Origin of the sequence: Streptomyces sp. NPDC048415 (genome assembly GCF_040651675.1) — a bacterium.
GTDB lineage: Bacteria > Actinomycetota > Actinomycetes > Streptomycetales > Streptomycetaceae > Streptomyces.
Genome location: NZ_JBEZKJ010000021.1, coordinates 57540 through 115210, shown reverse-complemented (window position 1 = coordinate 115210; position 57671 = coordinate 57540). Strand labels below are relative to the sequence as shown.

Here is a 57671-nt window from a genome sequence, read left to right as displayed (position 1 = left end):
ACGGCGTAGGCGCGGTCGAGGGTCTTCCCTCCGTCGCTGGAGTAGGAGTCCAGGCGGTTTCCGGGGCTCGTGCCGTTCTGGTCGCGCGCGGTGAAGTACAGGCGTCCGTCGGGAAGTTCGGCCACGCCACTCTCGTTGGCGTTGGCCACGCCGTCGTACGAGTCGTCCACGAAGCCCAGCTTCCAGGTGAGTCCGCCGTCGTCGCTGTAGAGGGCGTGGGCGCCGTAGTACTTGGACTCCTGGCCGGTGTCCGCGGACCCCTCGGGCGGGGCGGCGGAGTGGTTGGCGGGCACGACCAGGCGCCCGGCGTGCGGACCGTGCCGCAGCGCGATGGCGTGGCCCGGCCCCGTGGCGTACCACCGCCAGCCCGGCGGCTTCACCTCGGCCGTGATCTCGCGCGGTGCGGAGAAGTGCCGGCCCTCGTCACGGCTCGTCTGGACGAAGACGCGACGGCCCTGTTCCGCGGTGACCTCACCCCGCATGATCTGCGCCTCGGTCACGGCACCGCTGTTGTACGACGTGAGCAGGACGATCCGGCCGCTACGCGGGTCCACGACCGGCGCCGGATTGCCCCGGGTGTCTCCGTCCCCGGACGCGACGACCCGCAAGGAACCCCACGTGCAGCCGCCGTCGAAGGAGCGTTTGAGGACGACGTCGATGTTCCCGGTGTCGCCGGCGCCGTTGTGTCTGCCCTCGGCGAAGGCCAGCAGCGTGCCCGTCCGGGTCGTGACCGTCGCCGGGATGCGGAACGTGTCGTAGCCGTCCCGGCCCGCCGCGTACGGCACGGAGGAGGTACAGTCCCGGGTGGCCAGGGGCGTGCCCGAGGCGGTGCCGGTGACCGCGAGGACGGTGAGGAGCCCGGCGGCTGCCGCGAACGCGGCCATACGGCTCGTGATGCTCATGGCACTCCCTGGACTCCGGTGAACATAGGACGTGGGATGTCCAGGAGAACCTATTGCGCCCAGGGAGTCACAGCAATGTCCGTACCGCCACGGCGTGTTGATGTGACGTCAGTTCAACGGGCGGTCCCGGGCGCGACGAGTCCCGACTCGTACGCCACGATCACCAGCTGGGCCCGGTCGCGGGCGCCCAGCTTGCCCATGATCCGGCTGACGTGAGTTTTCGCGGTGAGCGGGCTCAGCCCCAACGCCCCCGCGACCTCGGTGTTGTTGAGGCCGCGCGCGACCAGCGTCAGTACCTCGCGTTCCCGCTCGGAGAGGCCCTCGGGGCCGCCCGTGGCCGACGCGGCAGCCGACGGGGTGCTCAGGAAACGGGCGATCAGCCGGGCGGTCGGTCCCGGTGAGAGCAGGGCCTCCCCGGCGGCCACCGTGCGGATGGCGTCGAGGAGTTCGGCGGGCCTGGTGTCCTTCACCAGGAAGCCGGAGGCACCGGCGCGCAGGGCCTCCACGATGTGCTCGTCGGTGTCGTACGTGGTGAGAACGAGGACCCTGACCCCGGCGAGGCTCTCGTCGGCCGCGATGACCCGGGTCGCCTCGATGCCGTCCAGGTCGGGCATGCGGATGTCCATGACGACCAGATCGGCCCGCGTACTGCGCGCGAGCTCCACCGCCTCCCGCCCGGTGGCCGCCTGCCCGACGACCTCCATGTCCCGCGCGGACTCGACGAGCATGGCGAACGCGGCCCGCACGAGGTTCTGGTCGTCGGCGAGAAGCACACGGATCGTCATAGGAGCTCTCCCGGCTCGAGTTCGGACACAGACACGGACACCCGGTCAAGGTCACCAGCAGTCGCAGCGGGAGGCACTCCCAGTGGCAGCACCGCCGACACCCCGAACCCGCCGCCCTCCCTCGCCCCGGCCTCCAGCGTTCCGCCCACACTACGAGCCCGCTCGCGCATCCCCAGGAGACCGAACCCGGGCGTGCCGCCCGCGTCGCCGACGCCGTCGTCCGTGACGGCCACCCGCAGGGCCCAGCCCTCCGTCCGCAGGTCCACGCGGACCGTGACGTCGGGGCCCGCGTGCCGTACGGCGTTGGTGAGCGCCTCCTGGACGATGCGGTAGGCGGCGGCGCCCACGGCGGACGGGACACCGGCGGCCGGTACCGCGACCTCCGCCGTCACTTCGGCGCCCGCCGACCGCGCCGCCGCGACCAGGTCGGGCACGCCGTCCAGGCCGGGCAGCGGCCCCCGCCCGTCACTGCCGTGCTCCGACGCGCGCAGCACCTCCAGCGTGCTGCGCAGTTCGCCGCGTGCGGTGCGGCAGGTCCCGGAGATGTCTTCGAGCGCCTTGGCGACCGCCGTACGGTCGAGGCGGTCGGGGTCGGCGGTCAGGACGTGCGCGGCGACGGAGGTCTGCACGCCGATGAGGGTGATGGTGTGGGCGAGCAGGTCGTGCAGGTCGCGGGCAATGCGCAGGCGTTCCTCGGCGACCCGGCGGCGCGCCTCCTCCTCGCGGGTCCGCTCCGCGCGCTCGGCGCGTTCGAGGACCGAGGTGACGTACTGGCCGTGGACGCGCACGTACACCCCGAGGACGATGACCGCGACGATCCAGCCGGTGACGCGCAGCGCCTGGGCGCCCTCGGCGGCACCCTGTCCGAACTTGACGGTGAGCATGACGCCGATGACGCCGACGCCGACCAGGAGGGAGCGCAGCGGGCGCCCCGTCACGGCGACGGTGAACAGGGCGACCATCGAGACGACCAGCGGCGCCGTGTGGTCGAAGTCGAGCGCGTGGTACGGGCCCACGCAGGCGACGAGCGCGAGGAACGAGGCGAGCGGGGCGCGCCGCCGCCACACCATTGGGACGTGCGCGCCGATCAGGAGGGTCCAGCCGAGCGTGTCCGGCCGGCGGCCGTCGGTGGCGACCACGAGCGCCACGGACACGTCGACGACCAGCAGCGCGGCGGCGAGCAGCGCGTCCTGGCGCAGCATCCGCGCCGGGCCGACGACTCCCCGGCGCGCGGAGCCCTTGAGCAGCATGCGTGTGACGTCCACCGGTTCATCTTCCGTCAGGAGGGCGCCCCTGCGGGAAGGAGGGGCGCCGACGTGCCTCAGCCGACAACGGCACGTTCATCCGACAACTGCACGCTCAGCCGACAACGGCCGGCTCCTTCTGCCGCGGCTCGGGCGGCCTCGACGGCTCCCGGGACAGTCGCCCCGGCCACCACACCCTGCGTCGCAGCGCCACACTCGCGCTGGTCACCAGATACGTCCGGACGAGGAACGTGTCGAGCAGCACCCCCACCGCGATCACGAAGCCCAGCTGGACGAGCTGCACGAGCCCCATGTTCGTCAGCACCGCGAAGGTCGCCGCGAGGACGAGGCCGGCGGAGGCGATCACACCCCCGGTCGTCCGCAGCGCGGTCAGCGCGGCGGCGGCCGGTTCGGCACCGGACAGCGACTCCTCCCGCATCCGGTGCATGAGGAAGATCCCGTAGTCGACGCCGAGGGCGACGAGGAAGACGAAGGACAGCAGCCCGAGGCCCGGATCGGTCCCCTCGAACCCGAACAGCGGCCCGAAGACCAGCCCGCCGATACCGAGCGCCGCGCCCCACACCGCGATCACGGCGACGACGAGCAGCAGCGGGGCGACCAGGCTGCGCAGCAGCACGATCAGGATCAGCAGCACGGACACGAGCACGATGGGTACGACGACGAGCCGGTCCCGGGCATTGGTGTCCTGGAGGTCGATCTGCTGGGCGCTCGGGCCACCGACGTAGGAGCCCTTCAGATCCCCCCGCAAGGACTTGATCGTGGCGGTCTCGGCCGCCGACTGGGGTGCACCCTTCGCGGTGACGGAGATCTCCGTCCAGCCGCCGCCACTGCGCCCCCGCTCGGCACGTGCGACGCCCTGGTGCCCGCGCACGGTGGCGAGCGTGGCGTCCGCCCGTCCCGTGTGGGTGATCACGGTGAGGGGCTGGGTGCCCTGGCCGGGATAGGCGTGCGCGAGGGTCTCCATGGCGGCGACCGAGTCGGGCTTGTGGACGAAGGAGTCCTGTTGCTTGAGCGAGCCGGGCAGGCTCAGCGCGCCCAGGGCGAGCGCTCCGAGGAGTACGGCGCCGCTCGCGAGGACGGCGAGCGGGCGGCGCCCGGCGGAGGACCCCATCGCCGAGAACAGGCTCCGTCGTTGCCTGGGCTCGCTGCCGTACGCGGGCACCAGCGGCCAGAACACCCGCCGCCCGAGCAGCACGAGTACGGCGGGCAGCAGGGTCAGCATGGCGACGAGCGCGCACAGCACCCCGACCGTGCCCGTCGGGCCCATGCCCCGGCTGCTGTTGAGGTCCGCGGCGAGCAGGCACAGCAGTCCGGCGGCGACGGTCCCGGAGGAGGCGAGCACGGCGGGCCCGCAGCCCCGCAGGGCGTTGCGCATGGCGTCGTACGGCCGCTCCACGCGCCGCAGTTCCTCCCGGTAGCGGGAGATGAGCAGCAGGGCGTAGTCGGTCCCGGCGCCGAACACGAGGATCGTCATCACGCCCGAGCTCTGGCCGGAGACGCTGGTGCCGAACGCCTGGTGGAGCCCGTAGGCCACGCCCATCGACAGATAGTCGGCGACGCCCGCGACGGCGAGCGGCACGAGCCACAGCAGCGGACTGCGGTAGATGAGGATCAGCAGGACGGCGACCACGGCGACGGTGGTGTAAAGCAGCGGTCCGCCAAGGGAGTTGTAGACCTCGGCGGCGTCGGTGGCGAGCGCGCCGGGCCCGCCGACATCGACGCTCAGCCCGTCCGCACCGCGCGCGACATCGCGTACCTCGTTCACGAACGTGTCGCGTTTCTTCTCGTCGGCGCCGGGCGCGGAACTGGCGACCGGGTACATCAGGGTGGTGCCGTCCGGGGACGGCACGGCCTTCGGGGGTGCGGTGAGCGGGTTGTCGTCGGCGATCCGGGCGACCTGGCGGGCGGCCGTCGCGCGGTCGACGCCGCTCAGCCCGCCGTCGCGGTGGTAGACGAGCACCAGCTCGGTGCTCTCCCCGCCGGGCAACTGGTCCTCGATCTTGGCCACTTGGGTGGAGTCCGCACTCGCCGGCAGATAGTCCACGGCGCGGTCGTGCTGCACATCGGCGAGCTTCGACGCGAACGGCCCGACGACGGCCAGCACGGCCACCCAGAGCCCGAGCAGCACCCAGGGCACGGTCCGTCGCCGCGTACGTGTGGTGGTCTTTCCGGGCCCCATGGCGGGGTCCTCCCCTCCTGGCCGGGTGTCTGGACAAGCACCAGACTCCCGGCGCGCGGCACGGGATTCGTCGCACCTGAGGGCGAGTTCGGGGGTACTGCGAGGGGTGGCGGAACGGCGGGACTACTCCCCCGGGAGTACGGGCCTACGACGGTGTACGCGCCGCCGCCAGCAGCCGCGTGACGTCGTCCGAGCAGATCGTCAGCGCCGCGCCCACGGTGGCCAGAACGTCCCGCTCGGCGGGGGTGTAGGGCCCGTCGGCCAGCGCGATACGGGCGCCCTGGAGGAGGATCGCCTCCCGGCCGGTCGGGGCGAGGTGCGGAGCCAGCGGGTCCAGCGCCTCGTGGAGCTCTATGGCCAGGCTCGCTCCGCACGGCTCCCCGAAGACGCGCCCGGTGTCCGCGGCGAGCGCCTCGACGAGGGCGCCGAGCTGGTCCTCCGTGCAGTCGTCGAAGCCGGCCGAGCGCACCGCGCCTGCAGCGGTCTCCAGGGCCGTACGGGCGCAGCTGCCGCCGGCGGCGAGCACGGCGAGGGCGACGGTGTGGACGGCGTCGCGGAGCATTGCCGCGAAGCGGGTGGTGGTGGGGTGGTCGAGGACGTCGGCGCCGTAGTGGTGGGCGCAGGCGGCGCATTCGACGACGGGCCCGGTCTCGCCGCGCGGGAGAACGGGAACGCCGAGGAGGGTGAAGCGGCGACGGCCGGTCAGGCGCTGGTAGTTGCGGTCGCCCCCACAGCCTGGGCAGAAGAACTCGCCGTCGCCGACACTGGTCCACGCGGTACGGGTGCCCAGGATGCGGGAAACCTGAACTGCACGACCGTTTCGTCCCCATTCCGGCAGCACCGTCGCACACCTCCGTAACGCCGCGGCAACATCGCCGCGCTGGCGTGATGTTAGCCACATTGTTGATGCGGAGTCAGTACCCCGGACGAGACCTGCTCGTGACCTGCACACGGATTGGCCGGTAAACGACGGAGCCCCGCCCGCCTCGAAAGGCGGACGGGGCCAGAAAGAGCCAGGTGAACGAGGTCAGCGGGCCGCGCGGTTGACCGCGGAGACGACGGCCTTCAGCGAAGCACGTGTCGTATTCGCGTCGATGCCGATTCCCCACAGGACCTTGTCGCCGACCGCGCATTCGATGTACGAGGCGGCCTGCGCGGAGGCGCCCTCGCTCATCGTGTGCTCCTGGTAGTCGAGCAGGCGTACATCGACGCCGATGGACTGCAGGGCGTCGAAGAAGGCGGAGATCGGACCGTTGCCGGTACCGCTCACCACCGTGTCCGCGCCGTCGACCGAGGCCTCGACCGTGAGCGTGTCCACGCCGTCCTTGTCCGTCGTGGACTGGCCCGTCTTGACCTGGATACGGCCCCACGGATTCTCGGGGTTGGGCAGGTACTCGTCCTGGAAGGTCGCCCAGATGTCCTTCGGCGTGATCTCGCCACCCTCGGCATCCGTCTTCGCCTGGATGATCTTCGAGAACTCGATCTGCATCCGGCGCGGCAGGTCCAGCTTGTGGTCGTTCTTCAGGACGTACGCGATACCGCCCTTGCCCGACTGCGAGTTGACCCGGATGACCGCCTCGTAGGAGCGGCCGACGTCCTTCGGGTCGATCGGCAGGTACGGGACGGCCCACTCGATGTCGTCGACGGTGACGCCCTTGGCGGCCGCGTCGGCCTCCATCGCGTCGAAGCCCTTCTTGATGGCGTCCTGGTGGGAGCCGGAGAAGGAGGTGTAGACGAGGTCCCCGACGTACGGGTGGCGGGCGTGGACCTCCATCTGGTTGCAGTACTCGGCGGTTCGGCGGACCTCGTCGATGTTCGAGAAGTCGATCTGCGGGTCGACACCCTGCGAGAACAGGTTCATGCCCAGGGTGACCAGGTCGACGTTGCCGGTGCGCTCGCCCTGGCCGAACAGACAGCCCTCGATGCGGTCGGCGCCGGCCATCAGCGCCAGCTCGGCCGCCGCCACCGCCGTACCTCGGTCGTTGTGCGGGTGGACCGACAGGCAGACGTACTCGCGGCGGGACAGGTTGCGCGACATCCACTCGAAGCGGTCCGCGTGCGTCGACGGGGTCGATCGCTCGACGGTGGCGGGCAGGTTCAGGATGATCTCGCGGCCCGGCCCCGGCTGCCAGACGTCCATGACCGCCTCGCAGACCTCCAGGGCGAAGTCCAGCTCGGTGTCCGTGAAGATCTCGGGGCTGTACTGGTAGCCGAACTCGGTCTCGGGGCCCAGCAGCTTCTCGGCGTACTCGATGACCAGCCGCGTGCCGTCGACGGCGATCTGCTTGATCTGGTCCTTGGAGCCGCGGAAGACGACCCGGCGGAAGACCGGGGCGGTGGCGTTGTACAGGTGCACGTTGGCGCGCTTGGCACCCTTCAGCGACTCGACGGTCCGCTCGATCAGGTCCTCGCGGGCCTGCGTCAGCACGGAGATCGTGACGTCGTCCGGGATCGCGCCCTCTTCCTCGATGATCGAGCGCACGAAGTCGAAGTCGGTCTGACCGGAGGCGGGGAAGCCGACCTCGATCTCCTTGTAGCCCATCTTCACCAGCAGGTCGAACATCTCGCGCTTGCGCGCGGGCGACATGGGGTCGATCAGGGCCTGGTTGCCGTCGCGCAGGTCGGTGGAGAGCCAGCGGGGGGCGACGGTGATCCGGTTGTCGGGCCAGGTGCGGTCGGGGATGTCGACCTGCTCGTACTGGCCGTACTTGTGCACCGGCATGGACGTGGGCTGCTGACGATTCTGGCGGGTCTGGCTGTTCGCCATGATGCGTGGGCTCCTCAGGATGTCCGGAAGGACGGCCGACGGCGCAACGCCAGACTCCGCGGGGAGGGGGTCGGCCTCGACTACAGGCCCTCGCCGCGGCAGCTAAGGAGAAGCAGCCCGAAACGCATGATGCTCCGCAGCCTAGCCGAGCCACGCTCCGTACGGGGGGCTGTATCAGTATGCGGGACCACAACCCCAAAAGGGGACAAAAAGTGCGCCATACCACTTCCGAGCGGGCCCGGACGCTCCTTATTGCCGCATTTCACCAATCATGGTTGCGGCTAGTGACAGGGGCATAACTCAGTGCAAGGGTGCCGGGCATGACGTCCAACGGGGGCTTCGAGCCCGTCTTCTGCACCATCGTTCCGCCCCACGTCCTCGACAAGCTCGCCCAGCACGAGGACCCCGCACTCGCCGGTCCGGCGCGCCAGACCCTGGAGCGCGACGCCTACGAGCGCACCCACCGCCGGCTGACCACCGTCATCGGCGCCCCGGCCGTCGCCGCGGCCGAGGAAACCGCCGGAGCCAAGCCGCACCGCACGATCTACGACGCCCGCCACCACCAGGACCTGCCCGGAAAGAAGGTCCGCGGCGAGGGCGACAAGCCGGGCAAGGACGCCACCGTCAACCGCGCGTACGCCGGTCTTGGCGCGACCTTCGACCTGTACCTGCAGGCGTACCAGCGCGACTCGATCAACGGCGAGGGCCTGCCGCTGAACGCGACCGTGCACTTCGACGAGAAGTACAACAACGCCTTCTGGAACGGCGAACAGATGGTGTTCGGCGACGGTGACGGCGAGATCTTCCTCGACTTCACCATCCCGGTCGACGTCATCGGCCACGAGCTGACCCACGGCGTCACCCAGTACACGGCCAACCTGACCTACTTCGGCCAGCCGGGCGCCCTGAACGAGTCCATGTCGGACGTCTTCGGCTCGCTGATCAAGCAGTACACACTCGGCCAGACCGCCGCCGAGGCCGACTGGCTGATCGGCGCGGGGCTCCTCGCCCCGCGCGTCACCGGCACCGCCCTGCGCTCCATGAAGGAACCGGGCAGCGCGTACGACGACGACGTGCTCGGCAAGGACCCGCAGCCCGCGACCATGGACCACTACGTCCGTACGGGGCGCGACAACGGCGGTGTCCACATCAACTCCGGCATCCCCAACCACGCCTTCTACCTGGCAGCCGGCGCCCTCGGCGGCCACGCCTGGGAGCGCGCCGGCCAGGTCTGGTACGACGTGCTGACCGGCGGCGAACTCAAGTCGGACGCGCTCTTCGCCGACTTCGCCACCCTCACCGTCGCCGCCGCGCGCAGCCGCTACGGGGAGGGCGAGGAACTCCAGGCGGTTCTGAAGGCCTGGGAACAAGTCGGCGTGCGCACCCTGTAGGCCGCGCGGACGATTTCGTACTAGACAGGACCCATGCGTATTCAGGTGAGGCGCACGGGCGGATTCGCGGGCATCGAACGCCGTGCCGAGGTGAACACCTCGGGACGGCCCGACGCCCCTGAGTGGCACGCCCTGGCCGAGCAGGCACTCGCCGCCGGCCGGGGCACGCCACCCATGGGAGTCCCCGACGGCTTCAGCTACGAGATCACGGTGGACGGGAAAACGGTGTACGCCGCGGATCCTCGCCTGACGGACGAGCAGCGGAAGCTGATCTCGAGGGTACTGAAGGAGGGCGCGTAGAAACGCAGGCAGGAACCGTAACTCCTAGTTCACGCCGGCCCGTTGACTTCCGTTACCCCCGGTAAGGATGATCGCGCGCATGGCGACGAACCCCCTCCCGCAGTTCCCGCCCGGCTTCCTCTGGGGCGTGTCCACCTCGGCCCACCAGATCGAGGGAGCCGCGGACGAACGCGACCCGTCGGTCTGGGACGCCTTCACGGCCGAGCCCGGCCGGGTGAAGGACGGCTCCACGGCGACCGTGGCCTGCGACCACTACCACCGCTACCGCGAGGACGTGGCACTTCTCGCCGACCTGGGCGTGGACGCGTACCGCTTCTCGGTCTCCTGGCCCCGGGTGAACTCCCCCGGCGGCCTGGACTTCTACGACCGCCTGGTGGACGAACTGCTCGCGGCGGACGTCATCCCCATGCTCACCCTCTTCCACTGGGACCTCCCAGTGGACCTGGACTGGCTGAATCGCGACACGGCCGAGCGCTTCGCCGAGTACGCCGGTGTCGTAGCCGCCCGCCTGGGCGACCGGGTCAAGAAGTGGATCACCCTCAACGAGCCCGCCGAACACACCCTCCTCGGGCACGCGCTCGGCGCGCACGCCCCCGGCAAGCGGCTCCTGTTCGACGCGCTGCCGGTGGCCCACCACCAGCTCCTCGCCCACGGTCTCGCCGTACGGGCCCTGCGCGCGGCCGGTGCGGCCGACATCGGGATCGCCAACTCGCACGGCCCGACCTGGCCTGCCTCGCGCCGCACCGAGGACGTGGAAGCCGCCGACTTCTACGACATCCTCCTCAACCGTCTCTTCGCGGACCCGCTGCTGCTCGGCCGATACCCGGAAGGCATCGGCGAGTTGATGCCGGGAGACGTCGATTCCGACCTGAAGGTCATCGCCGAGCCGATCGACTGGTACGGCATCAACTACTACCAACCCACCAAGGTGGGCGCCCCCGAAGGCGCGGAGATCGAGTTCAGCGGGCTGACGCTGCCCGCGGAACTCCCCTTCTCCGCAAGGGAACTGGAGGGATATCCGGTCACCGACTTCGGCTGGCCGGTGGTGCCCGAGGCGCTCACCGAGCTGCTGGCCGGCTTCCACGAGCGTTACGGCGACCGGCTCCCGCCCGTCGTCATCACCGAGAACGGCTGCTCGTACGACGGGATCGACGACCAGGAGCGGATCACGTTCCTCGACGGTCATGTACGCGCTCTGCACCGGGCGTTGGAGCAGGGCGTCGACGTGCGCGGCTACTTCGTCTGGTCGCTGATGGACAACTTCGAGTGGGCCGAGGGGTACGCGCGCCGCTTCGGTCTCGTCCACATCGACTACGACACGCTGGAGCGGACTCCGAAGTCGTCGTACGCGTGGCTGCGGGACGCTCTGCGGGCCCAGAGATGACCGCGGCCGACCCGGTCATACCCGTGGGGGCCCTCGCCGAGCCCGTCGAGCGGGTCGGCCGGGGCTGGACCTCGGCGCTCTCGCTCGCCAACGGGGCCATCTGGGTGGGCTGGTACGGCCCTCTGCAGATCCTCCTGGCCTCCCAGGCGGAGGACTTCGCGCCCGGCACCGGCATGTCGAAGGAGACGATGCTGGCCTGGGTCACGGGCGCGGGCGCGGTCGTGTCGCTGGTCGCCAATCCGCTCTTCGGCGCGCTGTCCGACCGGACGACCGCGCGCCGTGGTCGCCGTACGCCGTGGATCGTGGCCGGCGCGGCGGGCGGCGCGCTGTCCCTGCTGTTCCTGGCGGGCGCGGGCGGCGTGTGGACGATGACCCTCGGCTGGTGCCTGGTCCAGCTCACTCTGAACGCCGCCTTCGCCGCGGTCACGGCGGCCGTCCCCGACCGGGTGCCACGGCTCCAACGAGGCTCTGTGGGCGGCTGGTTGGGTGCGGCGCAGATCCTCGGGGTGGTCGGCGGCACGGGCCTGGCGACGGTGGCGGGAGGAACCGGGGGCGGGTACGCGGCGTGCGCGGTGTTCACCCTGGTGGGCGTCCTGCCGTACGTCCTTCACCACTCCGACCTGCGGCTGCCGCTGTCGGCCCGGCCGCCCTGGTCCTTGCGCTCCTTCCTGACCTCCTTCTGGCTGAGCCCGCGCCGCCACCCGGACCTCGCCTGGGCCTGGCTGACCCGCTTCCTGATCAACCTCAGCAACGCGCTCGTACTCCTGTACCTGCTCTATTACTTGAGGGACCGGCTGCTCCCCCACTCTCGGCTTCGCTCGAGCGGGGGGACCCCCATCGTCGACCCCGAACAGGGCGTCCTGATCCTCACGGCGGTCAACGGCGTCACGCTGCTCGCGACGGTCGTGGTCGGCGGGGTGTGGTCCGACAGGGTCGGCCGCCGCAAACCGTTCGTGATCTGGTCGGGCGTCCTGATGGCGGTGGCCACGGCGGCCCTTTCCGGCTGGCAGACCTGGCCGGGCGCGATCGTCGCCGCGGCGGTTCTGGGCGTCGGCTTCGGCGTCTTCACCTCCGTCGACTTCGCCCTGATGACCGACGTCCTGCCCAAGGCCCTGGACCGCGGCAAGGACCTCGGCGTCATCAACATCGCCAACGCCCTCCCCCAGGTCGCCGCCCCCGCGCTGGCCGCGCCGATCGTGACGTATCTCGGCGGTTACCGGGTGCTGTACCTGGTGGCGGCGGTGATCGGCCTTGCGGGGGCGGTGCTGGTGGGGCGGATCAGGGGCGTGGACTGAGCGGCCCCGTCGTCAACCCGTCGTCACAGCACGCCCGCATCCTGGGCCGTCCACACCGACGGATACAGCGGCCGGTAGCCCAGTTCCCGGCGGATCCGGGCGGTGGAGACGATGCCGTACCAGGGATCGGGGTCCGTGCGCTCGTACAGGGCCGGCGGGATCTCGACGCCATTGAGCTGGTGGAGATCGACGGTGGTGACGGGGGCGTCGTCGGCGATGTTGTAGATCCCGCCGCCCGCGCCCGGGGCGTACAGGAGACGGCTCAGGCCCTGGGCGACATCGGCGTGGTGGACCAGCTGGAGGCGCTGGGTGGCGGCCCAGTGAGCGGCCCACCTCATCGATGCGGCCAGATGCGGGTCTCCCTCGCCGTAGACGAAGGAGAGCCGCCCGATCCGTACGTCCATGCCGCCCTCCAAGGCGAGGAGGCCCCGCTCCGCCTCCCTCTTGGCCTTCGGGTACGCGCCCCACATCTCGCCGCCGGGCACGGTCGGGTCCTGCTCGGTGAGCGGGCGTCCGCGGCCGGTCCCGTACACGAGATTGGTGCTGACCTGCACGAATCGGCGAACGCCAGAGGCGACGCAGGCGCGTCCCAGCTCCAGCGCGGCGTCGCGGTTGACGGCCCACGCCTCCTCGTCCGGTACGCCGCGGAAGGCGGCCGCGATGTTCACCACCGCGTCGACGCCCGCGACGGTCTTGCCGAGCGCCTCGGTGTCCCGCAGGTCACCGACCGCGACCTGGGCGCCGAGGTCGGCCAGGGCGGCCGCCCTCGACTCGTCGCGGACCAGGACCCGTACGTGATCACCGGGGGGTGCCTGGCTCAGCAGCCGGGGTACGAAACGGCGGCCGACCTCACCGGTGGTTCCTGTCACCAATGTCAGCATGATGCGCTGCTCCTCTCGTCGGCTCCCAGCGTCTCTCCGTGCCGGGCACGGCGGGAGAGACCTTCCGATCCAGGGATCAGCAGTGCCTGGATAAGCCGGGCGGCTTCGGTCACGCTGGAGAGGTGAACCGAGCCGAACTCGCCGACTTCCTGCGCCGCGGCCGCGCCCGGCTGGAGCCCTCCGACGTGGGACTCACCGGCGGTGCCCGGCGTCGCACGCCGGGTCTGCGCCGCGAGGAGGTGGCGGCACTCGCGGGCATGTCCGTGGACTACTACACGCGGCTCGAACAGTCGCGCGGCCCGCGTCCGTCACGCCAGATGCTGGGCGCGCTGGCGAGGGCGCTGCGCCTCACCGGCGACGAACGGGACCATCTCTTCCACCTCACCGGCGAGGAACCGCCGCGCGCCGAGAGCGCCTCCGCCCATGTCCGGCCCGGACTGCTGCTGATCCTCGACCGGCTGCACGACGCGCCCGCGCAGGTCATGACCGACTACGGGGACGTGCTCGCGCAGAACGCGATGGCGGTGGCGCTGGTAGGGGAGGCGGGTACCGAACGCAACGTCGTCCGGCGCTTCTTCACCGATCCGCGGGGCCGCGCCCTCTTTCCGCCCGAGGACCGGGCCGAGTTGGGCCGCAGCCATGTCGCCAACCTGCGCGCGGTGACCGCGGCCCGCCCCGACGACCCGGGTCCTGCTCGCCTGGTGGCCGAACTCCGCGCCTCCAGCGAGGAGTTCGCCCGCCTCTGGGAGTCGCACGAGGTCGCGGTGCGGCGGGCCTCGACGAAGCGCTTCCTGCACCCCACCGTCGGGCACCTCGATCTCGACTGCGAGATCCTTCTCAGCTCGGGCGACAACCAGCTCCTCGTCGTCCACACGGCCCGCCCCGGCACGGAGTCCCACCACCGCCTCCAACTCCTCCGGGTCCTCGGCATCCAGGACATGTCTCCCACGCCCAGCCACCCGTGAGGGTCCGGGAACTTCTCCCAGGGCCCAACTTCGGCCACTTTTGATGACCGTTGAAGGAAAGCGCGGGCATCCCTTGCAAACGTGAGACCCCCGCGCATCAATGGAACCGCACGTTCCGACGGACCGTCAGATACACCCGGCGCCCCGCTCCCCAAGCGAGCACTGACCATCCCCACATGGCAATTCCCCCACAAGGGAAGGGAACCCGATGAGAGGCAAGCGACTCGCAAGCATCGCGGCGTTAGCCGCCGGCACCCTCGCCGCGACCGGCCTGGCCTTCGCGCCGACCGCCGCGGCCGTCACCCCCCAGACGGCCACCATCAACGCGACCTGCAGCATCGGCGGCAGCGGCGAGGCCACCCTCACCGCCACCCAGACCGGCACGGCCGCGACCATCACCCTCAGCTCCACCTCCATCACGGCCCCGGTCGACGTGGCCCAGGACTCGGTCAGCTCCACGCTGACCCTGGTGAAGGCGAGCGGCGGCACCACCGCCTTCACCGGGACGAAGAACCCCGCCATCGCCGCGGGCGGCGGAGTCTCGGTCGGCCCCCTGGACGGCACCGTCGCCCCCGGCGACAGCCTGGAGGCCCACGGCGGCTCCCTGCAGATGGTGGTCTTCGGCATCACCATCACCTGCACGGCGGACGCACCGCAGTCCCCGGGCCCGTTCGTGTTCGAGTAAGCCCCGGCGCGGGTGAGACGAGGACCGGTGCCGCCGGCGCGCAGCGGGACCGGTTCGGGGGGCGACGAAGGACGTCAGAGCGCGTCCGGGCCCCGCTCCCCCGTCCGCACCCGCACCACCGTCTCCACCGGCACCGCCCACACCTTGCCGTCCCCGATCTTCCCCGTGTGCGCGGCCTTCACCACCGCGTCGATGACCGCGTCGGCGTCCGCGTCCTCGACGACGACCTCGATACGCACCTTGGGCACGAGGTCGACCTGGTACTCGGCGCCCCGGTACACCTCGGTGTGGCCGCGCTGGCGCCCGTACCCGCTGGCCTCCGTGACGGTCAGCCCGTGCACGCCGATTTCCTGGAGCGCGGTCTTGACCTCGTCGAGGCGGTACGGCTTGACGATCGCGGTGATGAGCTTCATGCCTGCGTCTTGACCTTCTGCGCGGTGGGGAGTGATGACGAGACCGGGGCACCGTGGCCCAGGACCCCGTGATCGTAGGCCGTCTCGGCGTGCACCGTAAGGTCAAGACCGGTCTGCTCGTGCTCCTCGTCCGCCCGGAAACCGATGAGCCGGTCGAGCAGCTTCCCGATGCCGTACGTGACGGCGAAGGCGTACGTCCCGACGGCCACGACGGCGACCAGCTGCTTGCCGAGCTGGCCGAGCCCGCCGCCGTACAGCAGCCCCTCGGCGCCGCCCGTCATCGCCTTCGTCGCGAAGACGCCGATGAGGACCGTGCCGACGATGCCGCCGACCAGGTGGACTCCGACGACGTCCAGCGAGTCGTCGTAGTTCAGCTTGAACTTCCAGCTGACGGCGTACGAGCACAGGACACCGGCGGCGAGACCGACGACGAGGGCGCCGAGCAGGGAGACGGACCCGCAGGACGGAGTGATGGCGACGAGGCCCGCGACCGCGCCCGACGCGGCGCCCAAAGTGGTGGGGTGGCCGTCCCGCTTCTGTTCCACGAAGAGCCAGCCGAGCAGGCCGGTGCAACCGGCGGTGAGGGTGTTGAGGAACGCGGCGGCGGCGAGTCCGTTGGCACCCAGCGCGGATCCCGCGTTGAAGCCGAACCAGCCGAACCACAGCAGTCCGGCCCCCAGCATCACCATCGGCAGGTTGTGCGGGCGCATCGCGTCCTTCTTGAAGCCGAGGCGCGGGCCGAGGACCAGGCAGAGGGCGAGTCCGGAGGCACCTGAGGTGATCTCGACGGGCAGGCCGCCCGCGAAATCCAGCGCGCCCAGCTTGTCGAGGATCCAGCCGCCCGGACCCCACACCCAGTGGGTGACGGGAACGTATACGAGCAGCGCCCAGACCGGCACGAAGACCAGCCAGGCCCCGAACTTCGCCCGGTCGGCGATCGCACCGCTGATCAGCGCCGCCGTGATGATCGCGAAGGTGAGCTGGAAGGTGGCGAAGAGGAGGGTCGGGACGGTGCCCTGCACGCTGTCCGGGTCGAGGCCGGCCATTCCCGCGTGCTTGAGACCTCCGATGAGCCCGCCGAAGGCGTCGTCGCCGAACGCCAGGGAGTATCCGGCGGCCAGCCACACGACCGTGACCAGGGCGATCGACACGAAGCTCATCATCAGCATGTTGAGGACGCTCTTCGTGCGGACCATGCCGCCGTAGAACAGGGCAAGGCCCGGGGTCATCAGCAGGACGAGCGCGGTGGCGACGAGCAGCCAGGCGGTGTCGCCGGTGTCGATCTGGGCGGCGGCCAGGGTCACGGTCTCTCCAACGGGGCGGGGGCGATCGTCAGAGGGTCACCGGCGCGCGTTTCGGGTTGCGCACACCCGCGTTTCCGGCGTGTTTCGTGTTGCGCGGGGGTTTCCGGAAGCTCACAGAGAAGGGTGCCGCCATCCGGCGTGCGGCGGGGCTCCGACGATCAGGGAGAATGGGCGCCATGAGCGTTCGTACCCCGTCATCCGAGCCGTCCGAGGCCACCCACCGCGCCGGCTTCGCCTGCTTCGTGGGCCGCCCCAACGCGGGCAAGTCCACCCTCACGAATGCTCTGGTCGGCCAGAAGGTGGCGATCACCGCCGACCAGCCGCAGACCACGCGGCACACGGTACGGGGCATCGTGCACCGGCCCGACGCCCAGCTGATCCTGGTGGACACCCCCGGGCTCCACAAGCCGCGCACGCTGCTCGGTGAGCGGCTCAACGACATCGTACGGACCACCTGGGCCGAGGTCGACGTGATCGGCTTCTGCCTGCCCGCCAACGAGAAGCTCGGCCCCGGTGACCGGTTCATCGCGAAGGAACTGGCGTCCATCAAGAAGACGCCGAAGATCGCGATCGTCACGAAGACCGACCTGGTCGACAGCAAGACCCTTGCCGAGCAGCTCATCGCGATCGACCAGCTCGGCGCGGAGCTCGGGTTCGAGTGGGCGGAGATCGTGCCGGTGTCGGCGGTCGGCGACAAGCAGGTGGGCCTGCTGGCCGATCTCCTCGTCCCGCTGCTGCCGGAGGGCCCCGCGCTCTACCCGGAGGGTGACCTCACGGACGAGCCCGAGCAGGTCATGATCGCGGAGCTCATCCGCGAGGCGGCCCTCGAAGGCGTACGCGACGAACTGCCCCACTCCATCGCCGTCGTGGTCGAGGAGATGCTCCCCCGCGAGGACCGGCCCGCCGACAGACCCCTCCTCGACATCCACGCCTTCCTCTACATCGAGCGCCCCAGCCAGAAGGGCATCGTCATCGGCCCCAAGGGCAAGCGCCTCAAGGAAGTCGGCATCAAGTCGCGCAAGCAGATCGAGGCGCTGCTCGGTACGCCGGTCTTCCTCGACCTCCATGTGAAGGTGGCGAAGGACTGGCAGCGGGACCCCCGCCAGCTGCGCAAGCTGGGGTTCTGAGCGGCGGCGGCTCCGGCGTGAGCGTCGGCGTGCCGTGCGCGGTGTGGTGCACACTGACCAGATCCGCACCACGCCAGGGAGCGCACCGTGATCGTGTCCAACGGAGAGGGACCGTACCGCCAGGCCCACGTCGACCCGCTCGCCGGGCTGCGCACCCCCAAGGACCCGCCCTGGGACGTCTATCTCACGGGCACGGTCTTCCTGGACATCATCTTCACGGGGCTTGATTCCGCCCCCGTGCGCGGGACCGAGTCCTGGGCGCGCGGCATGGGATCGAGCCCCGGCGGCGTGGCCAACATGGCGACCGCGCTGGCCCGGCTGGGTCTGCGTACCTCCCTTGCCGCGGCCTTCGGGGACGACCACTACGGGGAGTACTGCTGGGACGCCCTGGAGCAGGGTGAGGGCATCGACCTCTCGGCCTCGCGCACGGTGCCCGGCTGGCACTCCCCGGTCACCGTGTCGATGGCGTACGAGGGCGAACGCACGATGGTCAGCCACGGGCACGAGCCGCCGCCGGAGGAACCCGCGCCGGACTGCCCGCCACGCGCGCGTGCCGCCGTCGCCTCGCTGACGCCGGGCACGCGCGCGCACTGGATCGCCGAGGCCGCCCGCACGGGCACCCGGATCTTCGCGGACGTCGGCTGGGACGACACCGGGCGCTGGGACCTGGCGGGGCTCCCGGACCTCGAACACTGCGAGGCGTTCCTGCCGAACGCCGAGGAGGCCATGCGGTACACGGGGGCCGACTGCCCGCGCGCGGCGGCCCGCGCGCTGACCGAGTGCGTACCGCTGGCGGTCGTCACGCTCGGCTCGGAGGGCGCGTACGCCGTGGACCGCCGCACCGGGGAGGTCGCCGAGACCCCGGGAATCGCCGTCGAGGCCTTGGATCCCACCGGCGCCGGTGACGTCTTCGTCGCGGGATTCGTCATGGGAACGCTGGCCGACTGGCCGCTCGCCGACCGCCTGGCCTTCGCGGGGCTGATCGCCGCCCTCTCCGTCCAGGAGTTCGGGGGGTCGCTGTCGGCGCCCGGCTGGTCGGAGGTCGCCGCCTGGTGGCGCCGGGTCCAGTCGGTCGACGGCCAGGACCCGGCGGCGCTGCGGCGATACGCGTTCCTGGAGGGCCTGCTTCCGGAGGTGACCCGCCCCTGGCCGCTGCGCCGGGCGGTGCCGACGATCGGGTTCGGACGCTCGGCCTGACTCGCTCCACAAGGCGCGAGCGCTCCAGTGAGACACAAGCGGTCCGTGTGAGGTGAGGAAAAGCCCTACGGCTGTGTCAGTGCGGCGACGTACGCTTGGAACCGCAAGGCTGCCCGTGTGGCAAGCGTGCCGACCGAGGAGGATACGCAGGCCTACAGAGCCGGCCCATGACTCAGACACCCACAGCTCACAGCCCCGCGCAGGGGCAGGCGCGAGCCCACTTCACGGTCCCCGCGAAGCACCCCATGGTCACCGTGCTGGGATCAGGCGACGCGCTCCTGCGCGTCATCGAGAAGGCTTTCCCGGCGGCCGACATCCACGTCCGGGGCAATGAGATCAGCGCGGTCGGCGACGCCGGTGAAGTCGCCCTCGTCCAGCGCCTGTTCGACGAGATGATGCTGGTGCTCCGCACCGGACAGCCGATGACGGAGGACGCAGTGGAACGCTCGATCGCCATGCTCAGGGCGAGCGAGAACGGGGAGGGCGACGGCCAGGAGACCCCGGCCGAGGTGCTCACGCAGAACATCCTGTCCTCGCGAGGCCGCACCATCCGCCCCAAGACGCTCAACCAGAAGCGGTACGTCGACGCCATCGACAAGCACACCATCGTCTTCGGCATCGGCCCCGCCGGCACCGGCAAGACGTACCTCGCCATGGCGAAGGCGGTCCAGGCCCTGCAGTCCAAGCAGGTCAACCGCATCATCCTGACCCGCCCCGCGGTGGAGGCCGGCGAGCGCCTCGGATTCCTGCCGGGCACGCTGTACGAGAAGATCGACCCGTACCTGCGCCCGCTGTACGACGCGCTGCACGACATGCTCGACCCCGACTCCATCCCCCGCCTGATGGCAGCGGGGACGATCGAGGTCGCGCCGCTCGCCTATATGCGCGGCCGCACGCTCAACGACGCCTTCATCATCCTGGACGAGGCTCAGAACACGAGCGCCGAGCAGATGAAGATGTTCCTCACCCGCCTCGGCTTCGATTCGAAGGTCGTGGTCACGGGTGACGTGACGCAGGTGGACCTCCCGACCGGGACGAAGTCGGGTCTGCGTCAGGTCCAGGACATCCTGGAGGGCCTCGACGACGTGCACTTCTCGCGGCTCACGTCCCACGATGTCGTACGGCACAAGCTGGTCGGCCGTATCGTCGACGCGTACGAGAAGTACGACAGCGAGAACGGCACCGAGAACGGCTCCCACAAGGGCCACGGCAAAGCCGGACACAAGGGGAAGTAGAACAGCACGCCCATGTCGATCGACGTCAACAACGAGTCCGGAACCGAGGTCGACGAGCAGGCGATCCTCGACATCGCCCGCTACGCGCTCGCACGGATGCGCATCCACCCGCTCTCCGAGCTCTCGGTGATCGTCGTGGACGCCGACGCCATGGAGCAGCTGCACATCCAGTGGATGGACCTGCCGGGGCCGACGGATGTCATGTCCTTCCCGATGGACGAGCTGCGCCCGCCGTCGAAGGACGACGACGAGCCGCCGCAGGGTCTGCTCGGCGACATCGTGCTCTGCCCGGAGGTCGCCGAGCGGCAGGGCAAGGAAGCGGCGACGCAGCACTCCATGGACGAGGAGCTCCAGCTCCTCACCGTCCACGGAGTGCTGCACCTGCTCGGCTACGACCACGAGGAAGCGGACGAGAAGGCCGAGATGTTCGGTCTGCAGGCAGCCATCGTGGACGGCTGGCGTGCGGAGAAGGGCATGACGGGCCCGTCTCCGGCCCCGACCGTGTCATGAGTCCCCAGCTCGTCATCGGCGCCATCGCGCTGGTCGTCGTCGCCTGGCTCGCCGCCTGCGCGGAGGCGGGCCTCGCGCGCGTCTCCAGCTTCCGCGCCGAGGAGGCCGTACGGTCCGGGCGGCGCGGCAGTGCCAAGCTCGCCCAGGTCGCCGCCGACCCGACCCGCTATCTGAACGTCGCGCTGCTCGTCCGCGTGGCCTGCGAGATGGCCGCCGCCGCGCTCGTCACATATGCCTGCCTGCAGGAGTTCGACAAGACCTGGCAGGCGCTGGCCGTCGCCATCGGGGTCATGGTGCTCGTCTCGTACGTCGCCGTGGGTGTCTCGCCGCGCACCATCGGCCGCCAGCACCCGCTGAACACGGCGACCGCGGCGGCGTACGTGTTGCTGCCGCTCGCGCGGGTGATGGGGCCGATCCCGCCCCTGCTCATCCTCATCGGCAACGCGCTCACGCCCGGCAAGGGCTTCCGGCGCGGCCCGTTCGCCTCCGAGGCCGAGCTGCGCGCGCTGGTCGACCTCGCGGAGAAGGAGTCGCTGATCGAGGACGACGAGCGCCGCATGGTGCACTCCGTCTTCGAGCTGGGCGACACCCTCGTACGCGAGGTCATGGTCCCAAGGACCGACCTCGTCGTCATCGAGCGGTACAAGACCATCCGGCAGGCGCTGACCCTGGCGTTGCGGTCCGGCTTCTCGCGCATCCCGGTCACCGGGGAGAGCGAGGACGACATCGTCGGGATCGTCTATCTGAAGGACCTGGCCCGCAAGACGCACATCAGCCGGGACGCCGAGTCCGAGCTGGTGTCCTCGGCCATGCGGCCCGCCGCCTTCGTGCCCGACACCAAGAATGCGGGCGATCTGCTGCGCGAGATGCAGCAGGAGCGCAACCACGTCGCCGTCGTCATCGACGAGTACGGCGGCACGGCCGGCATCGTCACCATCGAGGACATCCTCGAGGAGATCGTCGGCGAGATCACCGACGAGTACGACCGCGAGCTGCCACCGGTCCAGAAGCTCGGCGACGACCGCTACCGGGTGACCGCCCGCCTCGACATCGGCGACCTCGGCGAGCTGTACGGCTTCGAGGCGTACGACGACGAGGACGTGGAGACCGTCGGCGGGCTGCTCGCCAAGGCGCTCGGGCGGGTCCCGATCGCCGGAGCGTCGTCGGTGGTCGAGCTGCCCGACGGACGCGAGCTGCGGCTGACGGCGGAGGCCGCGGCCGGTCGCCGCAACAAGATCGTCACGGTGCTCGTCGAGCCGGTCGGCCCGGTGGAGCCACTCGAGGAGGAGAAGCCGGAGTGACTCCGCAGCAGCTGCGCACCTTCTGCCTGTCCTTCAACGCGACCGTCGAGGACTTCCCCTTCAACCCGGAGACCTCGGTCTTCAAGGTGCTGGGCAAGCTCTTCGCGCTGACGCCCCTGAACGCGCGCCCGCTGACGGTCAACCTGAAGTGCGACCCGGAGGACGCGATCCGGCTGCGCGGCGAGTACCCGGGCCTGATCATCCCCGGGTACCACATGAACAAGCGGCACTGGAACACCGTGCGCGTCGACGGCGAACTCCCCGACCGCCTGGTCCGGGAGCTCATCGAGGATTCGTACGATCTCGTCGTCGCCGGCCTGCCGAAGGCCGAGCGTCTCCGCCTTGACCGGCCCTGAGACCCGCGCGCCCGTCCTGAACGGGATAAAGCTCGTTTTCCGGGAACTCGCCTCTGCGAAAGGTCATCGCGGGAGGCGAGAGTCATGGCTCAGCAGAAGAAGTCGTCGCCCCTTCCCCAGCCGTTGCGGGCCGCGGGCACGGTCCTGCAGAAGGTGCCCGGGGCAGGGGTTGTAGGCAGGGCGGCCGGGGGCGCGCTCGACGCCGTCGGGTCGGTGTCGCCGCGCGGGCGTCGGATGGTGGTGTACACGGGGGCCGGGGTGCTCGGGGTCGCGGGCGTGGTGGAGTGGCCCATCGCCCTCACCGGCGCGGCCGTGGCCTGGCTGACGCAGCCGCGGCCGAAGGCGCCGGCAGTCCCTGAAAGCTCCGAGAACGCGGAAGGCTCCGAAGGCGGGATGTCAGCCGAACAGTCCGCGGCGCGCGACAAGACGTCCGCGGAGTGGAGCAAGACGTCCCTGCGGCAACGGAAGGCGTCCACCAGTCAGAGCAGGGCCTCCACAGGCCACGGCGGCCCCACCGCGCGGCGTGGCCGCACCACCATCTGAGGACCTGCCATGTTCCTTGCGCTGCTGCGTCCCTCTGACGTCGCCGGGCTCGTGCCGGCCGGGTCCCGGCTGCTCGCGCGCGGCGCCGCGCCCGCGGTGGGCGTGGCCGCCCGGGCGGTGGCGGGCACGGCGCGGTCCGGTGTACGCAGCGCGGACACCGCCGTGCGGGTCGCGCAGGTCGCCCGAAACGCGATGCCCGGTGGGCCGCGCCCCTGGCGGTCCGGCCCACGGGCACACATCGCCCTGCGGCCTGCGTCTGCGGACCTGGTACGGAGGGCGGGCGGTATCGAGCACGCGGCGCGACGGGCGGCCGCGGCGCTGGCGGAGCGGCCGGACGTCGCGTTCGCGTACTGGGACGGCGGACTGGCGCGGCTGGTGGTGAGCGCGAGCGAGGACGCGGTCGCCGACCGGGTGGTGGAGCGAGCGACGGAAATCGCGGCCCGGCACGGGCTGGCCCCGGCGGACGAGGAGGTGGAGGACTTCCCACATCCCGGTGACGCGGCCGGGGTACGAGCCGCCGCGGCGGCGCTCGCGGTCGACGTGGCGGGCACCGCGGCCGGGCTGACCGGGTACGCCCTGCGCCTGCCGCCCTCACCGCGACTGGTGACCGCGGTGGTGACGCTGCTGCGCGAGAACCCGCGCTTCCGTGCGTGGCTGGGGGCCAGGCTCGGCCGCTCCCGCATGGATGTGGCGCTGGCCGTCGCGAACGCGGCCGCGCACGGCGCCGGTCAGACGCCTGCCGGACTGCTGCTCGACGGGGCACTGCGGGCCTGTCAGTTGGCGGAGACGGTGGCCCGGGTGGCGGCGTTCGACGCGGTGCACGACCGGGTGTGCGCGCCGGATCGTGTCAGTGTGGCCGCGGATCCCTCCGCGCGCCCGCCGCTGCGGACCTCGCCCGCCCAGGAGTACGCCGCCCATGCCTCCGCCGGCAGCCTGTTGGGTGCCGCGGCGACGCTGCTGGTCAAGCACGACGGCGCGGAGGCGGCGGAAGCGGTACTCTCCGGCTCCCCCAAGGCCGCGCGGTACGGTCCCGGCGCCTTCCACGCCGTGCTGGGCGGCGCGCTGGCCCGGACGGGTGTGCTGGTGCGCGACACGGAGCGGCTGCGGCAGCTGGAGATGACCGACACCGTCGTCCTGCACCCGAGCGCGCTGCTCGCTCCGGGCGCGGGCGCCGACCCGTGGGCCGAGACCGTGCTGGACGCGGCGCGCCGCGCGGGACTGCACGTCGTGGTCGTGGACGACCCGGCGCTGGGCGAGTTCACCGGTCTCGCCGACCAAGTCGTGGGCGCTGACCAGCCGTTGAGTGAGGTCGTGCACGCGTTGCGCGACCGGGGCGGCACCGTCGTCACGGTCGCCCGGCCGCGTTCGGCCGACGACAGCGACGTACTGTCCGGGCTGCTCAGCGGCGATGTGGCCGTCGCGCTCGCGGACGGGGACGCCGCGGTGGTGTGGGGTGCGGACGTGCTGGCTCCGCACGGTCTGCCCGATGTGTGGCGGCTGCTGAGCGCGGTACCGGCGGCCCGCACGGTCGGCCACAGGGCGCAGACCCTGGCCCGGTCCGGGGCCGCGCTGTCCGGCCTGTTGGTGGCGGTCCGCGAGTCCGAGCGTGGCCGCCGTACCCCGCTGCCCGGGCTGCGGCACGCGCCGGTGGACGCGGCCGCGGCGGCGGCCCTGCTGAGCGGGGCGCGAGCGGCGGTCGGCGTGGCGGCCGCGCGCGCTCCGCACCCCCGGCCCCGGGTGGCCTGGCACGCGCTGTCGCCGGACGAGGTCCGGGCCCGGCTGGAGAGCGAACCGGACGCGGAGACGACCGCGGCCGAGCAGATGACGCACCGAGCCCACGATGCGGCCGACGCCGTCGGCCGGGTTCCGGTCCTCGCCCCGGCCCGCTGGTCGTGGCAGCTCGCCCGGGCCGTGCGCGGCGAGCTGGACGACCCGCTCACCCCGGTCCTGGCGGTCGGCTCGGCCGCGTCGGCGATCCTCGGCTCCGCCATGGACGCGATGCTGGTGCTCGGTGCCCTCGACCTGAACGCGCTGGTCGGCGGCATACAGCGGCTACGCGCCGAACGGGCGCTGTCCGGGCTGCTCGCGGAGCAGAAGCAGAAGGCGCGTGTCACGGCCTCGGACGAGGACGCGCCGGACGGGGCACACACCGTGGACGCCGCCAAGCTGGGGACGGGCGACGTGATCGAGCTCAAGGCGGACGACGTGGTGCCCGCCGACGCCCGCATCCTGTGGGAGAACGGCCTGGAGGTCGACGAGTCCGCGCTCACCGGAGAGTCCCTGCCGGCGGACAAGCAGACGGACCCGACTCCGCGCGCCGCCGTGCCCGACCGCCGCTGCATGGTCTTCGAGGGCACCACCGTGGTGGCCGGAGAGGCCCGGGCCGTCGTGGTCGACACCGGTGACCGCACCGAGGCGGCCCGCGCCGTCCACCTCGCCGCCCGTATGCCACCGGCCGCGGGCGTGCAGGCCAGGCTCCAGGAGATCACCCGTAAGGCCCTGCCGCTGACGATGGGGGGCGGGGCCGCGGTGACGGGTCTGTCGCTGCTGCGCGGTACGCCGATCCGGCAGGCCGTGAGCGGTGGCGTGGCGGTGGGAGTGGCCGCCGTCCCCGAAGGGCTCCCGCTGGTGGCCACGGTGGCGCAGCTGGCCGCCGCCCGCCGCCTGAGCCGCCGCGGCGTCCTCGTCCGCGCCCCGCGCACCCTGGAGGCGCTGGGCCGCATGGACACGGTCTGCTTCGACAAGACTGGCACCCTCACGGAGAACCGCCTGCACCTTGTACAAGTGACGGACGCGACAAATCAGCCCGTCCGGCGTTTGAGGACGAGCGCGAAGCGCGACGGCGGGGGTCTGGGGGCGCAGCCCCCAGATACGGACGGGGCGAACCCCGCTGTTGCCCCGTCACGCACGCCGGGTGCGGACGCGGGCGCGCCGGAGGAACCGGCATACGGCCACACCCTGCGTGTCGCGGCCCGGGCATGCCCCCGCATCGACGGCGGCTCCGACCGGCCCGTGCACGCGACCGACGAGGCGGTCCTTGACGCGGCGGGCCCCGACCCGGACTGGGTGCAGACCGAGGGCCGTCCGTTCGAGGCCGGCCGCGGATACGCCGCTGCCGTCGGCCACGGCGCGGACGGCGCACCGATGCTCGTGGTCAAAGGCGCCCCGGAAACCGTCCTGCCCGCCTGCCCCGGCCTCCCGCCCCACGCGGCCGACACCGCGCAGTCGCTGGCCCGCGACGGCCTGCGCGTCCTGGCGGTGGCCGAGCGCCCGCTGGTCGAGCACGAGAATCCGTCGGACCTCCTCGAACAACCGCTGGAAGGCTTGGAGTTCACCGGCCTGGTGGCGCTGGCGGATGTACCGCGTGAGACGTCCACGGCCCTGGTGCGGGGGCTGCGCGAGGCGGGCGTACGACCGGTCATGCTGACCGGTGACCACCCGCAGACCGCCCGGGCGATCGCCGCCGAACTGGGCTGGCCGGACGACACCACCGTGGTCACGGGCGACGAACTGACGTCCGCGGACCGGTCGGTCCGGTCCCGGATGCTGCGCGACGTGGGAGTCGTGGCCCGGGTCGCGCCCGAGCAGAAGCTCCAGGTCGTCGAGGCCCTGCGGGACGCGGGCCGGGTGGTCGGGATGGTCGGGGACGGCGCCAACGACGCCGCGGCCATCCGCGCCGCCGACATCGGCGTGGGCATCAACGCCCGCGGCTCGGCGGCCGCGCGCAACGCGGCCGACATCGTCCTCACCGACGACGACATGACGGTCCTGATCGAGGCGGTCACCGAAGGGCGTGCCCTGTGGCACAGCGTCGCCGACGCCATCGCCATCCTGATCGGCGGCAACGCGGGCGAAGTCGGGTTCGGCATCCTCGGCACTCTCCTGTCGGGGTCGGCCCCGCTCTCCACCCGGCAGATGCTGCTGGTGAACCTGTTCACGGACCTGTTCCCGGCGATGGCGGTGGCGGTCACGCCGAGGGAGGAGGCGGCAGCCACCGGATCCCCGCAGGAGGCCACGCGTCCCGGATCCCTCGAGGAGCCGTCCGACATCGGTACGAAGCTCCTCGGCGCGCCGCTGATCCGTCAGATCCGCCACCGCGCCCTGACCACCTGCCTGGGCGCGCTCACGGCCTGGCTGATCGGCCGCTTCACCCCGGGCTCGACCCGCCGCTCCACGACGATGGCCCTGTGCGGTGTGGTCGGTACCCAGCTCGCCCAGACCCTGGCCGACCGCCGGGGCAGCCCGCTGGTCCGCGCCACCTCTCTCGGCTCCGCCGCAGCCCTCGTCGCTCTGGTCCAGACGCCGGGCGCCAGCCAATTCTTCGGCTGCACGCCGCTCGGCCCGGTCGCCTGGGCCGGTGTCGCCGCGGCGATAGCCCTGGCGGTCGGGGGACAGCGAGTCCTGCCGCAGATGGAGGAGGCCGTGCTCCGCGTCGCACGCCGGTCGAAGTGACGGCACTGGAGGGCGCCATCGAAACCGTACGGCTTCGATGGCGCCCCGGTCGCGGGCCCACCCCCGTCAGGCCCGCACCTCCCGTCGCGCACGCGATGCGGAACCCAGCCCCACCGCGACCGCGACCGCCGCGCCGAGCACGATCGCCGCGTCCACGGCGAGGACCGTGTGGACGCCGGACAGCAGATCCGTCGACGTGGTCGCGAGGACACCGAGCAGCGGGATGCCGATCGTGAGGCCGACCTGCTGGGTGGAGGTCACCAGGCCGGTGGCCAGGCCCTGTTCCTCGTCGGGGACGCCCGAGGTGACGGTCAGGCCGTACGAGATGATCGCGCCGAGGTGGCACATGCTGGCCAGCGAGACCGCGGCGGTGGCGAGCCAGACGGACCAGGTGTGCGCGTTCAGCGGCAGCAGCGCGGCCACGAACAGACCCTGGCCGGCCAGCGAGCCGACCAGCGTACGGCGGGCACCGAAGCGGCCGATGACCTTCGGGGCGCACACCCCGGCGATGGCCGACAGGACGCCCTGCACACCGAAGACCAGGCCGGTCTCGAACGCGGAGAGGTCAAGAGTCTCCTGCAGGTACAGGGTGAGCGCGAAGACGACCGTCGACATCATCGAGAAGGTGACCAGACCGCCCAGGTTGCCCCACGCCACCGTGCGGCGGCGCAGCATGGGGAGGCTGACGAGCGGGGCGTGGGCACGGGACTCGACGTACACGAACGCGGCGAGCAGGAGCAGGCCCGCGACGAGGGCGGTGATGACGTCCGCGCCGCCGAAGCCGCGCTCGGCGGCCGTCGAGAGGGCGTAGATCAGGGCCAGCAGCCCGCCGGTGACGGTGACCGCGCCGGGGAAGTCCAGCCGCGGGCGGTCCGGGGTGCGGGACTCGGGCAGCAGGCCCGGCGCGAGCGGCAGTACGATCAGCGCGAACACCGACAGCAGGCCCATCGTCGAGCGCCAGCTCAGTACGTCGGTCAGCACGCCGCCCGCCACCATGCCGACCGTGAAGCCGAGGGACAGCAGCGTGCCGGAGATGCCGAGGGCACGGTCGCGCGCCGGGCCCTCGGGGAAGGTCGTCGTCAGCAGCGACATGCCGGTCGGCACGATCGCCGCCGCGCCCAGGCCCTGCAACGCCCGGCCGGCCAGGAACGACGCCGGGTCCCAGGCGAAGGTCGCGAGCAGTGAGGCCGTACCGAAGAGGGCGAGGCCGGTGAGGAACAGCTTGCGGCGGCCGTACAGGTCGCCGATGCGGCCGAAGAGAAGCAGGAAGCCGCCCGACGGCAGCGCGAAGGCGGTGACCGCCCACTGCAGCGCGGACTGGCTCATGCCCAGGTCCTTGCCGAGCACGGGCAGCGCCACGTTGAGTACGGAGAAGTCGAGCGCGACCATGAACTGCGCGGCGCACAACACGAACAGGACGAGCTTGTCTCGCGTCGACAGCCGGGTGCCGGGCGGGGTGTCCACGGAGGGAAGTCGTACGGGAGTGGTGGTTTCGGTGGTGTCGATCGCCATGGGCAAGAGCTTCCTGCGATCGGAATAACGGTGGGGAGCGGGAACTTATGCTGGTGGTCGCACCACCAGTCACCCGGAGGGGGATTCGCACGTGACGGAGGACGCGCTCAAGACCCATCGGCGGCGGGAGCTGCGCGAGTTCCTGATGAGCCGCAGGGCGCGGGTGTCACCGGCCCAGGCCGGGCTGCCGGACGGCGGGGCACGCCGCCGCACGCCCGGGTTGCGCCGCGAGGAGGTCGCCGTGCTCGCCGGCGTCGGCGCCTCCTGGTACCAGTGGCTGGAACAGGGGCGGGACATCTCCGTCTCGCCGCAGGTCCTCGACGCGGTCGCCCGCGTACTGCGGCTCAGCAACGCCGAGCGACGCCATCTGTATCTGCTGGCCGGGCTGAATCCACCCGCTCCCGAAGTCGCTCCCGAGGACCGGGACATGTGCGACGGGCTGCGGCGGCTGATCGACACCTGGATGCCCTACCCGGCGCACATCATGGACCGGTACTACAACTGCGTCATGTACAACGACGCCGCGGGGATGGTCCTCGGCATGCGTCCCGAGAACACGCAGAACTGCATCGTCGACTTCTTCACCGACCCGCTCTACCGGGGCCAGTCCCGGACCTGGGAGCGGAACGCGCGCACGGTCGTCGCCCAGTTCCGTGCCTCGTGCTCCGCCGCGCCGGACGACGAGGGCTTCCAGGAGCTGCTGGTCCAACTGAGGGATAAGAGCCCCGAGTTCGCCGAACTGTGGGAGCAGCGGGACATCGAGGACGCCGGGCAGATCCGCAAGGAGCTCGACCATCCACTGGTCGGGCTGCTCGCCGTCGAGTCCACCGCCATGAAGGTGCCGGCGCGGCCCGACCTCACGATCGTGCTGCACACGCCGATGCCGGAGGCGAACACGGCGGCGAAGCTGGAGTGGCTGGCGTCGCCGGAGGGCCGGCGGGGGTCGATGTATCCGGTGGCCGGATAGCCGCCTGAGCCCTCCGGACCGGTTCTTCGTATGCTCAGGACATGACCGACAGCAGCGCGCTTGACGCCGAGGACCGCAAGATCGTCACCCTGGCCCGTTCCGCGCGGGCCCGCAACGGTGTGCCCGAGGGGGCGGCCGTACGCGACGAGACGGGCCGCACGTATGTCGCGGGGACCGTGGATCTGCCCTCTCTGCGGCTGAGCGCCCTGCAGACCGCCGTGGCGATGGCGGTGGCGTCCGGGGCGAAGTCCTTGGAGGCGGCGGCGGTTGTGTCCGAGGCGGATACCGCGTCCGCGGAGGACTTGGCTGCGGTACGGGACCTTGGCGGGGCCGGGACGCCGGTGCTGGTGGCGGGGACTGACGGAACCGTGCGGGCCGTCGTCACCGCGGGCTGAACCAAACGGTCTTCGCCCCCTCCGCCTCTGCCCTTCCCGGCCCGCAGCCCCCTGTCGCGTTCCGCGCTCGTCCTCAGACACCGGACGGGGGGCGGGGCGGATCCTCGCCCACCAGGCCGTCGACGGACTCCCGGATGAGGTCGGCGTGGCCTACGTGTCGGGCGTACTCCTCGATCAGGTCGATGAGGATGCGGCGCAGACTGGGGGCACGGCCGTCGGGCCACTTGCGTCCGGCCAGGCGGTCCAGGCCGCCGTCGGCCAGTGCCTGGGCGACCAGGGAGCGGGAGCGGGCCACGGTGTCCCGCCACAGGGCGAAGACCCGCTCGGGGCTGTCCTCTGCGGCGAGGTGCCAGTCCCCGTCGGGATCGCTGTCCCAGTCCGCCGTGTCGAACGGGGGACTGGGTTCCCGCCCGAACAGCCGCCCCGAGAAGTAGTCGTCCTCGACATGGGCCAGGTGCTTGAGCAACCCGCCCAGGGTGATCGACGAGACGCCGACCGTCGCCCTCAGCCCGGCCGCGTCCAGCCCCCCGCACTTCCACGCCAGGGTCGCCCGCTGCCGCTCCAGCGAGCCGAGCAGGGTGGCTGTTTCGTCCCCCGCGACGGGCGGCTCCGGATGCTGCGCGTGCTCGTCCACGTAGGTCATGGGCGGGGAGTGCAGTAGCGGGCACAGACAACCCGGGAGGGCGCGGAGGACGGTGCCGTTCAGGCTGTGGACCCGGAACAAAGGGACCGCGTTTACCCCGGCATCCCCACCCCAAACCCAACGTGCCCCACATCACACCACCCCACCTTCTTCGGGCGCCCTCCCCCTTGATACAAATTGGCCGCGCGTTCCTGTCCGTCGACAGCCGCCCAACCCCCTTCTTGAGCCGCTTCTTTCGCATGCCCTGGGAACGCCCGTGTCCGCCCGCACCACCCCGCCCTGGCCCCTCGTCGCCCTTTTCACAGCCGGGTATCTCGCCGCGTATCTGCTGCCGACCACCGTCGGAAGGCTGGACGCGGGTCTTCCGCTCTCGGCCACGCAGGCCGGGGCCATCGGCAGCGCGCTGCTGCTGAGTTCGGCGACGGCGGGCTTCCTGCTCGCCTCGCGCGTCGACCGCTTCGGCCCGCGCCGGCTCGCCCGCACGGGCCTGCTCCTCGCCGCGGCCGGCTACGGCACCGCCGCGCTCACCACGACCGTCCCGCTGGTCGTCGCCGGCGCCCTCGTCGGCGGCTTCGGCTCCGGTACGGCCAGCACGGTCGCCGCGGCCGGAATCGCCGGCCGGCGCGACCCCCACCGCACCACCACGCTGGGCCTGCTCGGCGTCTCCGCCCTCGCGGGCGCCCTGTATCTGACGATCCCCCACCTGGGCCCGGCCCACGGCCTCCCGCTCGCCGCGATCGCCGGCACTGCGCTCCTCGTACTGCCCACCACCGGACACCTCCCCGCCCGCACACCCGCACCCCAGGCGCTGCTCACCGCCACCCCGCTCCCCCACCCCCGCTCCGGCCTCCTCCTCGCCGCCGCGATGCTCTTCTGGTCCCTCGCGCAGAACTCCCTGTGGGGCGTCAGCGGCCGGATCGGGGTGACGCAGGCGGGGCTCACCGAGGTGACGGTCGGCGCGGTCTTCGCGGCGGGGCTCGGCGCCGGGCTGCTGGGGGTGATCGGCGCGGGCGCGCTGGGCTCCCGACTCGGCCAGGCACTGCCGATCGGCGCCGGCACAGCGGTGATCGCCGGCTGTATCGCGCTGAGCGCGGCGGCGCACGACCTCCCGTCCTTCGCGACGGGCGAGATCGCCTGGAACACGCTCTACCCGGTCGTGCTCTCGTATGTGATCGGCCTGGCCGCGTCCCTGGACCCGCGCGGCCGGTGGGCGGTCCTCGTCGGCTCCGCCTCCTCGCTCGGCACGGCGTGCGGCCCGCTCACCGGCAGTCTGCTGTCCGCGTGGGCCGGTTACCCGGCGATGGGCACGATCCTGGCACTCGGCCTGCTGCTCGTCACCGTCCCGCTGACGGCCGTGGCACTGCGCCCCCAGCGCACCCAGATCGTGGAAATCCCGCTGGAGGCAGTCCCCGCCCAGCGAACGGCGTACGACACGGCGGCGGCATCCACAGCCCCGGGCCCCGGAACCATCTGACGCCTACTCGAACTCGTACGCCTCGACCTCGGCGAGGTAGCGGGCCCGCCGCTCCTCGTCGTGCTCCAGGAATGCCGCGACGAACGAGTTGCGCGCCAGCTCCCGCAACCGTTCCTGGTCGAGCCCGAGCGCCTCGCGCAGCGCGTGGAAGTTGTCGCCGGCGTACCCGCCGAAGTACGCGGGATCGTCGGAGTTGACCGTGCACAGCAGGCCGGCGTCCAGCATGGCGGGCAGCGGATGCTCCTCGAGGACGTCCACGGCCCGCAGCCGTACGTTCGACAGCGGGCAGAGCGTCAGCGGCACCCGCTCCCTGACCAGCCGCTCGACGAGGTCGGGATCCTCCATGCAGCGCAGCCCATGGTCGACGCGCTCGACACCAAGGACATCAAGGGCCTCGGTGATGTACGCGGGCGGCCCCTCCTCGCCCGCGTGCGCGACACGCCGCAGTCCCAGCCGGGCAGCCGCCTCGTACACCTCACGGAACTTGACCGGCGGGTGCCCCACCTCGGCGGAGTCGAGCCCGACCCCCACGATCCGATCGAGATAGGGCTTAGCGGCCTCCAGCGTCTCCATCGCCGACGCGGCCGACTCGTCCCGCAGAAAACACATGATCAGCGCGGTCGAGACTCCATGCTTGTCCTCACTCCGCCCGAGCGCCCGCCACAGCCCCTCCACGACCGTCCCCATCGCCACCCCCCGCGCGATATGCGCCTGAGGATCGAAGAAGATCTCCGCGTGCCGCACCCCCTGCGCGGCAGCCCGCGCCAGATACGCGTCGGCCAGATCGGCGAAGTCCTGCTCCGTACGCAGCACGGCCATCAGCTCGTAGTACAGATTCAGGAACGACTGAAGATCGTCGAACAGATACGCCTTGCGCAACTCCTCAGTGTCCGCGTACGGCAACGCGACACCATTGCGCGCGGCCAGCGCAAAGGCCAGCTCAGGCTCCAGGGTGCCTTCAATGTGCAGGTGCAGCTCAGCTTTGGGGAGAGACATCAAAGCATCGTACGGTCGCCCCCCGACCACTCCCCCACCGGAGCCGCATCCGCCAGACCACGGAAGGGGCCGTGCCGGTACATCACATGCCCGTCGCTTACGTGGTCACAACACCCTCGAACCATGTCAGCGAAGGGAGGTGCCCAACGGCGACGGGCGGATGTACCGGCACGGCCCCGACCCACTCTCCGACGGCAGGCGCCCCCGGCCTCGGGCACCCGTCCCAGGCACCACCGCGTCAGGCGCCCCCCGGCCTCAGGCACCCGCCCCAGGCACCACCGCGTCAGGTGCCCCCCGGCCTCAGGCACCCGTCCCAGGCACCACCGCGTCAGGCGCCCCCCGGCCCAGGCAATACCCCGGCCCAGGGCCCCCCGCGTCAGGCACCCGCCCCAGGCACCCCGGCCCAGGGGTGCCCCGCGTCAGGCGCCCCCGCCAGAACCCCGCTTGGGCACCGGCACCCGCACCAAGTCATGCGCCACAGTCAGCTCCCCCTCGAACCCGGCCGCCCGAGCCTGCCGCTCGAACTCCTCCGGCTCGGAATACCGCTGACTGAAGTGGGTCAGCACAAGGTGCCGCACACCGGCGTCCCGAGCCACCCGCCCCGCCTGCCCGGCGGTCAAGTGCCCATGATCCTCGGCGAGTCGCAGATCCTCGTCCAGGAACGTCGACTCGATGACCAGCAGATCGCACCCCTCGGCAAGCGCGTACACCCCGTCGCACAACCGGGTATCCATGACGAACGCGAACCGCTGCCCGCGCCGCACCTCACTGACGTCCTCGAGCAAGGCACCCCCCAGCGCACCCTCCCGCTGGATCCGCCCCACGTCCGCCCCCTTGATCCCGCGCTCCGCGAGCCGCTCCCGCAGCATCCGCCGCCCGTCCGGCTCGACCAGCCGGTACCCGAAGGACTCCACAGGGTGGGAGAGGAGGCGCGCCTCCAAGGCGTACGACGGCGTGACGGCGAGCACCCCGTCCGCGTCGACCGGCGCCTCCGTCAGCGCGACGGTCTCGCGATACGCCGTGGCATACCGCAGCCGGTCGAAGAACCGCTGCCCGGAGCGCGGATAGTGCGCGGTCACCTCGTGCGGCACGCGGTCGAGGTTGATGCGCTGGATCACCCCGGCGAGCCCGAGCGAATGGTCCCCGTGGAAGTGGGTGACACAGATCCGGTGCAGGTCGTGCGCGGCGACCCCGGCACGCAGCATCTGCCGCTGCGTGCCCTCACCGGGGTCGAAGAGCAGTCCCTCGCCGTCCCAGCGCAGCAGATATCCGTTGTGGTTGCGGTGCCGGGTCGGGACCTGGCTGGCGGTGCCGAGGACCACCAATTCACGTGCGGACACGGTCGATTACCCCGGCGGCCACTGCATGCCACGGCCGCCCAGGATGTGGGCGTGCGTGTGGTAAACGGTCTGCCCGGCGCCGCTGCCCGTGTTGAACACGATGCGGTAGCTCTCCAGCTTCTCGTCGCCCGCGACCTCGGCGGCCTCGCGCAGTATGTCCGCGGCGATGGTGGGCTCGGCGGCCGCCAGGGTCGCCGCGTCCGGGTAGTGCACCTTGGGGATGACCAGGACGTGGGTGGGCGCCTGAGGGTTTATGTCCCGGAACGCGACGGTCGTGTCGCTCTCCCGGACCACGTCCGCCGGGATCTGCCCCGCGACGATCTTGCAGAACAGGCAGTCGTCCTGCGGCTCTCCCGCCATGCGTGTGCCTCCTCAGGCCGTCTGATCATTACGCCCGCATCGTATCGGCCCCACCGGGCCACCGCCTCGTACCGTCCACCGTCCCCAGGGCCTCACAAGCGGCGGATCACCCGAGCCGCGACAGCCCCGCACGCGCGCACGGCGACTGCCACGGCGCCGCACCCGCCGCCGGCGAGACGAAGATCAAAGCGGCGGCAAAGCGGGCGCAGCCTTCGCCGGGTTCTCCGCGAGCGCGGCCAGCGCGATCCGGATCGCCTCGTCGAGCTGGACGTCACGCCCGGCGGCGTAGTCCTGCGGGGCCTGGACGACCTCGACGTCGGGGTCGACGCCGTGGTTCTCCACGCTCCACTCGTAACCCTCCAGCCAGAAGGCGTACTTGGGCTGGGTGACGAGCGTGCCGTCGACGAGCCGGTAGCGGCTGTCGATGCCGATCACACCGCCCCACGTACGCGTGCCGACGACGGGGCCGATGCCGAGCGCCTTGATCGCCGCGTTGACGATGTCACCGTCGGAGCCGGAGAACTCGTTGGCGACGGCGACGACGGGACCGCGCGGCGCGTCCTCCGGGTAGGAGTACGGGCGCAGGCCGCGCGGCAGGTCCCAGCCCACGATCCGGCGCGCCAGCTTCTCGACGACGAGCTGAGAGGTGTGGCCGCCGCGGTTCTCGCGGACGTCCACGACGAGCCCCTCGCGGGCCACCTCGATCCGCAGATCGCGGTGGAGCTGGGCCCATCCGGAGCCGACCATGTCCGGCACATGCAGATAGCCGAGGCGACCCCCGGACTTCTCGTGGACGTAGGCACGCCGGTCCGCGACCCACGCGTGGTAGCGCAGCGGTTCCTCGTCGGCGAGCGGGACCACCACCGCGTGACGCGGATCGCCGCCCCCCGAGGGCGAGATGGTCAGCTCCACCGGCTTGCCCGCCGTGCCGACGAGCAGCGGCCCCGGCCCCGCCACCGGGTCGACCGGCTGCCCGGAGACCGCGACGATCGCGTCCCCGGCCCGCACCGCGACCCCGGGCGCCGCGAGCGGCGCCCGCGCCTCCGGGTCGGAGGTCTCCGAGGGAAGGATCCGGTCGATACGCCAACTGCCGTCCTCATGACGGGAGATGTCGGCCCCGAGCAGTCCCTGCGCCCGTTCCCCGCTGCCCCACCCGCCGCGCGGAGTGACGTACGCATGGGACGTCCCCAGTTCACCCTGCACTTCCCACAGCAGATCCACCAGGTCGTCGTGCGTGGCGACCCGCTCCAGCACCGGCCGGTAGCGATCGAGAACCCCCTCCCAGTCGACCCCACCCAGATCGGGCCGCCAGAAGTTGTCCCGCATGAGCCGGCCCGTCTCGTCGTACATCTGACGCCATTCGGCGGCCGGATCGACGGTCTGCCGCACTCTCGACAGGTCGACGGTGATGTTCGTGTCGCTCTCGTCGTCGTTCGAGGCGCGCCGGTCGCTGGGGACGACCTTGAGCTTGCCGTCGGTCCACAGCAGGACCCGTTTGCCGTCTCCGCTGACGGTGAAGTGGTCGGCGTCGGCGGCGAGGTGCTCGATGCGCCGCTGGGCGAGGTCGTACCGCTCCAGTTCGGTCTTCGGGTCCGGGTCGTCCGGGGTGGCACGGGAGGCGCCGAGCACGCCGATGACCGGGTGCCGCAGCCACAGCAGCCCGTCCTTGGCGGCCCGCAGCGTGGAGTAGCGGGCGGCCTCGACGGGGAACGGCACGATCCGGTCGGCGAGTCCGTCGAGGTCGATGCGGGTGGTGGGCGCGCCCTCGCTGTCAGGCGTCTCGTCCTTGTCCGGTGCCTCGAAGGGTCGGCCGTGGCGCTGCGGTCCGAAGGGGGACGGCGTGGTCGCGGCCAGGGTGATCAGATACGGCCGTGAGCCGCCGACGAACGCCAGGTCGAAGACGTGCTCGTCGTAGACGGGGTCGAAGGCGCGCGCCGACAGGAAGGCGAGGTGCTTGCCGTCGAGCGTGAACGCGGGCGCGTAGTCCCGAAAGCGGAGCGGAGTCGCCTCCGTCACCGACAGGTCCGCGGTGTTGGCGAGCTTGAGCTGGCGCAGCGGGCGGGGCCCGGGATGCGACCAGGCGAGCCAGGCCGAGTCGGGCGAGAAGACCAGGCCGGTGACCTCGCCGTCCTCACCCCGGTCGACCTCGCGCACCTCGCCGCTCTCCCGCTCGACGAGCAGAACGCGTCCGTCGTGCGAGGCGACGGCGGCGCGACTCCCGTCGGGTGCCATCGCGAGCCCGAGGACGCGCCCGAGCTGCCCGGCGGCGAGCCTGCGGGGCGTGGCTCCCGGCGCGACTCCCGTCGCCGGGGCGAACTCCAGGGCGTCGTCGCCCTCCGCGTCCGTCACCCACACGACGTGCTCCTCGCCCTCCGCCCGGAAGGTGTGGGGCAGCCGGGCGCGTACGCCGTGCCGCGCGGCGAGGGCGCGGGCCGGGCCCGAGCGGTGGGTGACCCAGTGGACGGCGCCGCGCACGGAGATCGCGCTGCCGCGTCCGGTGTGGTCGGGCGCGCCGGCCGAGAACCAGCGCGACGCGCTCACGGGGTGCGGCTGCTGGTCGACGCGCTGTCCGCCGAGCCGGATGTCCAGCCGGCGCGGCTCGGCGCCCTCCAGGTCGTCGAGGAGCCATAGTTCACCGGCGGACGCGTAGACGACGCGGGTGCCGTCGGTGGCAGCGTGCCGGGCGTAGAACCCGTCGGCCGCCGTGTGCCGCCGCAGATCGGATCCGTCGGCGAGGGAGGAGTACAGCGCCCCGACCCCCTCGTGATCCGACAGGAAGGCGATGCGCTCTCCCACCCAGAAGGGGTACTCGAGATTCCCGTCCAGCTCTTCATGCAGCCGTACGAACTCCCCGCCCCCCTCCGTGTCGATCCACAGCTTGCCCGCCGTACCGCCCCGGTACCGCTTCCACCAGGCGGCCTCGCGTCCCATGGGAGCGGACAGCAGGACGACACCGGGGCCGCCGTGGGCGACATCGCCGACAGGTCCGTACGCAAGCATCGTCGCGGGGCCGCCGTCGAGCGGGACGGCCCGCGCCCAGCTGCGCCGCAGGCTCGCCTGCCCCTGAGTGCTCAGCGCGAGCACCTGTCCTTCGGGGGTCCAGCCGCGCACCTGGGTCCGCGAACTCCCCCAGTACGTCAGCCGTTTGGACGGTCCGCCCGCCAGGGAGGCGGCATGCACCTCGGGTGCCCCGTCGCGCGTCGACGTCCAGGCGACGGTCGTGCCGTCCGGGGAGATGCGCGGATGGTTCACCGGTACGTTGTCGGCGCTGACCCGCCAGGCCCGGCCGCCGCCGTCGAGGGGGGCGGCCCAGATGTCGTCCTCGGCCGTGAAGACGGCCAACTCGCCGTGCAGGTGCGGAAACCGGAGATACGCGGAGGGTGCGGACTCTGTCACCCGATCACCCTATGCAGCGCAAGCGCCCCCCGACAGTGGTTCGGATCACTTGATCCGCGTCCGGCCGGGCAGGTCACTTGCCCTGCGCGGGCCAGCAGGTCGGGTCGCCCTTGCACCACATGGTCTGGGTCACGGTGACCGTGACGGTGGGGTTGGGGCCGCCGTTCGTGGGGTTGAACGTGACGGGCGGGGTGGGGGCGTTGGTGGCGTCGCAGTTCCCCAGTCCGTTCACGTGGAACCACTCCTTGCCACCGACCGTGGCCACGAGGTTCCCGCGCACACAGGCGCCGTCGACGGCGCGGGTGACCTTGCCCTTGACGGTGATGTCCCGTCCGTCGTCCGTCTGGCCCTGGCAGTCGACGGAGGCGACGGTGTTCTCGGTCGCGGAGGTTGCCTTGCCGGGGGTGTAGGCCTTGTTGGCACTGCCGTAGGAGGCCGTGCAGCTGAGCCAGCGCACGTTCACGTGCTGCCGCTGGAGTTCCTTGGTCGCGGTCCGGTCGGTCGTGTAGGCCACCGCGGCGGAACTCAGCCCGTCCCCCGGCTGACACGCCGCCACCCCGAACACACCGGCGGCCGCGATCCCCACACCCACCAGCACCCGTCTGCGCCCCATCCGGCGCCGAATACGCCTCAAAGCCCCCATGGACGGCAGCGTGCCACTCTCCCGCCGGACGCGGTAGACCGCATGCGGCCAGGATGCCCACGACCACCCGAACGAGGTTTTCACCTTGGTCGCTCCGCCCCCAAACCCCCGCTCCTCAAACGCCGGAGGGGCTGATTTCAGCCCGTCGTGGGGGTCCCCCCGCTCGAGCGAAGCCGAGAGTGGGGGAGTTTGAGGACGAGCGCGAAGCGCGATACGGGGGTCTGGGGGCGGAGCCCCCGGGTACGGTGGGGGTCCCCCCGCTCGAGCGAAGCCGAGAGTGGGGGAGGGTAGGGGCTCAGGGGGCGAAACCCGCTCGTCAGCCGCGCAGCAGCAGCCACTCCTGGAGTTCCACCAGGTTCCCCTCCGGGTCCTTGAGGTAGGCGACCCGCATGCGGTCGGTCAGCGGCGCCGGGCCGTGGAGCAGCACCGCGCCCCGCGAGACGACCTGCGAGCAGTACGCGTCGAGGTCGTCCACCCGCAGCACCACCAGCGAACGATGCCCCGTCGCCAAGTCCCCCAGCTCCCCCAGGACTTGGGCCATCATCGCCCGGTCCTGCAGGGCGATGCCCGCCGACCCGACGGAAGGGCTGAACTTCTCGTACGGCCCCTGCGTCGCCCCCGACTGCGGCTTGAGCCCGAGAACTTCGGCGTAGAACCGGTAACACGCGGCGAAGTCGGAGACGAGCAGCCGTACTTGCGCGAGTTCCAAGGCATCCCCCGTGAATGAGTGAGGTCAGGACCAGCGACCCGTACGGGCCAGCAGCAGCGCCGCCGCCACGGTCCCGGCGGTCGAAGTACGCAGCACCGTACGCCCCAGATGAAACGTCCTCGCGCCCGCCCCGGTGAACAGCCCGACCTCCTCGGGGGAGATCCCGCCCTCGGGCCCGACCACCAGCACGATCTCCCCGGAGGAGGGGAGTTCGGTCGTCGCGAACGGCTCGGTCCCCAGCTGCGTGTCCTCGTGCAGCACAGCCGCCAGATCGGCTTTGGCGAGAAGTGCGGCAACCTGCTTGGTCGTCATCGCGTCCGCGACCTCGGGGAAGCGGACGCGCCGGGACTGTTTGCCGGCTTCCCGGGCCGTCGCGCGCCACTTGGCGAGCGCCTTCAGTCCCCGGTCGCCCTTCCACTGCGTGATGCAGCGGGAGGCGGCCCAGGGGACGATCGCGTCCACGCCGGTCTCCGTCATGGTCTCGACAGCGAGTTCGCCGCGGTCGCCCTTGGGAAGGGCCTGGACGACGGTGATGCGGGGCTCCTCGGCAGGCTCCTCGGCGACCGAGTCCATCTGGACGATCAGCCGGTCCTTGCCCTCGGTGCCGAGCACCACGCAGTCCGCCCAGCGTCCGGCCCCATCGGTGAGGATGACGTCCTCACCGGGCCGCAGCCGCTTCACGGAGACGGCGTGCCGTCCCTCGGGGCCGTCGAGGACGTAGCGTCCGCCGCCGCCCGCGTGGAAGTGCTCGACCACGAACACCGGCGCGGTCATCGGCCCGCACCCCCTTCCGGAGACACCTCGGACGCCGACAACGCTGTCCTGGCGGCGGCGAGTTCGGCGCTCAGCACCTCCACGAGCTGCCCCGCGGGCAGTTCGCGCGCCATGCGGTGGCCCTGGCCCGCCCACAGCGCCATGCCCTGCGCGTCGCCCGCCTTGGCGGCCGCCTTGCGCAGCGGGGAGGTGAGGTGGTGGATCTCGGGGTACGCGGCGGGCGCGTACGGGCCGTGCTCACGCATGAAGCGGTTGACCAGGCCGCGCGCCGGGCGCCCGGAGAACGCGCGCGTCAACTCAGTGCGTACGAAGAGGGGGTTGGTCAGCGCCTGCTTGTGCACGGCGTTGGCGCCGGACTCGGGGGTGGCGAGGAACGCGGTGCCGAGCTGGGCCGCGCTCGCGCCCGCGGCGAGGACGGCGGCGATCTGGCTGCCGCGCATGATGCCGCCGGCCGCGACGATCGGGATCTGCACGGTCTCGCGGACCTGTGCGACCAGCGAGAGCAGTCCGATGCCGGTGCCGTCCGTCTCGGGGTTGTCGCGATGGGTGCCCTGGTGGCCGCCTGCCTCGACGCCCTGCGCGATCACCGCGGCGGCGCCCGCCCGCTGCACCGCGAGGGCCTCCTCGGCCGTGGTCGCGGTGACCAGGGTGAGGGTGCCGGCGCGGGCGAGGGAGTCCAGGACGTCGCGGGTGGGGCAGCCGAAGTGGAAGGAGACCACCGGTACCGGGTTGTCGAGGAGTACGGCCAGCTTGGCGTCGTAGCCGTCGTCCCGGCCGCTGTCGGGGTCGCCGAGCTCCGTCTCGTGCCAGGCGGCCTCGCCGGCGAGCTGGTTGGCGTACACCTCGACGGCTGCGGGCTCCGCGTACTCGGGCTGCGGCATGAACAGATTGACCCCGAAGGGGCGGCCGGTGAGCCCGCGCAGCTGTTTGATCTCCTGGTACATGCCGTCGGCGGTCTTGTACCCGGCGGCCAGGAACCCGAGCCCGCCGGCCTCGGACACGGCGGCCGCGAGCCGCGGCACGGAGACGCCGCCCGCCATGGGGGCCTGCACGATCGGGTGAGGGAAGAGATCGGTCAGTGCGGAGGACATGACGGCATGTTGTCACGTCCTCCGTACAAGTCCGAATCCGGCCTTCCGCCTGGCATACGCCACCGGGATGGGCGGTGGCGGAGGGGGCGAAAACACCCCGTCAGCGGCCGTTGAACGCGTCCTTCAAGCGGGAGAACAGCCCCTGCTGTCCCGGCTGGAACTGCCCGGTGGGGCGTTCCTCGCCGCGCAGCACGGCCAGCTCGCGCAGCAGCCGCTCCTGCTCGGGGTCGAGCTTGGTCGGGGTCATGACCTCGACGTGCACGATGAGGTCACCCCGGCCACCGCCCCGCAGATGCGTGACGCCACGCCCGTGCAGCGGGATCGACTGCCCGGACTGCGTGCCCGGACGGATGTCGACCTCCTCCAGACCGTCGAGCGTCTCCAGCGGCACCTTGGTGCCGAGGGTCGCCGCGGTCATCGGAATGGTGACCGTGCAGTGCAGGTCGTCGCCACGCCGCTGGAACACGGCGTGCGGCAGCTCGTGGATCTCCACGTACAGGTCACCGGCGGGGCCGCCACCGGGGCCGACCTCACCCTCGCCCGCGAGCTGGATCCGCGTGCCGTTGTCGACACCGGCCGGGATCTTCACCGTCAGGGTGCGACGGGAGCGGACCCGGCCGTCGCCCGCGCACTCCGGGCACGGGGTCGGGACGACGGTGCCGAAGCCCTGGCACTGCGGGCAGGGACGGGAGGTCATGACCTGGCCCAGGAAGGACCGGGTGACCTGCGACACCTCACCGCGACCGCGGCACATGTCACATGTCTGGGCCGACGTGCCCGGCGCCGCGCCCTCACCGTTGCAGGTGGCGCAGACGACGGCCGTGTCGACCTGGATGTCCTTCGTGGTTCCGAAGGCAGCCTCGTCCAGCTCGATCTCCAGCCGGATCATGGCGTCCTGGCCGCGCCGCGTACGCGAGCGGGGCCCGCGCTGCGACGCCGTACCGAAGAAGGCGTCCATGATGTCCGAGAAGTTTCCGAAGCCGCCCGCGCCGAAGCCGCCCGCGCCCGCGCCGCCCGACTGGGACAGCGGGTCGCCGCCGAGGTCGTAGACCTGCTTCTTCTGCGGGTCCGACAACACCTCGTAGGCGGCGTTGATCTCCTTGAAGCGCTCCTGCGTCTTCGGATCGGGATTGACGTCCGGATGCAGCTCGCGCGCGAGCCTCCGGAACGCCTTCTTGATCTCGTCCTGGGACGCGTCGCGGCGCACGCCGAGTACGGCGTAGTAGTCCGTGGCCACTTAGGACTCCGCCAGGATCTGTCCGACGTACCGTGCCACCGCTCGTACCGCTCCCATCGTTCCCGGGTAATCCATGCGCGTGGGTCCGACCACGCCGAGTTTCGCTACTGCTTCGACGCCCGAACCGTAGCCGACCGAGACCACGGACGTGGAGTTGAGTCCCTCATACGCGTTCTCGTGCCCGATTCGCACGGTCATGCTCGAATCTCCGGCCTCCCCCAGCAGCTTGAGGAGCACGACCTGCTCCTCCAGTGCTTCGAGCACCGGCCGGATAGTGAGAGGGAAGTCATGTCCGAAGCGGGTGAGATTGGCGGTGCCGCCGATCATCAGCCGCTCCTCGGTCTCCTCGACGAGCGTCTCCAGCAGGGTGGAGAGCACCGTCGAGACCGTACCCCGGTCCTCCGCCTCGAAGGCGTCGGAGAGGTCCTGCACCAGCTGCGGGACGTCCGCGAAACGGCGGCCCGCGACCCGGCTGTTGAGCCGGGCCCGCAGATCCGCGAGCGACGTCTCGCCGAACGGCGCCGGGCAGTCGATCATGCGCTGCTCGACCCGGCCGGTGTCCGTGATCAGCACGAGCATCACGCGCGCGGGGGCGAGCGACAGCAACTCCACATGCCGCACCGTCGAGCGGGTCAGCGAGGGGTACTGCACGACAGCGACCTGCCGCGTCAGCTGCGCGAGCAGCCGGACCGTCCGCCCCACGACGTCGTCGAGGTCGACGGCGCCGTCGAGGAAGTTCTGGATCGCCCGCCGCTCGGGCGCGGTCATCGGCTTGACGCCCGCGAGCTTGTCGACGAAGAGCCGGTAGCCCTTGTCGGTGGGGATGCGCCCGGCGCTGGTGTGCGGCTGGGCGATGTAGCCCTCGTCCTCCAGCACCGCCATGTCGTTGCGCACGGTCGCCGGTGAGACGCCGAGCCGGTGCCGCTCGGTGAGCGCCTTGGAACCGACCGGCTCCTCGGTGCCCACGTAGTCCTGGACGATGGCACGCAGCACCTCGAGCCTGCGTTCACTGAGCATCGCGCGCACCTCCAGAAGTCAGCGTCGTGGTCTTCATGGCCTTCGGCCTGGCACTCAGCGGGCGCGAGTGCCAGCGTCCCCCGGCCCAGTGTACGGCGGTGAGGTACGGCCCCGGCAAGGGCGGGCAGGCAGCAGCCTGCGAAGTCGTGCCGACGACGCCCTCGCCGCTAGCGTCTCCGTATGAGGGTCACTTGGGAAGAGCTGGGGTGGGAAAGACTGGCGCCCCGGGTCGGACGGCGCCGGCTTCCGGTCTGGGACTGCACGGCCGGGCTCGTGGTCGGGGAGGGCGCGGCGCTGATGATCGACGCGGGCTCGAGCCTCGCGGAGGGCGCGCGGCTGCGCTCCGAGGCGCGGCGGCTGCTCGGCGAGGACCGCAGAGTGACGCACCTCGCACTCACCCACCCCCACTTCGACCATGTCTTCGGCGCGGCGGCGTTCGCGGGCGTGGAGGTGTTCGGGGCGGTCGGCCTGGACGCGGTCCTGGCGCACGAGCGCGAGGAGCTGCGTGCGGACGCCGTACGCAACGGTCTCGACCAGGACGCGGCGGCCGAGGCGGCTGATCTCCTGGTCCTTCCCCGCCACTCCGTGTCCGGCGAGTGGACGCTCGACCTGGGCGGCGGCGTACAGGTCCTGCTGGCGAACGTCGGCCCCGGCCACACGGGCCATGACCTGGTGGTCCTGGTCCCCGGCCCGCCCGGCTCACCGGAGACCGTCTTCTGCGGCGACCTGGTGGAGGAGTCCGGCGAACCTCAGGCGGGCCCCGACGCGATCCCCTCGCACTGGCCGGCTGCCCTGGACCGGCTGCTCGACCTGGGCGGTCAGGACGCGGTGTACGTGCCCGGTCACGGGGCGGCGGTGAACGCGGCGTTCGTCCGCGCCCAGCGGGACGCGCTGGCGGCTCGCTTCGGGGTGGCGTAGAAGGTCGTACGGTCTGGCGACGGCACGGGGCGGAAGATCGTACGGCGTGTCAGAGGAGGTCGCGGGACACGGCGGCCGGACTTCTCCTATCGTCATCCGAATGCGCCAGTACTCGCCGGATCTGACCCCGCCGTGGAAGAAGCCCAAGGCCGTGCCGGAGGTGCCCGCGGACCCCGGTCTGGTGGTCGAGGAGCCCGGCACCGGCTTCTGCGGCGCGGTGATCCGCTGCGAGGCGGGCACGGTGACGCTGGAGGACCGCTTCGGCAAGCACCGGGTGTTCCCGCTGGAGCCACGCGGTTTCCTGCTGGAGGGCAAGGTGGTCACGCTGGTGCGTCCGGCCGCCGGTCCGGTACGTCCCACCCGTACGGCGTCGGGCTCGGTGGCGGTCCCCGGTGCGCGCGCCCGGGTCGCGCGGGCCGGGCGCATCTACGTGGAGGGCCGCCACGACGCCGAACTCGTCGAACGCGTCTGGGGCGACGATCTGCGCGTCGAGGGCGTCGTCGTGGAGTACTTGGAGGGCATCGACGACCTGCCCGCGATCGTCGCGGACTTCGCGCCGGGGCCGGACGCCCGCCTCGGCGTCCTGGTCGACCACCTCGTCCCCGGCACGAAGGAGTCCCGGATCGCCGCCTCGGTCACGAGCGACCACGCCCTGGTCGTCGGCCACCCGTACATCGACGTCTGGGAGGCAGTGAAACCGTCCTCCGTAGGCATCCCGGCGTGGCCCCGCGTCCCCCACGGCCAGGACTGGAAAACGGGCGTCTGCCGGTCCCTGCGCTGGCCGGAAAACACCGGCGCCGCCTGGCAGCACATCCTCTCCCGCGTCCACTCCTACAAGGACCTGGAACCGGAACTCCTGGGCCGGGTTGAGGAGCTGATCGACTTCGTCACGGCGCCGGGCTGAGGGAGATTTTCAGCCCGTCCGGCGTTTGAGGACGAGCGCGAAGCGCGACAAGGGGGGCCGGAGCCCCCCAGGTACGGGACGGGTAGGGGCGGAGGGGGCGAGAAGACCCTCAGTCCACCAGGTCCCGGACCACCGCGTCCGCGAGCAGTCGCCCCCGGAGGGTGAGAACGGCGCGGCCCGCCTCGTACGGGGCGGGGTCGAGGAGGCCGTCGGACAGGGCGCGGCGGGAGGCGGCGAGGCCGTCCGGGCGGAGCAGGGACAGGGGGCAGCCCTCCAGGAGCCGCAGCTCGAGGAGGATGCGTTCCACGCGGCGGTCCTCCTCGGAGAGGAGCTCGCGCCCGGCCCCCGGGGAACGGCCGGAGGCCAGCGCGCCCGCATACGCCCCCGGATGCTTCACGTTCCACCAGCGGACGCCGCCGACGTGACTGTGCGCACCGGGACCCGCGCCCCACCAGTCGGCGCCGCGCCAGTACAGCTCGTTGTGCAGGCAGCGGCCGGCGTCCGAGGCGGCCCAGTTGGAGACCTCGTACCAGTCGAACCCCGCCGCCGAGAGGATCTCGTCGGCGATCAGGTACCGGTCCGCGTGGACGTCGTCGTCCGTCATCGGGACCTCGCCGCGCCGGATGCGGCGGGCCAGCTGCGTGCCCTCCTCGACGATGAGGGCGTACGCGGAGATGTGGTCGGGCCCGGCGCCGAGCGCGGCGGCGAGCGAGGCGCGCCAGTCCTCGTCCGACTCCCCCGGCGTGCCGTAGATCAGGTCCAGGTTCACATGCTCGAAGCCCGCCGCCCGCGCCTCGGCGACACAGGCCTCGGGGCGGCCGGGGGTGTGCGTGCGGTCGAGCACCTTCAGTACGTGCTGCCGGGCGCTCTGCATGCCGAAGGAGATCCGGTTGAAGCCCCCGGCGCGCAGCGTCGCCAGATACGCCGGGTCCACCGACTCCGGGTTCGCCTCCGTCGTGATCTCGGCGTCGTCCGCGAGCCCGAACTCCTCGCGGATCGCCCCCAGCATCCGTACGAGATCGTCGGCGGCCAGCAGGGTCGGCGTGCCGCCGCCGACGAAGACCGTGCGGACGGGGCGGGGGTCGTCGCCGAGCACCTTGCGGGCCAGGCGGACCTCGTCGATCAGGGTCGACGCGTAGTTGTCCCGGGAGGCGAGCACGCCTCCGGTGCCCCGCAGCTCGGTCGCCGTGTAGGTGTTGAAGTCGCAGTAGCCGCAGCGGGTCGCGCAGTACGGCACGTGGAGGTAGAAGCCGAGCGGACGCTGCGCCGCCCCGGCCAGGGCGTGCGCGGGCAGCGCCCCGTCGTCGGGGACGGGCTCACCGTCGGGGAGTGCGGAAGGCATGCGTTCCATTGTCCAGCACTGGGGGGTGTGCGTGTTTCCCTCCGCAGGGCACGCGCGCGTGCGGGCGGACAGCGCCCTGTATACGGGGCACGCGCGCGTGCGGGCGGACCGCGCCCTGTTTACCGGGCACGCGCGCCCGGTAGGCAGACGCCGCCCCTGTACCGGGCACGCACGCGTGCCGTACGCCGGGGTGGCCTCCTCCGTCCGTACGAGCACCCGCGCCGCCTACTCCGCCTGCAGCACCAGTAACGCCATGTCGTCCTCCGGCGGCCTCGCGCCGAACTCGTGCACCAGTCTGCGGATCCGTTCGGCGATCAGCTCGGCGCTCAGGCCGACGCAGCCCGCGAGGGCCTGTGCGAGGCCGTCGCCGTCGTCGAACTGGTGCGGCCCGCTGCGCCGCTCCGTCACCCCGTCCGTGACGCAGAGCACGGTGTCACCGGAGTGCAGCTCGAAGGTCTCGGAGGTGTAGTCGGCGTCCTCGAAGACGCCGAGGAGGGTCTGCGGCCGCGCCACCTCCCGTACGTCGCCGCCGGGGCCCAGCAGCAGCGGCAGCGGGTGCCCGGCGGAGGCCAGGGTGCAGCGCACACCACCGTCGAAGGGGACCAGCTCGCCGTACAGCATGGACAGGAAGCGCGTCTGCGGACCGGGGTCCGTGCCGAGCCCGGGTCCGCCCGCCGCCACGAGCGCGCGGGCCGCCGCGTCCGCGGCCTCCGTCGCGTCGTCCAGCAGGAGCTGATTGAGGCGGTCGAGGACATCCGCGACCTCGTAGCCCTCACGGGCCAGCAGCCGCAGCCAGGGCCGGGCGAGGCCGATCAGCACGGCGGCCTCGGGCCCCTTGCCCTGGACGTCGCCCACGGCGAAGCACCAGCGTCCGTCGCCGGCCGGGAACAGGTCGTAGAAGTCGCCGCTGGGGCCGCCCTTGTCGAGCGGCTCGTAGACGAGGGCGCTGCGCACGCCGGGGATTTCGGCGACCGCGCCGGGCAGCAGCCCGCGCTGCAGGACCCGGCTGATCGTGGCCTGCCGCGCGTACTGGCGGGCCGCGCCGATGGCGAGGGCGATACGGCGGCTGAGGTCCTCGACGAGCCCGGTGATCTCGTCGGGGAAGCCGGGCGTCCCGGCCCGCCCGATGACGAGCGTGCCCAGCGGCCGTCCGCCCGCGATCAGCCGGTACGCGAGCGCCGCCCCGCTCGCCACGCGGGCGCCCAGCGCCTCACCGGGCCAGGGCACGGGCACGGCCCGCGAGCGCACCGAGTCGGGAAGGCGCGGTGGGTCCTTCTCCAGGGCGCGGCGCAGGTCCTCGATGTGGTTCTCACTGCCGTGCCAGACGCGGGCGAGGCGGGGTCCGAGCGCGAGGCCGAGACCGCCGGCCCGGTCGGTGGCCTCGTCCTCCAGCCACACCGCGCACCAGTCGGCGAGGCGCGGCACGAGCAGTTGCCCGGCGAGCGAGGCGACGATCTCCTCGTCGAGCTGTCCGGCGAGCAGGTCCGAGGCCTCGGCGAGGAAGGAGAGGGCGCCCCGGTTGAGCCAGTCCTGGTCCTGCTGGGCGCTCCGTCTCGGCTCGGGCCCGGGTATCTCGGTGGCGAGCGGCGTGCCGGCCCACGGCCCGTGCCCGAGGGCATGCTCATCGGCGTACGCCTCGCTGTCCTGCACCTTCTGCTCGATGTCCGGCGCGTTCCTGATGTCGGATAACGAGCCACCTTCCGAAACACCGGCTTCCGAGCCGCCGCCTTCCGAGATGCCGTCTCCCACCCCGGCCCCGCCGACCGGCAGCCGCGCCCAGATCGTCTTGACGCCCGGCCGGTAGGTGATCCCCCAGGCCTCGGACAGCGCGGAGACGAGTCGCAGGCCGCGACCGTACTCCGGTGTGCCATAGGGGCGTTCGGCGCCCTCGTCACGTACTCCGCGGGCGGGGTGGTGGTCGGAGACCTCGACGACCAGCGGGCCCGGCGCCCCGTCGGCGGGACTTTCTAGACGGCACAGCAATTCGACGTCGGTGCCCGCGTGGACGACGGCGTTGGTGACGAGTTCGCTGACCACCACGAGGGCGTCGTGGGTCAGGCGGTCGTGGAGGATCTCGGCGGCGGGCAGGGTGGCGAGTGCGGTCCATTCGGCGAGCGCGCCGCGCACGAACCGGCGGGCGGCTCCGGGTGCGAGCGGGGTGCCCGGCAGCGAGGTGCGGGCCACGCGGTCCTGGCCGGCGCGGTGGTGCGCAGGCATATCGGGGGCGCGCGGCATGGACTCCCGTTGCGTCGGAATGGCCCCCACTGTGCGGCTCCCTGAGCAGTTCGGACGAATAGACCTCAGCCGATGCGGACAGGGTGACAGACTGGCCATGCCCATAAGCGCCGAGTTACCGAAGTGGGCCGCCATGAGTGAGAACAGTGGTATGCATGTGCTCGAAGACGGACAGATTCGAGCATCGGATCTGCGTCCGCTGCTCGCCGCGATGACCGCCGCGCGGGACGGAGACTTCAGCAAAGTGCCGGAAACGGGGCATGGGCTGGTCGCCGATCTGAGCACGATATTCAACCAGATCATGGATCGCAGCGCCCACTTCAACTCCGAGGTGCAGCGCGTCCGCCGGGAGTTGGTCCGCCACGGCCGGCTCGACGAGCGCGTCGCGGCGAGCCCCGGCCAGGGCAGCTGGACCACGCGCGTCGACGATGTGAACCAGCTGCTCGACGCCCTGGTGGCCCCCGCGGCGAACGCGACACGCGTCCTCGACGCGGTGGCCGGCGGCGATCTGACCCAGCGGGTCGATCTGCACGACGGCAACCGCCAACTACGCGGTGACTTGCGCCACTTGGGCCGGGCCGTCAACAAGATGGTCGACCAGCTCTCCCTCTTCACCGGCGAGGTCACCCGCGTCGCCCGTGAGGTCGGCACGGAGGGGCGGCTCGGTGGCCGCGCCAAGGTGACGGGTCTGTCCGGGAGTTGGCGGGATGTGACCGAGGCGGTCAACACGATGGCGTCCCGGCTCACGGCCCAGGTGCGGGACATCGCCCTGGTCACCACGGCGGTGGCGCGCGGCGACCTGACGCGTACGGTCACGGTCGAGGCGACCGGTGAGCTGCTCGAACTGAAGCTCACCGTGAACACCATGGTCGACCAGCTGTCCGCGTTCGCGGACGAGGTGACCCGCGTGGCCCGCGAGGTCGGCACGGAAGGCCAGTTGGGCGGCCGGGCGCAGGTGCGCGGTGTGTCGGGCGTCTGGAAGGACCTCACCGACAACGTCAACTTCATGGCCTCGAACCTGACCTCCCAGGTGCGCAACATCGCCCAGGTCACCACGGCCGTCGCCAACGGCGATCTGAGCCAGAAGATCACGGTCGACGCGCAGGGCGAGATCCTCGAACTGAAGTCGACCATCAACACCATGGTCGACCAGCTCTCCGCCTTCGCCGACGAGGTCACCCGCGTCGCCCGCGAGGTCGGCACGGAAGGAAACCTGGGCGGCCGGGCCCAGGTGCGGGGCGTGTCGGGCGTCTGGAAGGACCTCACCGACAACGTCAACTTCATGGCCGACAACCTGACTTCACAGGTCCGCAATATCGCCCTCGTCTCCACGGCCGTCGCGCAGGGTGACCTCGGCAAGAAGATCACGGTCGAGGCGAAGGGGGAGATCCTCGAACTGAAGTCGACCATCAACACCATGGTCGACCAGCTCTCCGCCTTCGCCGACGAGGTCACCCGCGTCGCCCGCGAGGTCGGCACGGAAGGAAACCTGGGCGGCCAGGCGCAGGTGCGGGGCGTGTCGGGCGTCTGGAAGGACCTCACCGACAACGTCAACTTCATGGCGCTGAACCTGACGTCACAGGTGCGGAACATCGCCCAGGTGACGACGGCCGTGGCGAACGGCAATCTCTCCAAGAAGATCACAGTCGACGCCCGCGGCGAGATCCTGGAACTGAAGGACACCGTCAACACGATGGTGGAGCAGCTGCGCGCCTTCGCCGACGAGGTGACCCGCGTGGCCCGCGAGGTCGGCACCGACGGACGGCTCGGCGGCCGCGCCCAGGTGCTCGGCGTGTCCGGTGTCTGGCGGGATCTGACCGACAACGTCAACTACATGGCCGACAACCTGACTTCACAGGTACGGAACATCGCACAGGTCGCGACCGCCGTGGCCCAGGGCGACCTCTCCAAGAAGATCGACGTGGACGCCCGCGGCGAGATCCTGGAACTGAAGACGACCATCAACACCATGGTGGACACCCTGTCCTCCTTCTCCTCCGAGGTCACCCGGGTGGCCCGCGAGGTGGGCTCCGAGGGCCAACTCGGCGGCCAGGCACGGGTGGAGGGCGTGTACGGCACCTGGAAGCGCCTGACGACGAACGTGAACGAACTCGCCTCCAACCTGACCACCCAGGTCCGCGCGATCGCCGAAGTGGCCTCCGCGGTGGCCCAGGGCGACATGTCCCGCTCCATCTCCGTGGAGACCCGCGGCGAGGTGGCGGAGCTGAAGGACAACATCAACCTGATGGTGGCCAACCTCCGCGAGACCACGCGCGCGAAGGACTGGCTGGAGTCGAACCTCGCCCGTCTCGCCGCGCTGATGCAGGGCCACCGCGATCTGATGGAGGTCGCCGACCTGATCCTGCGCGAACTGACCCCGCTGGTGAACGCGCAGTACGGCGCGTTCTTCCTTGCGGACCCCGAGGAGGACGGAACCTCGCTGCGAACGGCCGTACCGACCAAGGGACTCGCCTTCATCGCCGGGTACGGCTCGGCGCAGGGCGCGACCGTCGACACGGGCGGTATGCCGGTGCACGGGCTCGTCCGGCAGGCCGCGCGGGAGAAGAAGCGGATCCTGGTGGAGGAGGCCCCGCCCGACTACATCAAGATCAACAGTGGTCTGGGGGAGGCGGCCCCCGCCAGCGTCGTCATCATCCCGATCCTCTTCGAGGACAAGCTGCTCGGCGTGATCGAGCTGGCGTCCTTCTCCCGCTTCTCCGATGTCCACCTGGCCTTCTTCGACCAGTTCGTGAACACCATCGGCGTCGCCATCAACACGATCATCGCCAACTCCCGTACGGAGTCGTTGCTCGGCGAGTCCCAGCGCCTGGCCATCCAGCTCCAGGACCGCTCGGACGAACTGCAGAGCCAGCAGGCCGAGCTGCAGCGCTCCAACGCCGAACTGGAGGAGAAGGCGGCCCTGTTGGCGACCAGCTCCCAGTACAAATCCGAGTTCCTGGCGAACATGTCCCACGAGCTGCGCACGCCCCTGAACTCGCTTCTCATCCTCGCCCGGCTGCTCTCCGACAACCCCGACGGCCATCTCTCCGATCAGGAGGTCCAGTTCGCGGCGACCATCCACCGCTCGGGGTCCGACCTGCTCCAGCTCATCAACGACATCCTCGACCTGTCCAAGATCGAGGCCGGCCGCATGGACGTACGGCCCAAGAAACTCCCCCTCATCAAGCTGCTCGACTACGTGCACGCGACCTTCCGTCCGCTCACCATCGACCGGGGGCTCGCCTTCGAGGTGGCGGTCGGCGAGGACGTACCGCGCGAGATGTACTCCGACGAGCAGCGGCTCCAGCAGATCCTGCGCAATCTGCTCTCCAACGCGATCAAGTTCACCGCGTCCGGCCGGGTCGAGCTGCGCGTCAACCGCGTCAAGGATCCCGACCACACCTTCACCCGGGAGAACAGCGACGACGTGATCGCCTTCGCGGTCTCCGACACCGGCATCGGCATCGCCGCGGAGAAGCTCCCGGTGATCTTCGAGGCGTTCCAGCAGGCCGACGGCACCACCAACCGCAAGTACGGCGGCACCGGCCTCGGCCTGTCCATCAGCCGGGAGATCGCCGGGCTGCTGGGCGGCCGCATCATCGCCGAGAGCAAGCCAGGCAAGGGTTCCACCTTCACGCTGTACGTCCCTGTCGTCAGCCCCGGGCACGCGGCGACCGGGCCCACACCCGAGGACCGGGCGGCGCAGGTCCCCGAGCAGTTGTCCAGCGAGCCGTACACCGCCCACGACGCCGACGACACCTGGCCCACGCCCACGAAACTGGAGGCGTGGAAGTCCGGCCGGGCGGGCCAAGTCCTGCCGGGGCGAAGGGTGTTGATCGTGGACGACGACATCCGCAACGTCTTCGCACTCACCCATGTGCTGGGCCGGGTCGGTATGCCCGTCCTGTACGCGGAGAACGGCCGCGAGGGCATCGAGACGCTGGAGCGCAACCCCGACGTCGAACTCGTGCTGATGGACATCATGATGCCGGAGATGGACGGCTACGAGACGATCTCCGCCATCCGCCGCACCCCCCGTTGGACGGGCCTGCCCATCGTGGCGCTGACCGCGAAGGCGATGCCCGGCGACCGCGAGAAATCCATCGCACGGGGTGCCAACGACTACGTACCGAAGCCGGTGGACGTCGACCAGCTCCTCACCGTCGTGTGCGCCCTCCTCGATCCGGAGAGCGTGGACGGCGCGGAGCGGAGCGGCGCCAAGGGTTCGGCTGTACCGGGACCGAGCACATCTGGGGAGCCGTCGGTCCCGCCGACGACTGAGTGAGGCACCGTCACCATGAGCGCTGAGGCAACGACCGACGAGCGCGCCAGCATCCTCCTTGTGGACGACATGGAGGACAATCTGGTCGCTCTTGAGGCCGTCCTGGGGTCCCTCAACGAGCCGCTGGTGCGCGCGCGTTCGGGCGAGGAGGCGATGAAGGCCCTGCTGCGGCAGCGGTTCGCCGTCGTGCTGCTCGACATCCGGATGCCGGGCATGGACGGCTTCGAGACCGCCGCGAACATCAAGCGGCTCGACCAGACCAAGGACGTCCCCATCATCTTCCTGACCGGCACGGACGCCGACGCGGGCTACGCCTTCCGCGGGTACGCGACCGGAGCCGCCGACTATCTGACCAAGCCCTTCGACCCCTGGGTCCTGCGCGCCAAGGTCACGGTCTTCCTCGACCTGCACCGCAAGAACCAGCAGTTGGAACGCATGCTCGCGCGCGAACAGGCACAGTTCGACGAACTGGCCAACCGTTTGAAGAAGATCGAGACCCATATGGCAGCCAGCAGCCTGCAGGACGTCTTCGAACTACGCCACCAGGTACGGCAGATGGAGGAGCTGATCCGCGAGATGCGCCGGGGGCGGGGCAGGTGACTCCCCGCCCCCTCGGACGCTTTTCCCCGCCCCCTCGGACGACTTACGCCTCGCGCGTCCCCGCGTACATCTCATCGATGAGGTGCTTGTACTCGCGCTCGACAACCGGGCGCTTCAGCTTCAGGCTCGGAGTGATCTCGCCGTGCTCGACATCGAGGTCGCGGGGCAGGAGGCGGAACTTCTTGATGGTCTGCCAGCGCTGGAGGCCCTCGTTGAGTTCCTTGACGTAGCCCTCGACGAGGGCGACCGTGGCGGGCGCGGCGACGACATCGGCGTACGACTTGCCGTCCAGGCCGTTCTCCTTGGCCCAGTCCAGGATGGACGGCTCGTCGAGGGCGATGAGCGCGGTGCAGAAGTTCCGGTCGGCGCCGTGCACGAGGATGTTGGAGACGTACGGGCAGACGGCCTTGAACTGGCCCTCGACCTCGGCGGGCGAGATGTACTTGCCGCCGGAGGTCTTGATGAGGTCCTTCTTGCGGTCCGTGATGCGGAGGTAGCCGTCGGGGGACAACTCGCCGATGTCGCCGGTGTGGAACCAGCCGTCCGACTCCAGGACCTCGGCGGTCTTCTCGGGCAGCCCGTGGTAACCCTCCATGATGCCGGGGCCGCGCAGCAGGATCTCGCCGTCGTCCGCGATGCGCACCTCGGTGCCGGGCAGCGGCTTGCCGACCGTCCCGGTGCGGTACGCCTCACCCGGGTTCACGAAGGAGGCGGCGGAGGACTCCGTGAGGCCGTACCCCTCCAGGATGTGGATGCCGGCGCCGGCGAAGAAGTAGCCGATCTCGGGGGCGAGCGCGGCGGAGCCGGAGACACAGGCGCGCAGGTTGCCGCCGAAGGCCTCGCGGATCTTGGCGAAGACGAGCGCGTCGGCGACCTTGTGCTTGGCACCGAGCGAGAAGGGGACGGCGGCCGTGCCGGTGCGACGGAAGTTGTCCTGGCTGGCCTTCGCGTACTCGCGGGAGACCTCGGCGGCCCACTGGAAGATCTTGTACTTGGCGCCGCCACCGGCCCGTGCCTTGGCCGCGACCCCGTTGTAGACCTTCTCGAAGATGCGCGGCACGGCCGCCATGTACGTCGGCTGCACGATCGGCAGATTCTCGATGATCTTGTCCACGCGGCCGTCGACGGCGGTGACGTGCCCGACCTCGATCTGTCCGGACGTGAGCACCTTGCCGAAGACGTGCGCGAGCGGCAGCCACAGGTACTGGACGTCCTCGCCGCTGATCAGACCGGTCGCGGCGATGGCCTTCGCCATGTACGCCCAGTTGTCGTGCGGGAGGCGGACGCCCTTGGGGCGGCCCGTGGTGCCGGAGGTGTAGATGAGCGTGGCGAGCTGATCGGCGGTGATCGCGCCGACGCGCTCCTTGATCAGTTCGGGGTGCTTCTCCAGGTGAGCCGCGCCGCGGGCCTCGAGCTCGGCGAGGGTGAGGACCCAGTCACTGGTTTCCACACCCGTGGGGTCGATGACCACGACATGGGTCAGCTCGGGCAGCTCGGCCCGCTTCTCGCGCGCCTTGGCGAGCTGCGCCGCATCCTCCGCGATCAGGATCTTGCTCTCGGAGTCCGAGAGGATGAACGCCGACTCCTCGGCGTTGGTCTGCGGATACACGGTCGTGGTGGCCGCGCCCGCGCACAGGATGCCGAGGTCGGCGAGGATCCACTCGACCCGGGTGGAGGAGGCGAGCGCGACGCGCTGCTCCGGCCGCACGCCGAGTTCGATCAGCCCGGCCGCGATGGCGAAGACCCGCTCGGCGGCCTGCGCCCAGCTCAGCGACTTCCATGCGTCCGGGCCCTCGCCCGAGGCCGCTGGCACCGGGTAGCGGTAGGCCTCGGCCTCCGGCGTGGCCGCCACGCGCTCCAGGAAGAGGGCCGCCACGGACGGCGGACGGTTCTCGATCAGGGTCTGTGTGTCGCTCACGACATCCTCCGGGGCCCGCGACGGCGCGGCTGGCTCAATTGCGGCTGTTGTTTAACTCGCGAGTAACTACCGAGCAGAGATCAGAGTAGAGCGCGTCCGGCCAGTGCGTAAGAGGCGGCGGCCTGTCACTTCCTCCAGGAGATTCTCCAGGAGGAAGACGCGGGGCCCGCCGCGCCGAAGCGCGACGGGCCCTGGAAATCGGCGTACGCGCGGCTACTTCTTGCCCTTGGCCGCGCCACCGCTGTCGTCGCTGGACAGCACGGCGATGAAGGCCTCTTGCGGAACCTCCACAGAGCCCACCATCTTCATCCGCTTCTTGCCTTCCTTCTGCTTCTCCAGCAGCTTCCGCTTACGGGAGATGTCACCGCCGTAGCACTTGGCGAGGACGTCCTTGCGGATGGCGCGGATGGTCTCGCGGGCGATGACCCGGGAGCCGATGGCCGCCTGGATGGGCACCTCGAAGGCCTGCCGCGGGATCAGCTCACGCAGCTTGGCGACGAGCCGCACACCGTAGGCGTACGCCTGGTCCTTGTGGGTGATCGCCGAGAAGGCGTCGACCTTGTCGCCGTGCAGCAGGATGTCGACCTTGACCAGGCTGGAGGTCTGCTCGCCGGTGGGCTCGTAGTCCAGCGAGGCGTAACCGCGGGTCTTGGACTTCAGCTGGTCGAAGAAGTCGAAGACGATCTCCGCGAGCGGCAGGGTGTAGCGGATCTCGACCCGGTCCTCGGAGAGGTAGTCCATGCCGAGCAGGGTGCCGCGCCGGGTCTGGCACAGCTCCATGATCGAGCCGATGAACTCGGAGGGCGCGAGGATCGTGGCGCGTACGACGGGCTCGTACACGTCATTGATCTTGCCCTCGGGGAACTCGCTCGGATTGGTGACGGTGTGCTCGGACCCATCCTCCATCACGACCCGGTAGACCACGTTCGGCGCGGTGGCGATGAGGTCGAGTCCGAACTCACGCTCGAGCCGCTCCCGGATCACATCGAGGTGCAGCAGTCCCAGGAAACCGACGCGGAAGCCGAAGCCGAGCGCCGCCGAGGTCTCCGGCTCGTAGACGAGCGCGGCATCGTTGAGCTGGAGCTTGTCGAGCGCGTCGCGCAGCTCGGGGTAGTCGGACCCGTCCAGCGGATACAGCCCGGAGAAGACCATGGGCTTGGGGTCCTTGTACCCGCCGAGCGCCTCGGTCGCGCCCTTGTTCAGGGTGGTGATGGTGTCACCGACCTTGGACTGGCGGACGTCCTTCACGCCGGTGATGAGGTAACCGACCTCACCGACACCGAGGCCGTCGGCCGGCTTCATCTCGGGGGACGAGACACCGATCTCGAGCAGCTCGTGGGTCGCGCCGGTGGACATCATCCGGATCCGCTCACGCTTGTTGAGCTGGCCGTCGATGACTCGCACGTAGGTCACGACGCCCCGGTAGGAGTCGTAGACGGAGTCGAAGATCATCGCGCGCGCGGGGGCGTCCTGGACGCCGACCGGGGCGGGGACCTCGGCGACGACCCGGTCCAGCAGCGCCTCGACGCCCAGACCGGTCTTGGCGGAGACCTTGAGCACGTCCTCGGGGTCGCAGCCGATGAGGTTGGCGAGCTCCTCGGAGAACTTCTCGGGCTGGGCGGCCGGAAGGTCGATCTTGTTCAGTACGGGGATGATCTTGAGGTCGTTCTCCATCGCCAGG

46 protein-coding genes (2 of these 46 cut by a window edge) are annotated in these 57671 nt (G+C 71.3%); 21 read left to right on the top strand and 25 right to left on the bottom strand.

The window, feature by feature from the left end; translation table 11 throughout:
- The 6 genes from AB0D27_RS16855 to leuA all read right to left on the bottom strand — a co-directional run.
- Positions 1-902 carry the 5' portion of a sialidase family protein gene (locus tag AB0D27_RS16855; RefSeq protein ID WP_362508450.1) on the bottom strand. 307 nt of this gene lie to the left of the window's left edge, so only the first 902 of its 1209 coding nucleotides appear in the window; it begins with the start codon at positions 900-902; the stop codon falls past the left edge of the window.
- Positions 903-1015: 113 nt separating this feature from the next.
- Positions 1016-1687, bottom strand: coding sequence for a response regulator transcription factor (locus tag AB0D27_RS16850; protein WP_362508447.1), 672 nt, complete (start codon positions 1685-1687; stop codon positions 1016-1018).
- On the bottom strand, positions 1684-2937 hold the full coding sequence (locus tag AB0D27_RS16845; protein WP_362508467.1) for a histidine kinase: 1254 nt from the start codon (positions 2935-2937) through the stop codon (positions 1684-1686). Before AB0D27_RS16845 ends, AB0D27_RS16850 begins: the two co-directional genes overlap by 4 nt.
- Positions 2938-3046: 109 nt before the next feature.
- The gene (locus AB0D27_RS16840) at positions 3047-5131 is read right to left on the bottom strand and encodes an MMPL family transporter (RefSeq protein WP_362508444.1); all 2085 of its coding nucleotides are present in this window, start codon (positions 5129-5131) and stop codon (positions 3047-3049) included.
- A 145-nt stretch (positions 5132-5276) separates the two neighbouring features.
- A complete protein-coding gene (locus AB0D27_RS16835; RefSeq protein ID WP_362508441.1) occupies positions 5277-5972 on the bottom strand; it encodes a TerB family tellurite resistance protein in 696 nt (231 codons plus the stop codon).
- A gap of 186 nt (positions 5973-6158) precedes the next feature.
- Positions 6159-7898: a 2-isopropylmalate synthase gene (leuA, locus tag AB0D27_RS16830; RefSeq protein WP_362508438.1), complete on the bottom strand. Its 1740-nt coding sequence runs from the start codon at positions 7896-7898 to the stop codon at positions 6159-6161.
- Positions 7899-8218: 320 nt separating this feature from the next.
- Between leuA and AB0D27_RS16825 the strand changes: the two genes are divergently transcribed.
- The 4 genes from AB0D27_RS16825 (at position 8219) to AB0D27_RS16810 (ending at position 12268) form a co-directional block, all read left to right on the top strand.
- Entirely contained in the window at positions 8219-9289 is a 1071-nt protein-coding gene (locus AB0D27_RS16825) for a M4 family metallopeptidase (RefSeq protein WP_362508435.1), read from the top strand.
- A gap of 33 nt (positions 9290-9322) precedes the next feature.
- The gene (locus tag AB0D27_RS16820) at positions 9323-9589 is read left to right on the top strand and encodes a protealysin inhibitor emfourin (protein ID WP_362508432.1); all 267 of its coding nucleotides are present in this window, start codon (positions 9323-9325) and stop codon (positions 9587-9589) included.
- A gap of 67 nt (positions 9590-9656) precedes the next feature.
- A complete protein-coding gene (locus AB0D27_RS16815) occupies positions 9657-10973 on the top strand; it encodes a GH1 family beta-glucosidase (protein WP_362508429.1) in 1317 nt (438 codons plus the stop codon).
- Positions 10970-12268: an MFS transporter gene (locus AB0D27_RS16810; RefSeq protein ID WP_362508426.1), complete on the top strand. Its 1299-nt coding sequence runs from the start codon at positions 10970-10972 to the stop codon at positions 12266-12268. The genes AB0D27_RS16815 and AB0D27_RS16810 overlap by 4 nt, the downstream gene beginning before the upstream one ends.
- A gap of 23 nt (positions 12269-12291) precedes the next feature.
- On the opposite strand, the gene AB0D27_RS16805 is transcribed toward AB0D27_RS16810, so the two are convergent.
- A complete protein-coding gene (locus tag AB0D27_RS16805) occupies positions 12292-13149 on the bottom strand; it encodes an NAD-dependent epimerase/dehydratase family protein (protein WP_362508423.1) in 858 nt (285 codons plus the stop codon).
- A 122-nt stretch (positions 13150-13271) separates the two neighbouring features.
- Between AB0D27_RS16805 and AB0D27_RS16800 the strand changes: the two genes are divergently transcribed.
- Entirely contained in the window at positions 13272-14114 is an 843-nt protein-coding gene (locus AB0D27_RS16800) for a helix-turn-helix transcriptional regulator (protein WP_362508420.1), read from the top strand.
- Positions 14115-14322: 208 nt separating this feature from the next.
- Entirely contained in the window at positions 14323-14799 is a 477-nt protein-coding gene (locus AB0D27_RS16795; protein ID WP_362508417.1) for a hypothetical protein, read from the top strand.
- Between the two features lie 74 nt (positions 14800-14873).
- Here the strand turns inward: AB0D27_RS16795 and AB0D27_RS16790 are convergent, their stop codons facing one another.
- The gene (locus AB0D27_RS16790) at positions 14874-15212 is read right to left on the bottom strand and encodes a P-II family nitrogen regulator (RefSeq protein WP_362508415.1); all 339 of its coding nucleotides are present in this window, start codon (positions 15210-15212) and stop codon (positions 14874-14876) included.
- Positions 15209-16516, bottom strand: coding sequence for an ammonium transporter (locus tag AB0D27_RS16785; protein ID WP_362508412.1), 1308 nt, complete (start codon positions 16514-16516; stop codon positions 15209-15211). The genes AB0D27_RS16790 and AB0D27_RS16785 overlap by 4 nt, the downstream gene beginning before the upstream one ends.
- A gap of 167 nt (positions 16517-16683) precedes the next feature.
- On the opposite strand from AB0D27_RS16785, the gene era reads away from it, so the two are divergent.
- From era to AB0D27_RS16745, 8 genes are all read left to right on the top strand, one after another.
- Positions 16684-17643, top strand: a complete 960-nt coding sequence (gene era, locus AB0D27_RS16780) for a GTPase Era (RefSeq protein ID WP_362508409.1) — start codon at positions 16684-16686, stop codon at positions 17641-17643.
- Between the two features lie 87 nt (positions 17644-17730).
- Positions 17731-18840, top strand: a complete 1110-nt coding sequence (locus tag AB0D27_RS16775) for a PfkB family carbohydrate kinase (protein ID WP_362508406.1) — start codon at positions 17731-17733, stop codon at positions 18838-18840.
- A gap of 167 nt (positions 18841-19007) precedes the next feature.
- Positions 19008-20075 (top strand): PhoH family protein, encoded by a 1068-nt coding sequence (locus AB0D27_RS16770; RefSeq protein ID WP_362508403.1) that lies wholly within the window; start codon positions 19008-19010, stop codon positions 20073-20075.
- A 12-nt stretch (positions 20076-20087) separates the two neighbouring features.
- Positions 20088-20585, top strand: a complete 498-nt coding sequence (ybeY, locus tag AB0D27_RS16765; RefSeq protein WP_189185145.1) for an rRNA maturation RNase YbeY — start codon at positions 20088-20090, stop codon at positions 20583-20585.
- Entirely contained in the window at positions 20582-21886 is a 1305-nt protein-coding gene (locus tag AB0D27_RS16760; protein ID WP_362508400.1) for a hemolysin family protein, read from the top strand. The genes ybeY and AB0D27_RS16760 overlap by 4 nt, the downstream gene beginning before the upstream one ends.
- Entirely contained in the window at positions 21883-22242 is a 360-nt protein-coding gene (locus tag AB0D27_RS16755) for an MmcQ/YjbR family DNA-binding protein (protein ID WP_362508397.1), read from the top strand. Before AB0D27_RS16760 ends, AB0D27_RS16755 begins: the two co-directional genes overlap by 4 nt.
- Before the next feature lie 84 nt (positions 22243-22326).
- On the top strand, positions 22327-22785 hold the full coding sequence (locus AB0D27_RS16750) for a hypothetical protein (protein WP_362508395.1): 459 nt from the start codon (positions 22327-22329) through the stop codon (positions 22783-22785).
- Between the two features lie 9 nt (positions 22786-22794).
- The gene (locus tag AB0D27_RS16745) at positions 22795-27237 is read left to right on the top strand and encodes a cation-translocating P-type ATPase (RefSeq protein ID WP_362508392.1); all 4443 of its coding nucleotides are present in this window, start codon (positions 22795-22797) and stop codon (positions 27235-27237) included.
- A gap of 66 nt (positions 27238-27303) precedes the next feature.
- On the opposite strand, the gene AB0D27_RS16740 is transcribed toward AB0D27_RS16745, so the two are convergent.
- The gene (locus tag AB0D27_RS16740; RefSeq protein ID WP_362508389.1) at positions 27304-28749 is read right to left on the bottom strand and encodes an MFS transporter; all 1446 of its coding nucleotides are present in this window, start codon (positions 28747-28749) and stop codon (positions 27304-27306) included.
- A 91-nt stretch (positions 28750-28840) separates the two neighbouring features.
- Here AB0D27_RS16740 and AB0D27_RS16735 point away from each other — a divergent pair, with 91 nt between their 5' ends.
- A complete protein-coding gene (locus AB0D27_RS16735) occupies positions 28841-29716 on the top strand; it encodes a helix-turn-helix transcriptional regulator (protein WP_362508386.1) in 876 nt (291 codons plus the stop codon).
- A gap of 41 nt (positions 29717-29757) precedes the next feature.
- On the top strand, positions 29758-30111 hold the full coding sequence (locus AB0D27_RS16730; protein ID WP_362508383.1) for a cytidine deaminase: 354 nt from the start codon (positions 29758-29760) through the stop codon (positions 30109-30111).
- Positions 30112-30184: 73 nt separating this feature from the next.
- Here the strand turns inward: AB0D27_RS16730 and AB0D27_RS16725 are convergent, their stop codons facing one another.
- Positions 30185-30754 (bottom strand): DinB family protein, encoded by a 570-nt coding sequence (locus AB0D27_RS16725; protein WP_362508380.1) that lies wholly within the window; start codon positions 30752-30754, stop codon positions 30185-30187.
- 256 nt (positions 30755-31010) lie between these two features.
- On the opposite strand from AB0D27_RS16725, the gene AB0D27_RS16720 reads away from it, so the two are divergent.
- Positions 31011-32228: an MFS transporter gene (locus AB0D27_RS16720; RefSeq protein ID WP_362508377.1), complete on the top strand. Its 1218-nt coding sequence runs from the start codon at positions 31011-31013 to the stop codon at positions 32226-32228.
- A gap of 3 nt (positions 32229-32231) precedes the next feature.
- Here AB0D27_RS16720 and AB0D27_RS16715 read toward each other — a convergent pair whose 3' ends face one another.
- The 10 genes from AB0D27_RS16715 to hrcA all read right to left on the bottom strand — a co-directional run bounded on the left by AB0D27_RS16715 (position 32232) and on the right by hrcA (position 43791).
- The gene (locus tag AB0D27_RS16715) at positions 32232-33224 is read right to left on the bottom strand and encodes an adenosine deaminase (RefSeq protein WP_362508374.1); all 993 of its coding nucleotides are present in this window, start codon (positions 33222-33224) and stop codon (positions 32232-32234) included.
- A 419-nt stretch (positions 33225-33643) separates the two neighbouring features.
- Complete coding sequence (locus tag AB0D27_RS16710; RefSeq protein WP_362508371.1) at positions 33644-34564, bottom strand: ribonuclease Z; 921 nt, start codon at positions 34562-34564, stop codon at positions 33644-33646.
- 6 nt (positions 34565-34570) lie between these two features.
- A complete protein-coding gene (locus AB0D27_RS16705) occupies positions 34571-34924 on the bottom strand; it encodes a histidine triad nucleotide-binding protein (protein ID WP_362508368.1) in 354 nt (117 codons plus the stop codon).
- Between the two features lie 183 nt (positions 34925-35107).
- Positions 35108-38320 carry a S41 family peptidase gene (locus AB0D27_RS16700; protein ID WP_362508365.1) on the bottom strand — a complete coding sequence of 1071 codons (3213 nt, stop codon included), beginning with the start codon at positions 38318-38320 and terminating at the stop codon, positions 35108-35110.
- 73 nt (positions 38321-38393) lie between these two features.
- Positions 38394-38933, bottom strand: coding sequence for a hypothetical protein (locus AB0D27_RS16695; protein ID WP_362508362.1), 540 nt, complete (start codon positions 38931-38933; stop codon positions 38394-38396).
- Between the two features lie 346 nt (positions 38934-39279).
- Positions 39280-39672 (bottom strand): VOC family protein, encoded by a 393-nt coding sequence (locus tag AB0D27_RS16690; protein ID WP_362508359.1) that lies wholly within the window; start codon positions 39670-39672, stop codon positions 39280-39282.
- Between the two features lie 24 nt (positions 39673-39696).
- Entirely contained in the window at positions 39697-40446 is a 750-nt protein-coding gene (locus AB0D27_RS16685; protein ID WP_362508356.1) for a 16S rRNA (uracil(1498)-N(3))-methyltransferase, read from the bottom strand.
- Positions 40443-41537 (bottom strand): nitronate monooxygenase, encoded by a 1095-nt coding sequence (locus AB0D27_RS16680; RefSeq protein ID WP_362508353.1) that lies wholly within the window; start codon positions 41535-41537, stop codon positions 40443-40445. The genes AB0D27_RS16685 and AB0D27_RS16680 overlap by 4 nt, the downstream gene beginning before the upstream one ends.
- Before the next feature lie 100 nt (positions 41538-41637).
- The gene (gene dnaJ, locus AB0D27_RS16675; RefSeq protein WP_362508350.1) at positions 41638-42774 is read right to left on the bottom strand and encodes a molecular chaperone DnaJ; all 1137 of its coding nucleotides are present in this window, start codon (positions 42772-42774) and stop codon (positions 41638-41640) included.
- On the bottom strand, positions 42775-43791 hold the full coding sequence (gene hrcA / locus AB0D27_RS16670; RefSeq protein WP_362508347.1) for a heat-inducible transcriptional repressor HrcA: 1017 nt from the start codon (positions 43789-43791) through the stop codon (positions 42775-42777).
- A gap of 180 nt (positions 43792-43971) precedes the next feature.
- On the opposite strand from hrcA, the gene AB0D27_RS16665 reads away from it, so the two are divergent.
- Together AB0D27_RS16665 and AB0D27_RS16660 are read left to right on the top strand one after the other, a co-directional pair.
- Positions 43972-44709 (top strand): MBL fold metallo-hydrolase, encoded by a 738-nt coding sequence (locus tag AB0D27_RS16665; RefSeq protein ID WP_362508344.1) that lies wholly within the window; start codon positions 43972-43974, stop codon positions 44707-44709.
- Positions 44710-44809: 100 nt separating this feature from the next.
- Positions 44810-45613 (top strand): DUF3097 domain-containing protein, encoded by an 804-nt coding sequence (locus tag AB0D27_RS16660; protein WP_362508341.1) that lies wholly within the window; start codon positions 44810-44812, stop codon positions 45611-45613.
- Between the two features lie 109 nt (positions 45614-45722).
- Here AB0D27_RS16660 and hemW read toward each other — a convergent pair whose 3' ends face one another.
- The gene (hemW, locus tag AB0D27_RS16655) at positions 45723-46955 is read right to left on the bottom strand and encodes a radical SAM family heme chaperone HemW (RefSeq protein WP_362508338.1); all 1233 of its coding nucleotides are present in this window, start codon (positions 46953-46955) and stop codon (positions 45723-45725) included.
- Positions 46956-47180: 225 nt separating this feature from the next.
- The gene (locus tag AB0D27_RS16650; RefSeq protein WP_362508335.1) at positions 47181-49220 is read right to left on the bottom strand and encodes a SpoIIE family protein phosphatase; all 2040 of its coding nucleotides are present in this window, start codon (positions 49218-49220) and stop codon (positions 47181-47183) included.
- Positions 49221-49323: 103 nt separating this feature from the next.
- Here AB0D27_RS16650 and AB0D27_RS16645 point away from each other — a divergent pair, with 103 nt between their 5' ends.
- Together AB0D27_RS16645 and AB0D27_RS16640 are read left to right on the top strand one after the other, a co-directional pair.
- Complete coding sequence (locus tag AB0D27_RS16645) at positions 49324-53475, top strand: HAMP domain-containing protein (protein WP_362508332.1); 4152 nt, start codon at positions 49324-49326, stop codon at positions 53473-53475.
- Positions 53476-53487: 12 nt separating this feature from the next.
- Complete coding sequence (locus tag AB0D27_RS16640; protein WP_362508329.1) at positions 53488-54072, top strand: response regulator; 585 nt, start codon at positions 53488-53490, stop codon at positions 54070-54072.
- Between the two features lie 43 nt (positions 54073-54115).
- Here AB0D27_RS16640 and AB0D27_RS16635 read toward each other — a convergent pair whose 3' ends face one another.
- Together AB0D27_RS16635 and lepA are read right to left on the bottom strand one after the other, a co-directional pair.
- Positions 54116-55990 (bottom strand): AMP-dependent synthetase/ligase, encoded by a 1875-nt coding sequence (locus AB0D27_RS16635; RefSeq protein ID WP_362508326.1) that lies wholly within the window; start codon positions 55988-55990, stop codon positions 54116-54118.
- A gap of 213 nt (positions 55991-56203) precedes the next feature.
- A protein-coding gene (gene lepA / locus AB0D27_RS16630) for a translation elongation factor 4 (protein ID WP_362508324.1) crosses the window boundary here: on the bottom strand, positions 56204-57671 show its 3' portion. It continues 401 nt past the right edge of the window; only the last 1468 of its 1869 coding nucleotides appear in the window; its start codon lies beyond the right edge, outside the window — the gene reads right to left on this strand; its stop codon occupies positions 56204-56206.

Coding starts and splice junctions, on each gene's coding strand:
- AB0D27_RS16725 (WP_362508380.1), bottom strand. CDS start 30,754: ATGACCTACGTGGACGAGCACGCGCAGCATCCGGAGCCGCCCGTCGCG.
- AB0D27_RS16795 (WP_362508417.1), top strand. CDS start 14,323: ATGAGAGGCAAGCGACTCGCAAGCATCGCGGCGTTAGCCGCCGGCACC.
- ybeY (WP_189185145.1), top strand. CDS start 20,088: ATGTCGATCGACGTCAACAACGAGTCCGGAACCGAGGTCGACGAGCAG.
- AB0D27_RS16705 (WP_362508368.1), bottom strand. CDS start 34,924: ATGGCGGGAGAGCCGCAGGACGACTGCCTGTTCTGCAAGATCGTCGCG.
- AB0D27_RS16750 (WP_362508395.1), top strand. CDS start 22,327: ATGGCTCAGCAGAAGAAGTCGTCGCCCCTTCCCCAGCCGTTGCGGGCC.
- AB0D27_RS16810 (WP_362508426.1), top strand. CDS start 10,970: ATGACCGCGGCCGACCCGGTCATACCCGTGGGGGCCCTCGCCGAGCCC.
- hrcA (WP_362508347.1), bottom strand. CDS start 43,791: ATGCTCAGTGAACGCAGGCTCGAGGTGCTGCGTGCCATCGTCCAGGAC.
- AB0D27_RS16660 (WP_362508341.1), top strand. CDS start 44,810: ATGCGCCAGTACTCGCCGGATCTGACCCCGCCGTGGAAGAAGCCCAAG.
- AB0D27_RS16760 (WP_362508400.1), top strand. CDS start 20,582: ATGAGTCCCCAGCTCGTCATCGGCGCCATCGCGCTGGTCGTCGTCGCC.
- era (WP_362508409.1), top strand. CDS start 16,684: ATGGGCGCCATGAGCGTTCGTACCCCGTCATCCGAGCCGTCCGAGGCC.
- AB0D27_RS16825 (WP_362508435.1), top strand. CDS start 8,219: ATGACGTCCAACGGGGGCTTCGAGCCCGTCTTCTGCACCATCGTTCCG.
- AB0D27_RS16665 (WP_362508344.1), top strand. CDS start 43,972: ATGAGGGTCACTTGGGAAGAGCTGGGGTGGGAAAGACTGGCGCCCCGG.
- AB0D27_RS16645 (WP_362508332.1), top strand. CDS start 49,324: ATGAGTGAGAACAGTGGTATGCATGTGCTCGAAGACGGACAGATTCGA.
- AB0D27_RS16805 (WP_362508423.1), bottom strand. CDS start 13,149: ATGCTGACATTGGTGACAGGAACCACCGGTGAGGTCGGCCGCCGTTTC.
- AB0D27_RS16745 (WP_362508392.1), top strand. CDS start 22,795: ATGTTCCTTGCGCTGCTGCGTCCCTCTGACGTCGCCGGGCTCGTGCCG.
- AB0D27_RS16840 (WP_362508444.1), bottom strand. CDS start 5,131: ATGGGGCCCGGAAAGACCACCACACGTACGCGGCGACGGACCGTGCCC.
- AB0D27_RS16740 (WP_362508389.1), bottom strand. CDS start 28,749: ATGGCGATCGACACCACCGAAACCACCACTCCCGTACGACTTCCCTCC.
- AB0D27_RS16770 (WP_362508403.1), top strand. CDS start 19,008: ATGACTCAGACACCCACAGCTCACAGCCCCGCGCAGGGGCAGGCGCGA.
- AB0D27_RS16845 (WP_362508467.1), bottom strand. CDS start 2,937: ATGCTGCTCAAGGGCTCCGCGCGCCGGGGAGTCGTCGGCCCGGCGCGG.
- AB0D27_RS16850 (WP_362508447.1), bottom strand. CDS start 1,687: ATGACGATCCGTGTGCTTCTCGCCGACGACCAGAACCTCGTGCGGGCC.
- AB0D27_RS16790 (WP_362508415.1), bottom strand. CDS start 15,212: ATGAAGCTCATCACCGCGATCGTCAAGCCGTACCGCCTCGACGAGGTC.
- AB0D27_RS16715 (WP_362508374.1), bottom strand. CDS start 33,224: ATGTCTCTCCCCAAAGCTGAGCTGCACCTGCACATTGAAGGCACCCTG.
- AB0D27_RS16820 (WP_362508432.1), top strand. CDS start 9,323: ATGCGTATTCAGGTGAGGCGCACGGGCGGATTCGCGGGCATCGAACGC.
- AB0D27_RS16640 (WP_362508329.1), top strand. CDS start 53,488: ATGAGCGCTGAGGCAACGACCGACGAGCGCGCCAGCATCCTCCTTGTG.
- hemW (WP_362508338.1), bottom strand. CDS start 46,955: ATGCCTTCCGCACTCCCCGACGGTGAGCCCGTCCCCGACGACGGGGCG.
- AB0D27_RS16730 (WP_362508383.1), top strand. CDS start 29,758: ATGACCGACAGCAGCGCGCTTGACGCCGAGGACCGCAAGATCGTCACC.
- AB0D27_RS16695 (WP_362508362.1), bottom strand. CDS start 38,933: ATGGGGCGCAGACGGGTGCTGGTGGGTGTGGGGATCGCGGCCGCCGGT.
- leuA (WP_362508438.1), bottom strand. CDS start 7,898: ATGGCGAACAGCCAGACCCGCCAGAATCGTCAGCAGCCCACGTCCATG.
- AB0D27_RS16685 (WP_362508356.1), bottom strand. CDS start 40,446: ATGACCGCGCCGGTGTTCGTGGTCGAGCACTTCCACGCGGGCGGCGGC.
- AB0D27_RS16815 (WP_362508429.1), top strand. CDS start 9,657: ATGATCGCGCGCATGGCGACGAACCCCCTCCCGCAGTTCCCGCCCGGC.
- AB0D27_RS16680 (WP_362508353.1), bottom strand. CDS start 41,537: ATGTCCTCCGCACTGACCGATCTCTTCCCTCACCCGATCGTGCAGGCC.